This is a genomic window from Mycobacterium neumannii, from assembly GCF_048452905.1.
Classification (GTDB): Bacteria; Actinomycetota; Actinomycetes; order Mycobacteriales; family Mycobacteriaceae; genus Mycobacterium; species Mycobacterium neumannii_B.
This window is the reverse complement of the sequence record NZ_JBCGVF010000003.1, coordinates 1127343-1184123: the sequence shown is the minus strand read 5'-3', so window position 1 is coordinate 1184123 and position 56781 is coordinate 1127343. Positions and strand designations below refer to the sequence as shown.

56 protein-coding genes and 3 tRNA genes (2 of these 59 running past the window's edge) are annotated in these 56781 nt (G+C 66.8%); 26 read left to right on the top strand and 33 right to left on the bottom strand.

Annotated elements, in window-relative coordinates:
* Positions 1 to 215 carry the final stretch of a fatty acid desaturase family protein gene (locus AAHH99_RS12055; RefSeq protein ID WP_418768817.1) on the top strand. 913 nt of this gene lie to the left of the window's left edge, so only the last 215 of its 1128 coding nucleotides appear in the window; its start codon lies off the left edge, out of view; it ends in the stop codon at positions 213 to 215.
* Between the two features lie 16 nt (positions 216 to 231).
* Here AAHH99_RS12055 and AAHH99_RS12050 read toward each other — a convergent pair whose 3' ends face one another.
* From AAHH99_RS12050 to recC, 9 genes are all read right to left on the bottom strand, one after another.
* On the bottom strand, positions 232 to 1986 hold the full coding sequence (locus AAHH99_RS12050) for a sulfatase-like hydrolase/transferase (protein WP_418768816.1): 1755 nt from the start codon (positions 1984 to 1986) through the stop codon (positions 232 to 234).
* A complete protein-coding gene (locus AAHH99_RS12045) occupies positions 1983 to 2429 on the bottom strand; it encodes an SRPBCC family protein (protein ID WP_418768815.1) in 447 nt (148 codons plus the stop codon). Before AAHH99_RS12045 ends, AAHH99_RS12050 begins: the two co-directional genes overlap by 4 nt.
* 42 nt (positions 2430 to 2471) lie before the next feature.
* The gene (locus AAHH99_RS12040; protein WP_418769605.1) at positions 2472 to 4760 is read right to left on the bottom strand and encodes a hypothetical protein; all 2289 of its coding nucleotides are present in this window, start codon (positions 4758 to 4760) and stop codon (positions 2472 to 2474) included.
* A 9-nt stretch (positions 4761 to 4769) separates the two neighbouring features.
* Positions 4770 to 5093 carry a WXG100 family type VII secretion target gene (locus AAHH99_RS12035; RefSeq protein WP_418768814.1) on the bottom strand — a complete coding sequence of 108 codons (324 nt, stop codon included), beginning with the start codon at positions 5091 to 5093 and terminating at the stop codon, positions 4770 to 4772.
* 144 nt (positions 5094 to 5237) lie between these two features.
* Positions 5238 to 6284: a tartrate dehydrogenase gene (locus AAHH99_RS12030; protein ID WP_418768813.1), complete on the bottom strand. Its 1047-nt coding sequence runs from the start codon at positions 6282 to 6284 to the stop codon at positions 5238 to 5240.
* Complete coding sequence (locus tag AAHH99_RS12025) at positions 6281 to 7885, bottom strand: SLC13 family permease (protein ID WP_418768812.1); 1605 nt, start codon at positions 7883 to 7885, stop codon at positions 6281 to 6283. The genes AAHH99_RS12030 and AAHH99_RS12025 overlap by 4 nt, the downstream gene beginning before the upstream one ends.
* 224 nt (positions 7886 to 8109) lie before the next feature.
* Positions 8110 to 9789 carry an exodeoxyribonuclease V subunit alpha gene (gene recD / locus AAHH99_RS12020; protein WP_418769604.1) on the bottom strand — a complete coding sequence of 560 codons (1680 nt, stop codon included), beginning with the start codon at positions 9787 to 9789 and terminating at the stop codon, positions 8110 to 8112.
* Positions 9790 to 9794: 5 nt separating this feature from the next.
* Entirely contained in the window at positions 9795 to 13082 is a 3288-nt protein-coding gene (gene recB / locus AAHH99_RS12015; protein ID WP_418768811.1) for an exodeoxyribonuclease V subunit beta, read from the bottom strand.
* Entirely contained in the window at positions 13082 to 16351 is a 3270-nt protein-coding gene (recC, locus tag AAHH99_RS12010) for an exodeoxyribonuclease V subunit gamma (protein WP_418768810.1), read from the bottom strand. The genes recB and recC overlap by 1 nt, the downstream gene beginning before the upstream one ends.
* A 93-nt stretch (positions 16352 to 16444) precedes the next feature.
* Here recC and AAHH99_RS12005 point away from each other — a divergent pair, with 93 nt between their 5' ends.
* Genes AAHH99_RS12005 through AAHH99_RS11995 form a run of 3 tightly spaced genes read left to right on the top strand, consistent with a single transcriptional unit; the run spans position 16445 to position 18411 of the window.
* Entirely contained in the window at positions 16445 to 16936 is a 492-nt protein-coding gene (locus AAHH99_RS12005; protein ID WP_418768809.1) for an LppP/LprE family lipoprotein, read from the top strand.
* A gap of 14 nt (positions 16937 to 16950) precedes the next feature.
* A complete protein-coding gene (locus AAHH99_RS12000; RefSeq protein ID WP_418768808.1) occupies positions 16951 to 17559 on the top strand; it encodes an HD domain-containing protein in 609 nt (202 codons plus the stop codon).
* Between the two features lie 3 nt (positions 17560 to 17562).
* Positions 17563 to 18411: a sulfurtransferase gene (locus AAHH99_RS11995; RefSeq protein ID WP_418768807.1), complete on the top strand. Its 849-nt coding sequence runs from the start codon at positions 17563 to 17565 to the stop codon at positions 18409 to 18411.
* Positions 18412 to 18459: 48 nt separating this feature from the next.
* Here AAHH99_RS11995 and AAHH99_RS11990 read toward each other — a convergent pair whose 3' ends face one another.
* Positions 18460 to 18705: a hypothetical protein gene (locus AAHH99_RS11990; protein ID WP_418768806.1), complete on the bottom strand. Its 246-nt coding sequence runs from the start codon at positions 18703 to 18705 to the stop codon at positions 18460 to 18462.
* A 172-nt stretch (positions 18706 to 18877) separates the two neighbouring features.
* Here AAHH99_RS11990 and AAHH99_RS11985 point away from each other — a divergent pair, with 172 nt between their 5' ends.
* A complete protein-coding gene (locus tag AAHH99_RS11985; RefSeq protein WP_418768805.1) occupies positions 18878 to 19774 on the top strand; it encodes a haloalkane dehalogenase in 897 nt (298 codons plus the stop codon).
* Here the strand turns inward: AAHH99_RS11985 and AAHH99_RS11980 are convergent.
* Positions 19771 to 20499 (bottom strand): DUF3060 domain-containing protein, encoded by a 729-nt coding sequence (locus AAHH99_RS11980; protein WP_418768804.1) that lies wholly within the window; start codon positions 20497 to 20499, stop codon positions 19771 to 19773. The genes AAHH99_RS11985 and AAHH99_RS11980 overlap by 4 nt on opposite strands.
* 57 nt (positions 20500 to 20556) lie before the next feature.
* Between AAHH99_RS11980 and AAHH99_RS11975 the strand changes: the two genes are divergently transcribed.
* Entirely contained in the window at positions 20557 to 20925 is a 369-nt protein-coding gene (locus AAHH99_RS11975; RefSeq protein WP_418769603.1) for a VOC family protein, read from the top strand.
* 60 nt (positions 20926 to 20985) lie between these two features.
* Positions 20986 to 22131, top strand: coding sequence for an NAD(P)/FAD-dependent oxidoreductase (locus AAHH99_RS11970; RefSeq protein WP_418768803.1), 1146 nt, complete (start codon positions 20986 to 20988; stop codon positions 22129 to 22131).
* Between the two features lie 9 nt (positions 22132 to 22140).
* Here the strand turns inward: AAHH99_RS11970 and AAHH99_RS11965 are convergent, their stop codons facing one another.
* The 11 genes from AAHH99_RS11965 to AAHH99_RS11915 all read right to left on the bottom strand — a co-directional run bounded on the left by AAHH99_RS11965 (position 22141) and on the right by AAHH99_RS11915 (position 32229).
* Complete coding sequence (locus tag AAHH99_RS11965; RefSeq protein ID WP_418768802.1) at positions 22141 to 23724, bottom strand: HD domain-containing phosphohydrolase; 1584 nt, start codon at positions 23722 to 23724, stop codon at positions 22141 to 22143.
* A gap of 7 nt (positions 23725 to 23731) precedes the next feature.
* On the bottom strand, positions 23732 to 24469 hold the full coding sequence (locus tag AAHH99_RS11960) for a hypothetical protein (protein ID WP_418768801.1): 738 nt from the start codon (positions 24467 to 24469) through the stop codon (positions 23732 to 23734).
* A gap of 102 nt (positions 24470 to 24571) precedes the next feature.
* Complete coding sequence (locus AAHH99_RS11955; RefSeq protein WP_418768800.1) at positions 24572 to 25177, bottom strand: TetR/AcrR family transcriptional regulator; 606 nt, start codon at positions 25175 to 25177, stop codon at positions 24572 to 24574.
* A gap of 9 nt (positions 25178 to 25186) precedes the next feature.
* Positions 25187 to 25888 (bottom strand): crotonase/enoyl-CoA hydratase family protein, encoded by a 702-nt coding sequence (locus AAHH99_RS11950; protein ID WP_418768799.1) that lies wholly within the window; start codon positions 25886 to 25888, stop codon positions 25187 to 25189.
* An 86-nt stretch (positions 25889 to 25974) separates the two neighbouring features.
* The gene (locus tag AAHH99_RS11945) at positions 25975 to 26793 is read right to left on the bottom strand and encodes a hypothetical protein (RefSeq protein ID WP_418769602.1); all 819 of its coding nucleotides are present in this window, start codon (positions 26791 to 26793) and stop codon (positions 25975 to 25977) included.
* 140 nt (positions 26794 to 26933) lie between these two features.
* Entirely contained in the window at positions 26934 to 27989 is a 1056-nt protein-coding gene (locus AAHH99_RS11940; protein ID WP_418768798.1) for a phospholipase effector Tle1 domain-containing protein, read from the bottom strand.
* A 146-nt stretch (positions 27990 to 28135) separates the two neighbouring features.
* Complete coding sequence (locus tag AAHH99_RS11935; protein WP_418768797.1) at positions 28136 to 28378, bottom strand: hypothetical protein; 243 nt, start codon at positions 28376 to 28378, stop codon at positions 28136 to 28138.
* Between the two features lie 50 nt (positions 28379 to 28428).
* Positions 28429 to 29163: a DUF2510 domain-containing protein gene (locus AAHH99_RS11930; RefSeq protein WP_418768796.1), complete on the bottom strand. Its 735-nt coding sequence runs from the start codon at positions 29161 to 29163 to the stop codon at positions 28429 to 28431.
* Positions 29164 to 29263: 100 nt separating this feature from the next.
* Positions 29264 to 29977 (bottom strand): MBL fold metallo-hydrolase, encoded by a 714-nt coding sequence (locus tag AAHH99_RS11925; protein ID WP_418768795.1) that lies wholly within the window; start codon positions 29975 to 29977, stop codon positions 29264 to 29266.
* 33 nt (positions 29978 to 30010) lie between these two features.
* Positions 30011 to 30871 carry an NYN domain-containing protein gene (locus tag AAHH99_RS11920; RefSeq protein WP_418768794.1) on the bottom strand — a complete coding sequence of 287 codons (861 nt, stop codon included), beginning with the start codon at positions 30869 to 30871 and terminating at the stop codon, positions 30011 to 30013.
* Positions 30868 to 32229 (bottom strand): DUF2254 domain-containing protein, encoded by a 1362-nt coding sequence (locus AAHH99_RS11915; RefSeq protein ID WP_418768793.1) that lies wholly within the window; start codon positions 32227 to 32229, stop codon positions 30868 to 30870. The genes AAHH99_RS11920 and AAHH99_RS11915 overlap by 4 nt, the downstream gene beginning before the upstream one ends.
* A 147-nt stretch (positions 32230 to 32376) precedes the next feature.
* On the opposite strand from AAHH99_RS11915, the gene AAHH99_RS11910 reads away from it, so the two are divergent.
* The 15 genes from AAHH99_RS11910 to AAHH99_RS11840 all read left to right on the top strand — a co-directional run bounded on the left by AAHH99_RS11910 (position 32377) and on the right by AAHH99_RS11840 (position 42633).
* Positions 32377 to 32449, top strand: a tRNA-Thr gene (locus AAHH99_RS11910).
* A 33-nt stretch (positions 32450 to 32482) separates the two neighbouring features.
* Positions 32483 to 32556, top strand: a tRNA-Met gene (locus AAHH99_RS11905).
* A 38-nt stretch (positions 32557 to 32594) separates the two neighbouring features.
* Positions 32595 to 32762: a 50S ribosomal protein L33 gene (gene rpmG / locus AAHH99_RS11900; protein ID WP_059101288.1), complete on the top strand. Its 168-nt coding sequence runs from the start codon at positions 32595 to 32597 to the stop codon at positions 32760 to 32762.
* Positions 32763 to 32812: 50 nt separating this feature from the next.
* On the top strand, positions 32813 to 33289 hold the full coding sequence (gene hadA / locus AAHH99_RS11895; protein WP_418768792.1) for a (3R)-hydroxyacyl-ACP dehydratase subunit HadA: 477 nt from the start codon (positions 32813 to 32815) through the stop codon (positions 33287 to 33289).
* On the top strand, positions 33276 to 33704 hold the full coding sequence (hadB, locus tag AAHH99_RS11890; protein ID WP_068201336.1) for a (3R)-hydroxyacyl-ACP dehydratase subunit HadB: 429 nt from the start codon (positions 33276 to 33278) through the stop codon (positions 33702 to 33704). The genes hadA and hadB overlap by 14 nt, the downstream gene beginning before the upstream one ends.
* 2 nt (positions 33705 to 33706) lie before the next feature.
* Complete coding sequence (hadC, locus tag AAHH99_RS11885; protein ID WP_418768791.1) at positions 33707 to 34273, top strand: (3R)-hydroxyacyl-ACP dehydratase subunit HadC; 567 nt, start codon at positions 33707 to 33709, stop codon at positions 34271 to 34273.
* Positions 34274 to 34463: 190 nt separating this feature from the next.
* A tRNA-Trp gene (locus AAHH99_RS11880) sits at positions 34464 to 34536 on the top strand.
* A 75-nt stretch (positions 34537 to 34611) separates the two neighbouring features.
* Positions 34612 to 35025, top strand: coding sequence for a preprotein translocase subunit SecE (secE, locus tag AAHH99_RS11875; RefSeq protein ID WP_418768790.1), 414 nt, complete (start codon positions 34612 to 34614; stop codon positions 35023 to 35025).
* A gap of 41 nt (positions 35026 to 35066) precedes the next feature.
* A complete protein-coding gene (gene nusG, locus AAHH99_RS11870; protein ID WP_418768789.1) occupies positions 35067 to 35891 on the top strand; it encodes a transcription termination/antitermination protein NusG in 825 nt (274 codons plus the stop codon).
* An 86-nt stretch (positions 35892 to 35977) separates the two neighbouring features.
* The gene (gene rplK / locus AAHH99_RS11865) at positions 35978 to 36406 is read left to right on the top strand and encodes a 50S ribosomal protein L11 (protein ID WP_059101294.1); all 429 of its coding nucleotides are present in this window, start codon (positions 35978 to 35980) and stop codon (positions 36404 to 36406) included.
* 69 nt (positions 36407 to 36475) lie between these two features.
* On the top strand, positions 36476 to 37189 hold the full coding sequence (rplA, locus tag AAHH99_RS11860; RefSeq protein ID WP_418768788.1) for a 50S ribosomal protein L1: 714 nt from the start codon (positions 36476 to 36478) through the stop codon (positions 37187 to 37189).
* Positions 37190 to 37415: 226 nt separating this feature from the next.
* A complete protein-coding gene (locus tag AAHH99_RS11855; RefSeq protein WP_418768787.1) occupies positions 37416 to 39251 on the top strand; it encodes a PE-PPE domain-containing protein in 1836 nt (611 codons plus the stop codon).
* A 73-nt stretch (positions 39252 to 39324) separates the two neighbouring features.
* The gene (gene rfbA / locus AAHH99_RS11850) at positions 39325 to 40194 is read left to right on the top strand and encodes a glucose-1-phosphate thymidylyltransferase RfbA (protein ID WP_418768786.1); all 870 of its coding nucleotides are present in this window, start codon (positions 39325 to 39327) and stop codon (positions 40192 to 40194) included.
* On the top strand, positions 40194 to 41192 hold the full coding sequence (gene rfbB / locus AAHH99_RS11845) for a dTDP-glucose 4,6-dehydratase (protein WP_418768785.1): 999 nt from the start codon (positions 40194 to 40196) through the stop codon (positions 41190 to 41192). The genes rfbA and rfbB overlap by 1 nt, the downstream gene beginning before the upstream one ends.
* A gap of 13 nt (positions 41193 to 41205) precedes the next feature.
* Entirely contained in the window at positions 41206 to 42633 is a 1428-nt protein-coding gene (locus AAHH99_RS11840; RefSeq protein ID WP_418768784.1) for a sugar nucleotide-binding protein, read from the top strand.
* A 3-nt stretch (positions 42634 to 42636) separates the two neighbouring features.
* On the opposite strand, the gene AAHH99_RS11835 is transcribed toward AAHH99_RS11840, so the two are convergent.
* From AAHH99_RS11835 to AAHH99_RS11805, 7 genes are all read right to left on the bottom strand, one after another.
* On the bottom strand, positions 42637 to 45384 hold the full coding sequence (locus tag AAHH99_RS11835) for a LuxR C-terminal-related transcriptional regulator (RefSeq protein ID WP_418768783.1): 2748 nt from the start codon (positions 45382 to 45384) through the stop codon (positions 42637 to 42639).
* Between the two features lie 139 nt (positions 45385 to 45523).
* Entirely contained in the window at positions 45524 to 45823 is a 300-nt protein-coding gene (locus AAHH99_RS11830; protein WP_418768782.1) for a hypothetical protein, read from the bottom strand.
* 61 nt (positions 45824 to 45884) lie between these two features.
* The gene (locus AAHH99_RS11825) at positions 45885 to 46781 is read right to left on the bottom strand and encodes a cyclopropane mycolic acid synthase family methyltransferase (RefSeq protein ID WP_064427277.1); all 897 of its coding nucleotides are present in this window, start codon (positions 46779 to 46781) and stop codon (positions 45885 to 45887) included.
* A 145-nt stretch (positions 46782 to 46926) separates the two neighbouring features.
* Complete coding sequence (locus tag AAHH99_RS11820; protein WP_418768781.1) at positions 46927 to 47796, bottom strand: cyclopropane mycolic acid synthase family methyltransferase; 870 nt, start codon at positions 47794 to 47796, stop codon at positions 46927 to 46929.
* Between the two features lie 125 nt (positions 47797 to 47921).
* On the bottom strand, positions 47922 to 48824 hold the full coding sequence (locus AAHH99_RS11815; protein ID WP_418768780.1) for an alpha/beta fold hydrolase: 903 nt from the start codon (positions 48822 to 48824) through the stop codon (positions 47922 to 47924).
* Complete coding sequence (locus tag AAHH99_RS11810; protein WP_418768779.1) at positions 48825 to 50192, bottom strand: ABC1 kinase family protein; 1368 nt, start codon at positions 50190 to 50192, stop codon at positions 48825 to 48827.
* 148 nt (positions 50193 to 50340) lie between these two features.
* Entirely contained in the window at positions 50341 to 51339 is a 999-nt protein-coding gene (locus tag AAHH99_RS11805) for an oxygenase MpaB family protein (protein ID WP_418769601.1), read from the bottom strand.
* A gap of 103 nt (positions 51340 to 51442) precedes the next feature.
* Here AAHH99_RS11805 and AAHH99_RS11800 point away from each other — a divergent pair, with 103 nt between their 5' ends.
* The gene (locus AAHH99_RS11800) at positions 51443 to 52039 is read left to right on the top strand and encodes a TetR/AcrR family transcriptional regulator (RefSeq protein ID WP_418768778.1); all 597 of its coding nucleotides are present in this window, start codon (positions 51443 to 51445) and stop codon (positions 52037 to 52039) included.
* On the opposite strand, the gene AAHH99_RS11795 is transcribed toward AAHH99_RS11800, so the two are convergent.
* Genes AAHH99_RS11795 through AAHH99_RS11785 form a run of 3 tightly spaced genes read right to left on the bottom strand, consistent with a single transcriptional unit; the run spans position 52020 to position 54098 of the window.
* On the bottom strand, positions 52020 to 52937 hold the full coding sequence (locus AAHH99_RS11795; RefSeq protein WP_418768777.1) for an alpha/beta fold hydrolase: 918 nt from the start codon (positions 52935 to 52937) through the stop codon (positions 52020 to 52022). The two genes, AAHH99_RS11800 and AAHH99_RS11795, sit on opposite strands and share 20 nt — an antisense overlap.
* A gap of 10 nt (positions 52938 to 52947) precedes the next feature.
* Positions 52948 to 53559 carry a DinB family protein gene (locus AAHH99_RS11790; protein WP_418768776.1) on the bottom strand — a complete coding sequence of 204 codons (612 nt, stop codon included), beginning with the start codon at positions 53557 to 53559 and terminating at the stop codon, positions 52948 to 52950.
* 2 nt (positions 53560 to 53561) lie between these two features.
* Positions 53562 to 54098, bottom strand: coding sequence for a DinB family protein (locus tag AAHH99_RS11785; protein ID WP_418768775.1), 537 nt, complete (start codon positions 54096 to 54098; stop codon positions 53562 to 53564).
* A gap of 139 nt (positions 54099 to 54237) precedes the next feature.
* Here AAHH99_RS11785 and AAHH99_RS11780 point away from each other — a divergent pair, with 139 nt between their 5' ends.
* Complete coding sequence (locus tag AAHH99_RS11780; RefSeq protein WP_418768774.1) at positions 54238 to 55194, top strand: helix-turn-helix transcriptional regulator; 957 nt, start codon at positions 54238 to 54240, stop codon at positions 55192 to 55194.
* Here the strand turns inward: AAHH99_RS11780 and AAHH99_RS11775 are convergent.
* A complete protein-coding gene (locus AAHH99_RS11775) occupies positions 55184 to 55735 on the bottom strand; it encodes a hypothetical protein (protein WP_418768773.1) in 552 nt (183 codons plus the stop codon). The two genes, AAHH99_RS11780 and AAHH99_RS11775, sit on opposite strands and share 11 nt — an antisense overlap.
* Before the next feature lie 60 nt (positions 55736 to 55795).
* Between AAHH99_RS11775 and AAHH99_RS11770 the strand changes: the two genes are divergently transcribed.
* Together AAHH99_RS11770 and AAHH99_RS11765 are read left to right on the top strand one after the other, a co-directional pair.
* Entirely contained in the window at positions 55796 to 56563 is a 768-nt protein-coding gene (locus AAHH99_RS11770) for an endonuclease/exonuclease/phosphatase family protein (protein WP_418769600.1), read from the top strand.
* Positions 56564 to 56611: 48 nt separating this feature from the next.
* Positions 56612 to 56781 carry the beginning of an NEW3 domain-containing protein gene (locus AAHH99_RS11765; RefSeq protein ID WP_418768772.1) on the top strand. The gene runs 4006 nt beyond the window's last position, so the window shows 170 of its 4176 coding nt (coding positions 1-170); it begins with the start codon at positions 56612 to 56614; its stop codon lies beyond the right edge, outside the window.

Sequence of the window (56781 nt, the reverse complement as noted above, 5' to 3'; positions counted from 1 at the left end):
TGTTCCCCGACCTTCCGAGCAACCGCCTGGCAGAGGTCGCCGTGCGGGTGCGTGCCATCTGCGACAAATACGACCTGCCCTACACCAGCGGCTCGCTCGTGCGCCAATACCTTCTGACGCTTCGGACGATCCACAAACTGGCCCTGCCGGACCGCTTTCTCACGGCGACGAGCCACGATGCCCCCGAAACCGCTTCGGAGCTGAAGTTCGCCTGACGGCCGAAACCGGGATTTACATTCGAGAGCGGCGTGACGTGTACGGCCAGGGACTGTTGCGCTCCGGGACGGATTCCGCGCGGGCCTGCTTGAGTTGCATGCGCAGGTGCTGACGCAGGTCGTGCAGGTCCGGATCCGTCCACCGGTTGCGGGCCTCGCACGGGTCGTCGGTCAGGTCGTACAGCTCCCACTGGTCGTCGAGCGGCGACGTCCGATAGGCCTCACCGCCGATGCCGTTGGCCGCGAGATGACGCACCCCCGGCTCCGTCCACGTCGACGGATCGTCGAACGTCCGCACCAGCTTCCACAGATGCCCATGGCCGCCGGCCTCGTCGACGCGCACCACCAGTCCCTCGAAGTTCGACGCAACGTGCGCTGGCACTCGGATCCGCAGAGGCGCAGGGGGTTTCGTCGACATCTTCAGCTTGCGGGCCATCCCGGATGCGCCGGTGTCACCTTCGAGCACGTTGTCGCGCGTCATCAGGTACACCGCTCGCGATTCGTCCACCGCTGCGCCGTCGACCACCGGCATCAGATTGCGCCCGGGCAGGTCGTGCACCTCGGAGAAGGTTTCGGCCAGCTTCGCCGCAGCGGCCTCGACGTCGACTCCGGCGGCGCCCAACAACGTCGGGACGATGTCCACATGCGACGTCGGCGCCGTCACCGTCCGCGGCTGCGTGGCCTGCTCACCGATCCGTGCCACCACGAACGGCACCCGCGTCGCCTCGTCGTACAGGTTGAACCACTTCTGGTGCAGTCCGCCGTGCGCGCCGAGCAGGTCGCCGTGATCCGACGTGCGGACCAGCACCGCGTTCTGCGAGCCGCCCTCGGTGACTGCGCGTCGCACGCGGTCGATCGGGGCGTCGACCTCGGCGTGCAGGCGGTAGTACAGGTTGCGGTAACGCTGGGCCTGGCGCGTGTAGGTGCGGTCGATGGCCGGCGCAGGTCCGTAGCCCGAGTAGTAGGCCTCCCGGTAGGCGATCTGCGCGGCGGGTTTGGTCGACAGGTCCTCGTCGGCGGTCGGCGCCGGCGGGATCGGCGGCGGGTCGAGCGGCGACGGACGCACCGGACTGCGCCGCTGCCACGCCGGGAACAGCACGATGTCGTGCGGGTTGACGAAGCTGGCCACCAGCAGGAACGGCCGCATGGCGTCGACGTCTCCCGCACGGCGGCGGTCGTAGCGGTCCCTGAGCCACGCCACCACGCGGTCGGCGATCAACGGATCGCGCCGGAGTCCCGCGTTGGCCAGCGGGGCGCCATGAGGTTCCGGGCCGACCCAACCCGAAAAGCCATACGGTGCAAGGGGATCAGCGTCGAGATAGCGCTGCACCGCCTTCGGGTCGACGACGCCGTCGGCGTCGTTGGTGGCCAGCGGCTCACCGGTGGACGGGTCGGTCAGGTCGGCGTGCGAGATATGCCACTTGCCGTCGTAATGCGTGTCGTAGCCAGCTGCGCGGAACCAGTTGCCGAGCGTGGGCACCTCGTTCGGGCGCAGCCACCGCATGCGGGAGTCGTCATAGACCTTGCCGATGCCGTCAGTCTGGGTGACGCCGTGCAGGTCGGGGTACTGGCCGGTGAAGATCGTCGGGCGGCTGGGCACGCAGGCAAGCGACCCCGTGTAGTGCCGTTGAAAGCTCACGCCGTGCTCGTCGAACCACTTGCGACCGGTGAGCGTCTCTCGACGCCAGGCTAGGATCTCGGGTGCCTCGTAAGGCGGAACCCCGCGCTCCTCGTCGGTCATCACGATGATGATGTCGGGCCGATCTGTCATGTGGTGTTCTCCAATCGCTTCGCCAGCGCGGCGAGCATGGTGTCGGATCCGCGGGCCAACGCCCGGCTGGCTAACCGTTCGACGAGTTGCTGCGTTCTGCCGCGCCCCTTCCGCACGGTGCTGGTGATCGTCACGACCGTCTCGCCACCGCTGGTCGGTTCGAGTTTCCAGCGGTTGCTGACCGTGCCCAAGAACTTGGGCAGGCCCTCGATCTCATAGGCGAGGACATACTGCGGATCGCATTCCGTGACGGTTTCGACCAGCGTGTTGCGGCCGATCTGCACGCGCCGCGCCGTTCCGACCAGCCCGCCGTCCGGCCCCCGCGTCAGGATGCAGGAGTGGTCGACGTCGAGCCACGACGCGATGGCGCCGAAATCGGCTAGTACATCCCAGATCTGCGTCGGGGTCGCGGCAATGACGCGGTTGCGGTCGGCTTCGGCCACGGCCCCACCGTACGTGAAACTTACGACGCCGTCAGGCGAACGTCATCCCGTGTGAGCGGGCGGCCGGGGCAGGGCGTCCCGGTAGGCGTCCTCGTAGTCCTCGATGCCGATCTTCACCGTCGGATCGATTGCGTTGAAGTAGTTGGTCAGCGCGGTCCGGAAGTCGGCGAAGCCGTTCTCGAGCGGCTTGAGCTGGCCGGTGGCCGGATCGATCAACCCGATCTCGGCGAAGAACCGCGGATCGCCGATGTTGTTGTCGAGCAACCGCTGGGCGACCGCGTACTGCAGCGCTTCGGAACTCTCCTGGACGATATAGGTCGGGTCGTTCGGCACCGGCGCATTCCCGACGAAGATATCGTGCATAATGTCGCCTCCGATCTTGTCGTGCCACTCGAGAAATGTCTTGACACCGGGGATTTCACCACCGACAGTCTTGGCGAACTCGAACCACTCTTGGCGGCTCTCATACGCGCGGACTTCTTGCAGATTGCCGTATTTGATCGCGTCGTTGTCGGCGATGTTGGCGCCGGAGTCGATGATGCCGCGCAGCGTGCCCGCCGACTGCAGATCCGCGGTCTCGACGGTGCCTCCGTCGATGATGGACTGCTCGAAGTTCGCCTGGTACTGCATCCCGTTGACGTAGGCCTGGCTGTTCAGCGTGGCGGCGGCCTGGGGATCGGTGTCGATCACCGCGAAAAGGTCTCGGGTGACCGGCATCTCGGGATTCTTCAGATCGTCGAGCGGCGCGAAACCGCGGGTGTTGTCGAGCGGATTACCCAGTATGTCGTCGATGTAGGGCTTGTTGGCGTCGGCGAGCGCCCGCGCGAGGTCGGGATTGACCTGTCCGAGCGACTGTCCGTCGGTCCCCGGGATATCGAGCAATCGGGCGGAGTTCTCCCCGGCCCAACTGTCGACCGCGTGCATGGTCTGTCCCGCCCGCTCGGCCTGGAAGACCTGGGTGGGATCGGTCAGATCCGTCGGGACGGCGCCGGTGCCGGTGCCGTTGAGCAGATTGCCTGCCGCCGCACCGTTGTCGGCCCACTGATGCGTGAACAGGTCCTCGATGAAGCCGCCGTTGGGGGTATTGCCGTCCGCTCCGGCCAGCGCGCCGTGGACGGCCATCGGGTCGCGTCCGGCCGCGTTGAGCATGTCCTGCACGGCCGGGTCCACGAGACGCTGGCCCAGCCCGATGTTCTCTTTCCAGGCGATATCGGGCGCTTCATGCATGTTCTGCAGGATCTGCTCCGACTTGTCCAGCAGCGCGGCGTCCAATGCGGTGCCCTGCTGCAGCTTGGCGTCACCCGCGGACACGATCGCAGCGACATCGCGGTACTCGTCGAGGCGCGGGAACGGCTTGTACGGGTCGGGCCACTCGAGGGTGGGGTTGCCCTTATCGTTCGTTCCGGCGGTGGGGGCGGTGGGCCCGCGCAGCGGCGCCTCGAACGTTTCGCGAATGCCCGACGGCAGGTTCTGCATACCACCGCGGGCGGGCACGTATCCGGCGTCGCCGGGTTTGGCGTCGGGATTGACTCCGGCGACCGTGATGTTCTCGTTGAAGACCAGCTGCAGGGCGTCGGCGACGCGACCTCCGTTGGGGCCGAGTTGGTCCACCATCGCGCGAATCTCGGCCGGGCTCTTGCCATCCAGCGACCGCGACAGCTGGTTCAGGTAGTCCATCTGGCTGGCCGACAGCACCAGCTCACCGCGCGCCAACGCGTCCTGCTCCTGCGGAGTCAGCGTGGTGTTCTCCTCGAGCCGGGCGAGCTCTTCGGGGGTGAGCTCCCCGTCCTGCAGCGATTCGCCGTCGGCGCTGCCCTGCTCGGCGGGCGTGTCCGGATCGCCGCCGGTGGCCGCGGACAGCACCCGGGCCAGGTCGCCGTCGACCTCCTCTGCGGCGGCCAGCACCGCGACCGCGCGGTTCTCCACCTCGGCCATCTTCTTCTCGAGCTGCGCGATCTCCTCATCGGTCCACCCGGTCGTGTCGGGAGGAGTGACCGTGCCGGTGTTCAGGTCGAGCTGCACCGCCGGGGCTGCGGCCGCGTACTCGGTGAGGCTGTTGAGGTCGTTCTTGACCGAGCGGGCATCGGCCGCGGCTTTCTGAGCGCCCAGCGACACCAGAATCGCTTCTTTCTGCGTGGTGTCGAGCTTGGTGGCCGACTGCTCGATGGCCTGCTGCGCGGCCTCGCCGGACCGGCCTTTCCACGTCCCGAACACCGAAAGGTTGCGCAGTGCCTCGGCCGTCTCACCGCTGGTGCGGGCCCGGTGCGCCGCCGCCTTGGACACCTCGTCGATCTGCTCGGGTTGCCAACGCGCCACGTCGGCCAACGTCATCCCCACGGGTCAGAGCCCCATGGTGCCCAAATTCGCTCCCGCAGAGTCGATTTCGGTAGCAGCGTTGTCGTCCGTGCGGACATACTTCGCCGCTGCCGAGCGCAGATCCTCGGCGTGTTTGAGGAGGTCGGTGTAATGTGCGGCGGACTCCTCTTCCCACTTCGTGGTGGTTGCTGAGAGCCCCGAGGCGCTCGATCCGATCCAGCCGGGCGCGGCGGCGCCCATTCGCTCGTGCGCGGTGCCGTGGGCAGACCTCAGGCTGTCGGCGGCCGCGTTGACGTGGTCTGCGGCCATCCGGACCTCCAACGGGTCTACCCGCAGATTGTCGCTCATTCGCTTTCCCATCGCTCGCCGACGGTCCAGGGGACACACATGTTTGCCGACCAACATTACCATCGCCGAGATACCCCTAGATGCACGAATTTTGGGAGCGTCCCTGCGGGGTGCCGGTGGAGCGCGGGAGTTTGCTGAGGTCGGTTACCCCAACCGCGCGACGAGTGCGTCGGTCACTTCGGCGGTCGACGCCCGGCCGCCGAGGTCTCCGGTGCGGGTCTCCGATGCGGCCAGTGTCGACTCGATGGCGCCCATCACCTCACCGGCGGCGTCCGCGTGCCCGAGATGTTCGAGCATCAGCGCCGCCGACCACACCGCGCCGATCGGGTTGGCGATGCCCTGCCCGGCGATATCGGGGGCCGACCCGTGCACGGGCTCGAACATCGACGGGTACTGCTTGGTGGGGTCGAGATTGGCCGACGGAGCTATCCCGATCGAACCCGCCACCGCGGCGGCGAGGTCACTGAGGATGTCGCCGAACAGGTTCGAGCCGACGACGACGTCGAATCGCTGTGGCTGCAGCACGAACTTGGCGGCCAGCGCGTCGATGTGCTCGCTGTCGAGCCGCACGTCGGGGTAGTGCGACGCCCGCTCGGCGACCACCTCGTCCCAGAACGGCAGCGTGTGCACGATGCCGTTGGACTTGGTCGCCGACGTCACGTACCCGCGGCGGGTGCGAGCGAGCTCGAACGCGAAGTCCGCAATGCGGCCGACCCCGTTGCGCGTGAAAACCGACTCCTGGACCGCCATTTCGTCGGGAAAGCCGCGGTTGAGCCGTCCGCCGATCTCGCTGTACTCACCTTCGACGTTCTCGCGGACCACGACGAAGTCGACATTCTGCGCCGTGCGCAGCGGGCTTTCGACGCCGTCGAACACCCGGATCGGCCGCATGTTCACATACTGGCGGAACGCGCGGCGGATCGGGATGAGCAGACCCCACAGCGACACGTGGTCGGGCACACCCGGCCACCCGACCGCGCCCAGGAAGATGGCGTCGAACCCGCGCAGCGCCTCGATTCCGTCGTCGGGCATCATCGCGCCCTCGTCCGCGTATCGCTGGCATGACCAGTCGAACTCGGTGTACGACAACGCGATTCCATGCTTCTTCGCGACCGCGTCGAGTACGGCGCGCGCCGAAGCGATCACCTCGGTACCGATCCCGTCGCCGGGAATGACGGCGATATCGGTCATGTACCCAATCCCAAGAGGCTGATCATCAGCGGCAGCAAGATGATGATCAGGATAGCGCCCGCGATGTCGAATGCGACGCCGGAGCGGATCATCTTCGTGATCGGGACGACGCCCGAGCCGTAGACGATCGCATTCTGCGGGGTGGACACCGGCAGCATGAAGCCGAACGACGCCGCGAAAGTCGCCGCCAGCGCAGGCACGAACGGGTTGACCCCCGCGGCCACCGCCACCGGTATCACGATCGGCACCACCACCGCGGCCGACGCGGTGTTGCTTGTGGTTTCGGAGACGATGATCGCCAGGATCACCGCGAAGATGGTGATCGCGATGCTGCTCGTCAGACCCAGCGCGTCGTTGACGGAGGTGCCGATGGTCTCGGCCAGACCGGTCGAGGAGATCAGCGAGCCGAAGATGATGCCGGTGCCGAACAAGATGATTGTGCCCCAGTCGATTTCGGCAGCATCCTTCCAGCGCAGAGTGAATTCCCTGCTCTGCCAATCGGTCGGCAGCAGAAACAGCAGCGACGCGCCGAACACCGCGACCACGCCCTCGTCGAGCCGGTCGCTGACGAGCTCGTACCCGCTGGACTCGGTGCCGGTGATCAACGCGAACACACCCGGCAGGATCCACAGCGTCACGGTGACGCCGAACGCAATCAGCGTGTTCTTCTCCGCCCGCGACAGCTTGCCCAGCTTCTCGCGCTCGCTGGCCACGTACTCGGCGACGCCGTCAATGCGTTTGATCTCTGGTCTGTTGAGCCGCAGCAGGATCAGCGTCAACAGCAGGAACATCACGAAGCAGATGGGAATCGCCATCACCATCCACTGTCCGAAACTGATCCGCTCGCCAGTAGCCTCTTCGATCAGCCCGCGCCCGATCAGGTTCGGCGGGCTACCGACCGGAGTGAGCAGACCACCCACGCTGGCGCCGTAGGCGAGCATGAGCATGAGGGCCGCGCCCACCCGCAGCCGTTGCGGATCGAAGTCGGGTTCGACGTCGCCGCGCTGCTGGAGCAGTTTGGCGATCACGGACAGGATGCCGATCGCCGTCGGCAACAGCATCGCCACCGTCGCGGTGTTGGAGACGAACGCCGACAGTAGGGCCGTGATCGCGCCGAACGCGATGATGACGCCGGTGGTCGAGCGGCCGGCCCGCGGCAGGGCCAGGATGCGGAACGCGAAGCGCCGCGCCACACCGTGTTTGAGCATCGCCTGGGCGAGGATGAACGCCCCGATGAACGTGAAGATGGTCGAGGATCCGAACGGGCCGAGCACGTCGTCGACGGGTGCGACCCCGAGGAACACCGCGACCGCCACGCCGAGTAGACCGCCGATCGGAATCGGCACCGCCTCGGTGATCCACAGCGCGATCACGCCGAGTAGGACCGCGCCGAGCACCTGTTGCTCGCGGGGGATGTCCATCGGCAGGACGAGGAAGACGGCGGTCAGCAGCGGAGCGAGGAACAGGCCGAGCGTGCGGCGGCCCTTCTCGAACCGTTCCTCTCGCGGTGAGAGTTTCTGTTCACCCAGGCTTCGGTAGGTCGCGCTGCCGAGCAGTGCCTTGTCGACATCGGTCGGTGTGACCTGGTTTTCCGTGCTCATTGGCCGGCTCCGTCCACCCCTCGGTGTGTGCAACGCCACAATCGCCGGGAAGGAGTGCCCGGTCAGCGGGCGGGGCTAAACATCGCGAGCGCGTCTGGCTGGTCGCCGAACGTGGGTTACCCACACGCATCCGGCGCGATAAGTGTGCGGGTAACCCACGTTCGCGCCGGATGTCAGGGGCGCAGGCGGCACGCGAGAAGTCGGGTGCGCAGGTCGGCCGGATGTCAGGGGCGCAGGCGGCCGGCGAGACCCGATGCGCGCACGGCCCGGCGTTGCACGGCCGCCCGCACCGAGGCCTCCGGGCCGACGACCCGGATCTTCTTCTTCGCCCTGGTCACCGCGGTGTAAAACAACTCGCGGCTGAGCAGCCGCGAATCCTCGGGCGGCAGCAGCACCGTGACCTCGTCGGCCTGGCTGCCCTGCGACTTGTGAATCGTCATCGCATGCATCGTGTCGACCTCGGCGAGCCGGCTGGTCGCCAACTCCAACCGTTCCGTGCCGGCGATGACCGCGCGCAGCACCCCGTCGTGCAGCACCGTCACACCCGTGTCGCCGTTGTAGAGGTTGAGCCCGTAATCGTTCGCGGTCACCAACACCGGCCGGCCGGCGTACCACGTCGACCAGATCGGCTCGCCGGTCAACTCCGACAGCCACCTCTCGACCTGGTGGTTCCAGTACCGCACCCCGAAAGGGCCGCGGCGATGCGCGCAGAGCAACCGGTGTTCGGCCAAGATGCCCAACGCCGCATCGCCGTCACCGAGAACCGCTGCCGTTCGCAGCGCAATCGCGTTCGTTACCAACACCTTGCGGAGCTGCTCGGACGGTTCCTCGGTGTCAACCCATTCGATGTGGTCTCCGCCCGAGCGCAACACGTCGATGACCGTGTCCTCGTCGCCGGTGCGGATCGCCGTGGCCAGCCGCCCGATCGACTCGCCGAATCGGTGCGACGTCTTCAACTCCGCGATCCGGTCCTCGCCGAGACCGTCGACCAGGTCAGCGAGGACCGCACCCGCCTCTACCGACGCCAACTGGTCCGGGTCGCCGACCAGGATGAGGCGGGCCTCCGGCCGCACCGCTTCCATCAGTCGGGCCATCATCGTCAGCGACACCATCGACGTCTCGTCGACGACGATCACGTCGTGCGGCAGCTTGTTGTGGCGGTCGTGCCGGAACCGCGCCGACGTGTCCGGGCGGCTCCCGAGCAGGCGGTGCAACGTCGTCGCGTGCAGTCCGGACAACGCTTGGCGGTCGGCGGAGTCGAGATTGTCAACCTCCAGTTGCACGGCCTCCTGCAGACGCGCCGCCGCCTTTCCAGTCGGCGCCGCCAACGCGATCCGCAGCCGTGTCCCGCTAGTGAGGAGGGCGAGCAGGCGCGCGACCGTCGTGGTTTTCCCCGTGCCCGGCCCACCGGTGAGCACCGTCAGGCCCTGCGACAGCGCCAGTTCCGCGGCGGCGCGTTGCTCCTCGAAGCCCGACGGGAACAGCCTGCCCAGATCTGGCGACGACTGGGTCGGTCTGGCGGTGGTCATCGACAGAATGTCGCCGCACACCTGCTGCTCTTCGAGCCAGTACCGGTCGAGGTACAGCAGGTCTCCGTCGATGTGCAGCGCCGGTGGGTGGCCGGTCAGCGGGTGCGCGGCGATGGCGCCGAACCAATCGTCGACGGCCGGCCAGGGCAGCCCGTCGATACCGACCTGCTGCTCGACGGTCCGCAGGTTCAGGCATACCGACCCGTTGCGCAGTGCGCGCACCACGAACGCGATCGCAAGCGACACCCGTTCGTCGGGCGCCTTGACCAAATCGCAGAGCCGTTGTGCCACATGTACATCCGACGCATCGAAAACCTCGGCGTCGCTGAAGGTGCGCAGCAGCCCGGTGGCGCTGATCGCCCGCCGCCATTCCACGCCGGTCACGCCGCGGCCCTGCCCGCGTCGAGCAGATCCGACAGCGCGGTGATCAACGCCGCGGGCGGTTGCCAGCTGAACACACCGGCGGGATGACCGTCCTCGGCCGGGGTGTCCGGCCCGCACATCCCGCGCAGGAACAGATACAGCACGCCGCCCAGATGCTGCTCGGGCGTGTACCCGGCCAGTCGCCACCGCAGAAAGCGGTGCAGCACAACGCTGTACAGCAGAGCCTGCAGCGGATAGTCGGAGTGCAGCATGGCCTCGGCGAGTCGCGGGCGGGAATAGTCCGCCGCGGTGAGGGGTCGGTTGGGGTCGCCGAGCCAGTTCGTCTTGTAGTCGACGACGAGGTAGCGGCCGCCGATCCGCAGCACCGCGTCGACCGAGCCCGACAGGTATCCCTTCAGCGGCTGCGGCCCGAGGCCCGCTCCCGTGAGCCGGTCCGCGTACGACGCCAGCGAATCGTCCGCGGGCAGGTGCGCGCGCAGCAACTCACCGACATGGGACAGCCGGATGTCGGGCGCCGACGAGCGTAGATCGCCTCCCGCCAAGGGAAATTCGAAGTCCATCTCACGCATCCGATCGGCCAGCCCGATCTGCCGCAGCGTTGCGTCGCCGGCGAGTGGCCCGAGCGGAGTGTCGTGCATTGGGATCATCGCCACCGCCAGTTCGGTGGCCTCGACGTCGACCGGCCACCACACCGAATGCTCACAGATGCGTGCTTCCAACTCCGCGCGAAGGTCGGCGGCGAACGGATCGGTCGTCTCGAGCACGGCGTGCACCAGCGAGCCGAACTTCGCGCCGGTGGGCAGCTCGGCCATCGGCGAGGGCACGTCGGCGCCGACCGTCTCGGTCGTCAACGGGATTTCGGCGACCTCGTCATCGAGCTCGACCACTTCGGGCTCGCTGCTGACCGGTGTCGCCTCGACCGCGCGGATCAACCCGCTGTAGGAGGTTCGGCGCCACGCCGTGTCGATGAGACGGTGGAAGTGGCGGGCCCGGACTTCTTCGGGGCCGGGCGGCCCCGGGCGCACGGCCCTCGGGCGGGGCACCGACTCCTCAATCACGGGGCCGCCGACGGCGTCCCACTCCTTGAAGCGGGCCATCGCGTCGTCATCGGAAACCTTGCCGGGGACAACGATATCCGGCACCACGGGCTCGCCGGGCCGCCGGCCGCGCAGCAGCCGCGACAGCCCGCCGTTCGGTTCGTCGCGGGAGGGCGCCCACCAGGCGACCAGTTGCGACTGGGCCCGCGTCATCGCGACATACATCAGGCGACTGTCGTCGCTGGCGTCCTCCTCGCGGCCCACCTTGGACACCGCGTGGAAGTCGGGGCTGTCGTTGCCGCCGATGTGCAGGCACCGCGTTTCGCCTTCGTGGTAGAGCACCAGCTCAGGTTCGAACACGTGACGGTTGAACGCGAACGGCAGGTAGACGACAGGGAATTGCAGGCCCTTGGCGACGAACACCGTCATCACCTGAACAGCCGCAGCGTCGTTGTCGAGGCGGCGGAATCGCTCAGCGGCGCCGCCGCGTTCCTCGCGCTGGGCCCGCAGCCAGTCCCGCAGCGCGGGCAGCGTGAAGTGTTCGCGGTGGGCGGCCTTTTGCAACAGCTGGGTCATGTGGGCCAGGTCGGTCATCTGGCGCTCACCGTCGCGCCACGACAACACCCGGTCGCCCATGCCGGCCAGTTGCGCGGCCTCGAAGATCGCCGCCACCCCCCGCTCCCGGGCGTGACCCGCCCACTCCCGCAGCGTCTCTGCGATGCGATCGGTGAGCCGGTCGCCGCCCGCGACGAGTGACTCGGCGGTCTCGCCGAAGAACATGGTCGCGGCAGCCGCACGCACGACGCCGGGCCGGTGCGGTTGGTCGAACGCCTCAAGCAGTGCCAACCAGTCTTCGGCGGCGTCGGAGCTGAAGATGTCGGAGTCGCCGGTGTACACCGCGGGAATGCCCGCGTCGCACAGCGCCCGGTAGCAGACCCGCGCATCGCGGTGGTTCTCGACGATGACCGCGATGTCACCCGCCCCGAGGGGACGACCGTCGAACGTCGCGCCGGCGTCGATCAGCGCACCGATGTCGCCCGCCAGATCCTTGGGGATGTGGGCGCGCAGCTGATCGATCGGCAAGACACTGGTACCGCTGCGGCCGAACGTGTTTCGGCGCACAACCCGCAGTCGGAACGGATCGTCGCACGGAGCGCCGACCAGTCGCGAACCTTCGTGCTTGGCGGCGACGTCGTGCACGATGATTTTCTCGTGGCCCAGTTGCGCGCCGCGCAGCACCGCCTGCAGCCGGTTCACCAACGCCTCGTCGCTGCGCCAATTGGTGGCCAACGTCTTCTGCACGTCGGCCTTGGAGGCGGCGCTCAGGTAGGTGACGATATCGCCGCCGCGGAACGCGTAGATCGCCTGCTTGGGGTCGCCGATCAGGATGAGCGTCGAACGTCCGGTGAACGCGCGGTCGATCACCCGCCACTGCACCGGATCGGTGTCCTGGAACTCGTCGACCATCACGATCGGCCAGCGCTGGTGCATGCGCAGCTGCGCGGGGGAGTCGTCGGCCTCCAGCGCATCGGCCAACCGGCTCAGCAGATCGTCGTAACCGAGAATCCCCTTGCGCCGCTTACGGACCTCCAGCTCGTCGAGAACGTCTTTCGCGAACCGGACGCAGATCGCGGCGCGTGAATCCGGTGCGGGTTCCTTCGGCCGCAGCTGGGTCGCCGGGTGCTCGACGACCTGTTTGGCCAACCGCAGCGCATCGGGATAGGTCAGCAGCGGGTTGTCGCGTTCGCGGCCGAAGTGGTGCAGGTAGAGGTCGTCGACGATCTCGGTGACGAGCTCCTCGAGGCTCTCGACCAGGGTGACTCGGGAGTCGCTGTCGCCGGCGACGCCCAGCGATTTGAGCACCAGTTGGCAGAACTGGTGTGTGGTGGCGATCGTCGCGGCGTCGAACGCGGCCAGCGCATCACGCAGATTGCTTTCGCGGACGGCGCGTTGATCGGGGGTGCCTTGGAGCAGGTTGTCGATGATCTCGTTGGTGTCGACGCTCGACGGGTCTACGAAAGCCTGTACGGCATCGACGATGTGACGCCTGACCCGGTCTCGCAGTTCCTGGCTGGCCGCGCGGCTGAACGTGATCAGCAGCATCTGGTCGAGCGTCGCGACACCCTCGGCGAGGTAGCGCGTGACCAGCCCGGCCAACGCGAATGTCTTACCGGTGCCTGCGCTGGCTTCCAGCACAACGGTGGAGCCGTCGGCGGGTAGATCACCCAGAAGATCAAAGGGTTTCATCAGGTCTCCAGCGCTCGCAGCATCGGCAGCCACAGCCGACCGGCGTATGTGTCGAGGCCGCGTTCGACGAGGTGCTGCAACCATGTGTTCTTGCCGAACGCCAGTTGGTAGGCGGGTTCGGCCTCCTCGCCGGGATACATGCCGGACCGCCACTTGTAGCCGGCCCGCTGCTCAGGATCGCCGTGGCCGTGCACGGCTTCTGCCCACGCGTAGGACGTCTTCACCGGCAGCGGCAGCGGTTCGCGGCGGCCCTGGTCGTACATCGCGACCAGGTCGGCGAGCAACTCGCGCGCATGCTCGGTCGGCCTGCCCATCGACTCGATGCGCGGCGTCGTGCCGCGGCGGGCACGGCCGATGCTGATCGCCTTCCACTCGCGGGCCGGTTCGTGAGCGAGCAACGCCAGCAACGGAATCCACGGCTGTAGCAGGTGCCGGCCGTCGAGCTTGGAATAGGTGACCGAGACCAGCCGCTCACCGTAGACCGGCGTGATGGTTCCGGTGACCCGGCGGCCGCCGCCGATCTCGACGTCGATGTCGATGGCCGTCGGGTCGGCGCCGCGGTACGGCCGTGCGGCGTCGGCGATGAGCGAGGACTGGTCGCAGATCTCGTTGGCGCGGCGCCAGCCGAGATGGCCGGGCGGCAGCGTGCCGCGGCGCCACTCGGCCTGGCGTGCCTGATCGGGATTCATGCCGCTCAACATGTCTCGCAGCATGCGATCGCCGACCGTCCACTCCTCGAGGGCGTCGATGTCGACGGGCATCGCGTCCTCAACCCCGTCGACCTCCCACGGCAACGTGTAGTCCATGGCGCGGAAGAACCCCTTGACGGGATCGCGGAAGAACCCGGCGAGATCTGCGAGCACGACGTCGTCGGGCGGGGCCGGGGGTAGCGGTCCTGAGACGAATGCCGGCCGTTCCGCGCGTTCGGCCGCGCGGGTGAGCGCCGCGCGTTGCACCGTGGAGTCGAACGTGAACGGCTCTTTCGGGATCAGCGCGCCGGGGATGACGTTGCGGGTGTCGAACGGCTGCAGTGGATGACTCACCAGGATCGTGTCGCGGACCGGGTGCTCGGTGGTGCGGTCGAGGGTGTCGAGCAGTTCGGCGAGCGGAACGGCGGGCGGTCGGTCCTGACCGGAGTACTCGTTGGCGCCGGTGTAGGTGATCACCAGCGTCTCGGTGGCCGCGCCGATGGCGTCGAGCAGTAATTGCCTGTCCTCGGAACGGATGTCGCGCTCTCCGGTCATCGGCTCGCGGGCGAGCGCGTCGTCGCCGTCGACCACTCCCAGCCGGGGGAACACCCCGTCGTCGAGACCGACGAGGCACACGACCCGGTGGGGCACCGACCGCATCGGCACCATCGTGCACACCGTCAGCGTGCCGGTGCGGAAGTTGGCCCGGGTCGGCCGCCCGGCGAGGTGTCGGTCGAGCAGCGCGCGGACGTCGGACAACCGCATCAGCGTGTCGGCGCGGGCGCCCGCGGTGGCCCGCACATCGGCGAACTCGCGTTCGAGTTGGGCCGTCTGCCAGACATCGTCGTCGCCCACGCGGGTCAACAGGCCGATGTGGTCGGTCAGCGCCTGCAGCCAGTCCGCGAGCGGTCGGGTCCCGGTGAGGGATTGCACGGCATGTCGCAGGCGGTCGATGTACTCGGCGAGCTGGCCGGCCAGGTCGACCCGATTGCTGCTCACGTCGTCGAGGGGCAGTGTGGTGTCGAGCCAGGCTTGGGAGTCGTCGGACATGGCCACCCCCGCGAGCACCCGGTCGATGCCGAAACGCCATGTGTTCTGGACGAAGTCGACGCCGTACGGTTTGCGGTGCTCGGTGTCGAAGCCCCAGCGGATGTTGGCCTGGCGCACCCAGCGGGTGATGTCTTCGAGGTTGTCGTCGCTGAAGCCGAAGCGGGCCCGCACCGGCGCGGCCTGCGCGAGGTTGAGCACCTCGCTCGATGTGGCCCGCCCACCGGCCAACGCCAGCAGCTGGGACGCGACCCCGAGCAGCGGATTGGTCTGGACGAGCGACCGGTCGGCGAGACGCACGCGCAACTGATGCGCGGGGTGCACGCCCTTGATCATGTCCCCCAGCCCGAAACCGGCCACGATCAGCGGCGCGTAGGTCTCGATGTCCGGACACATGACGAGGATGTCGCGAGGCTCGAGCGTCTGGTCGTCGGCGAGCAGTCCGAGCAGGACTTCGCGGAGCACGTCGATTTGGCGAGCCGGCCCGTGGCAGCTGTGCACCTGTACAGAACGGTCGATGGCGGTGTGTCTCCGGCCTTCCCGCCGGATCATGTTGTCGCCGATGTCGGATTGCAGCCACCCCAGGAGCGTGTTCGGGTGGGGACGGCCACCGAGATATTCGTCGGTGCCAGCATCGTCGGGCAGCGCCCGCTGCAGTTCGCGAAGGTCGCGGCCGAGTGTGGCGAGCAGAGGGTGGCCGACACGGCGATGGCTGGTGTCCTCGCGACGAGGGATCTGGCCGTGTGTTCCCTTGAGTTGCTGCCAAAGGTCGTCGCTGGGATGCGGCAGCCACAGGTGCAGGTCGTGGTGGGTGGAAAGCGCGTCGAGCAGTTCGATCTCAGTGCTGGGCAGCCGGGTGTGCCCGAAAAGCGACAGCCGCTCGGGCAGATCGGTCGGCGATTCGGTAAGCCGCACAACCGTTTTGGCGTGCCGGATGTGCGGTGTGTCGGCGTCGATGTGATCGATGAGCGCGCGCCACAGCGGCGGCTGCCAGGCGAGGTCGGCCGGGATTTCGCCGTCGGCGCCGTTCTCCCAGTCGACCAGCAGTTGCGGGCGTTGGCGGGCGTAGGAGGCGAACAGCCCGGCCAGCCTGCGAGCAACGGCGTAACGGCGGCCCTGCCGCAGCTCCCTCTCCTCGCCGGTTTCGAAGTGGCCGAGGTGGGTGGCCAACGTTGTGCACCAGTCCTCGGCGCAGGTGGCGTCGATGACCTCCATCAGCGGCCACACCATAGCGTCGGGCGACCACGGATCGTCGTCGGCGGTGCCGACAATCTGGCCTGAGCGCTCTGTTCCCGTCAACTCAGCGATCAGCGAGCGCGGATTGCGAAAGGCGATACCGGCACAGACGCCGTCGGCGCCCGCGCCACGCCCGAGCGCGTGGCTCAGCCGCTGGCTCAGCCAGCGCTCCACACCCTTGGCCGGAACGATGACCAGTTCCTCGGCGAACGGGTCAGGTAGGGGATGGGAAAGCAGCGCGCCGAGCCCGTCGGCGAGAAGATCGGTGCGTTCTGCCCGATGGATGTGAAGCGCCATCGCAGCCCACGATAGGAGGTCGGTACGACGCGGCGCGGGGTTTACGGTGGCGGTGGACGTTTGCCAGCGAGGAAGCCAGGGAAGCCACATTCGATGTTTCGTTCGATGGCCGCGATGATGACCATGGCCGCCAGTGCAGCCGCCTGCATTCCTCTGATCGCGATGCCGGTGGCGAATGCGCAGCCATCCTGCGGTCCCGACCAGCCCGACGCCCTGCGCCTCGCGTTCGCGCAGCTGCCGTTCGAGCCGCTCACCGGCGCCAAGTGGGACAGCACGCCCGTCGACAGCAACTACGACCCGTGCGCGGAACTGTCGACGATCCTGGTGACCACCGAAGGCGGCACCGGAAGCTCACCCGTGCAGGCGCTGCTGTTCCATCGCGGCGAGTATCTGGGCACCGGCACCTCCAAGGCGTACGGCTTCACCTCGTTGGACACCGCGGCCAGCAGCGATGACATGGTCGTGCTCACCTACAAGGTGCCGGCTCAGTGCACTGCCTGCGAGCCCGCGGCCATCCACAGCGCGCGGTACCGCTGGAACGGCGACCGCGCCGTGATGCTCGATCCGCCGCCACCGACGGCCTGAGGAAGGAGCACCAAGTGAGCGAAACGACGTCACCGCGCCTTGGGCCGAAATTCCAAGACGCGCTGGGGTTCGCCGCCGAACTGCACCGAACCCAGACCCGCAAGGCCAGCCAGGTGCCCTACGTCGGTCATCTGCTGTCGGTCGCGGGCCTGGTGATCGAAGCCGACGGCACCGAGACCGAGGCCATCGCCGCGCTGCTGCACGACGCCGCTGAAGATCAGGGCGGAGACGTCGCGCTCACGGAGATCGAGGAGCGCTTCGGACCCGACGTCGCCGCCATCGTCGAGGAGTGCAGCGACACAATCGTCACGCCCAAACCGCCGTGGCGTGAACGCAAGCAGGCTTACATCGAACACCTGAATACGGCCTCCGACAGCACGATTCGCGTGTCGATGGCCGACAAGCTCGACAACGCCAGGGCGATCCTGCGCGACCTGCGCCGCTTCGGACCGAAGGTGTGGCAGCGCTTCAACACCGACGACCCGCACGAGCATCTGTGGTACTACCGCTCGCTGCTCGAGGTGTACCGGCGCCGCAGCGACAGCTGGCTGGTCGACGAACTGTCCCGCGTCGTCGAGACGTTGGCCGAGGAGATCGGCCCACCCGTCGCCGCTACCGTCTGACGTATGAGCGCACGCGACACGGTGTGGATCTCGGCCGCGGAGGTGGCGCGGCGCCTGGACACGGGCGAACCCCTGACGCTGCTGGATGTGCGGTGGCAATTCACCGAGCCCGACGGCCGCGCCGCATACGAACGGGGACACCTGCCCGGTGCGGTGTACGTGTCGCTCGAGGACGAGCTGAGCGATCACACCGTCGAGGGCCGGGGTCGGCACCCGTTGCCGTCCGGGTCCGCGCTCGAAGCCGCCGCGCGCCGGTGGGGCGTGCGGGCCGGGGTGCCGGTCGTGGTCTACGACGACTGGAACCGCGCCGGGTCGTCGCGGGCCTGGTGGGTGCTGACTGCGGCAGGCATCGACGACGTCCGCATCCTCGACGGCGGCCTCGCGGGGTGGACTGCGGCGGGCGGCCGACTGGAATCCGGCGTCGTCGAACCCGCGCCCGGGGACGTGACCGTCGCCCACGACGACCTGTACGCCGGGGCTCGCCGGACAGTCACCGCCGACGCGCTGCTCGAGCCGGGCCGGTTGGTCCTTGACGCGCGGGCCCCCGAACGGTTCCGCGGCGACGTGGAATCGGTCGATCCGGTCGCCGGTCACATCCCCGGTGCGGTCAACGTGCCGAGCACCAGCCTGCTGAGCGAGGACGGGGCCCTGCTGGACGACGAGGAGCTGGCCCGGGCGATCGGCGATATGGGCGACGGCGAGGTGACGGTCTACTGCGGGTCGGGCGTCACTGCGGCGGTGACGATCGCGGGCCTCGCCGCGGTGGGAGTGGACGCCGCGTTGTTTCCCGGCTCATGGTCGCAATGGAGTTCGGACCCGTCGCGTCCTGTGGCGGGCGGCTCGCGACCATGACGGAGGCCCTCCAGAGATAGAGCGACCTGGGGGCCTCTGGCTGTGGGGTCAGCGATGGTAGCCAGGCTGAACCTGCTGCAGATGAGGGATGCCGTGAGTGTGGGGGGCGCCGGGGGCCGGGTGCGCGGTGACAGTCGGCGTTGCGACGATGCTGGGCGGCCGCGGCGCGGGGGTCGGGGAGTTGGTCTCGGCGTTGGCGGCTCCGGCGAAGGCGAGGGCCCCGGCCAGGATTCCGGCTGCCACGATCGGCAGGGCGAAGAACTGGGCGGTGCGGCGGGTGTTGTTGGCGTTCATGTCGGGATCTCCTCGTCGAGTCCGGTTGTGCGCCGGTGTTCCGGCGATGACTCAACAGTGGTGTACCGCGGCGCCGATGTCTGTCGACCGACCGGCGGGTGAACCGGACGAATCCCGTGTCCACCGATCGGGGGACAGGTCCTAAGCTGCAGGAGGCGGATAGGAGCACCCCATGGACGTTCTGCGCACGCCCGACGACCGCTTCACCAACCTCGCGGGCTATGCCTTCGCGCCGCACTACGTCGACGTCACCGCGTCCGACACCGAGGCGCTACGCATGCACTACGTCGACGAAGGCCCACGCGACGGCCCGGTCGTCGTCCTGTTGCACGGCGAACCGACGTGGAGTTACCTGTACCGCACGATGATTCCGCCGCTGGCCGTCGGCGGCTATCGTGTACTGGCACCCGACCTGATCGGGTTCGGGCGCTCCGACAAGCCCAGTCGCATCGAGGATTACACGTATCTGCGTCACGTCGAATGGGTGACGTCGTGGTTCTCGGCGCTCGACCTGCGCGACACGACGATCTTCGTGCAGGACTGGGGTTCGTTGATAGGGTTGCGCATCGCTGCCGAACAAAACGACCGCGTCGCGCGCATCGTCGTCGCCAACGGCTTTCTGCCTGCCGGTCAGACCCCGGCCAATCTACCGTTTCGGGTCTGGCGGGCGTTCGCGCGCCACTCACCAATACTGCCTGCCGGACGCATCGTCGCTTTCGGCACGGTCACCGACGTGCCCGCGCGCATCCGAGCCGGATACGATGCGCCGTTTCCCGCCAAGCGATTTCAGGCCGGGGCGCGCGCGTTCCCGGCGCTGGTACCGACCGAGCCGGGCGATCCGGCATTACCGGCCAACCGCGCGGCGTGGGAAGCGTTGGGGCGCTGGGAGAAACCGTTTCTGTGCGTGTTCGGCGCCAAGGATCCCATCCTCGGCCGTGCCGATCGCCCGTTGATCGATCACGTTCCCGGCGCGGCCGGTCAGCCCCATGCCCGCGTCCACGGAAGCCATTTCGTGCAGGAGGACTGCGGGCCCGAGTTGGCCGAACGAATCCTGGACTGGCGCACCTAACCCCGGGTGACGATGTTCCTCGACGACACGTTCACCTCGGGATCGCCGGAGTGGTAGATCACCTGGTTGTCGAAGCCCGACGCGCCGATCCTGTCGACGCTGTCGATGGTGACCTGATTCTCGACACCCGACACCGTCACGCTCAGGCAGTGACCGAGCAGGGTCACCGTGTTGTTGACGCCGCTGATGGTGATGTTGCTGCCGTTGCATTCGATCGTCTCGTTCTCGTCGACCCCTGACACGCTGTACTGCCCGCCCGCCGGTGCCACGGCGACCTTGGGTTCGCTCGGTAGCTGCGTGGGCAGTGCGGTGGGCGCCTCGCGCGACGGCCCGATCGTCACGTTGCCGCCGCGGGGGTCGTCCCCGGTCGCGATGGAAATGCCGGGGCGGCCCGCGATCTCCTCCGTCGCCGACGACAGCGTCCACACGAGCACGCCGATGCCTGCGACGACGACCACCACGACGACCCCGACCAATCCGAGGATCAACCCGAACGGCGCGCCGCTCTTCGTCGGCCCCGGGGGAAACGAGACTCCGAACGGGGGTGCGCTGTAGGGCGACTGCGCGGGATGCTGGTGCGGCGGACCGTAGACCGGCGGGGGCAGGGCCGACGTCTGGTAGTCGGTGCCGGGCGGCTGTGAGGTGCCCAATTCGACGGCCCCGTAGTCGGCCAGCGGTTGCTCCAGCTGCCGGATACGCGCTTCCGGGTCGTCCTCGGGTTTCATGCGCAGATGGTGCCACACCGTCGTTTGCGCCGCCTGGATACCGGCAACCCGACGATCATGATTGGGAAGCTGCGATCCACCGTCGTCGACTGCCGGGACCCGATGCGGCTCGCCACCTTCTACGCGGAGGTCCTAGGCGGACAGATCGAGAAGGAGGACGACACCTGGGTGGTGCTCACCGATCCGCAGGGCCGACGGCTGGCGTTCCAGCTCTCGCCGGAGCACGAGCCTCCGCGCTTCCCGGATCCCTGCGGTTCGCAACAGTTCCACCTTGACATCGCGGTGGACGACCCCGACGCCGCCGAACACCAGGTGCTCGATCTGGGCGCCACCCGGGTGTCCGACGCCGAGGAGGACGCGAAGTTTCGGGTGTTCCGCGACCCCGCCGGACACCCGTTCTGTCTGGTCTGGGGCATCGCCGACTAGCCACGAAGCCGATTTGCTGACACACGGTTATCGCGGCGCCGAAGTTGGTACTCACAACCCGTGGTGGCTCCAGGGTTCGTTGCCGTGGGCAGCGGTGCTGCCGGGGTGAGCGCCGCGGAGACGTTCCGCAGCAAGCACCCCGACATCCCCGTGCGCATCCTGACCACCGACCCGGCGCTGCCGTACGCGAAGCCGCCGCTGAGCAAGGGTTTCCTGTGCGGCCGCGACACGAAGCTCGCCCTGCACAGCGAGCGCTGGTTCGAACGCAACGCCGTCGACCTCGTCCGCGGCATCACCGTCGAGCGCGTCGACGTGGACCGCCAGGAGGTCGTGACGGCGGGTGGTCAGCGCTATCCCTACTGGCATCTCGTGGTCGCCTCCGGGTCCATCCCCGTGCGACCGCCCATCCCGGGTATCGAGTCGGCGTTGACGCTGCGGTCGTTCGCCGACGCGGTCGCGCTCAAGATGGCCGCCCGCTACTCCGACTGCGCCGTGGTCATCGGCAGCGGCCTGATCGGCTGCGAGGCCGCATCCTGTCTCGCCGAACGTGGGGTCGCGACCATGGTCGTGGCCGCCGAACACGTCCCGCTGCAGCGTAGATTCGGGGTCGAGGCCGGTGAACGCGTCGCGAAACTGCTGTCGGACAACGGAGTCCGGTTCGCCGGTGAGACGACCGTCGCCGCGATCGAGGACACCCGCGTGGTGCTGGACAGCGGCGAGGCCGTCGACGCCGACCTCGTCGTGTGCGCGACGGGCGTGCGTCCCGACATCCGCCTCGCCGAAGCCGCCGGATTGCAGACCCGCGACGGGCGCATCGTCGTCGACGCGCACATGCACACCTCCGCGCGCAACGTGTACGCCGCGGGCGATGTGGCGCTTGCGCACAACGTCACCGCCGGCAGGCCCATCGCCGCCGAACACTGGCGCGACGCCGCGCATCAAGGCCATGTCGCCGGCCTGACCGCCGCCGGCTACCGTGCAGTTTGGGACACCGTGCCCGGGTTCTCCTGCACGATCGGCACTTCCGTGCTCAAGTACCGCGGCTGGGGTGTCGACTTCGACGGGGAGCCGGTCGAGGCCCGGTTCGTCGACCACCACACCGGGTTCACGGTCTGGTACGAGGCATGTGGCGACATAGTCGGTGTGCTGACCCTCAACGCCGATGACGACCACCACCGCGCCGGCGAGCTGCTCGGCGCGCGTTGACGGACGTCTTCAGCCCGACACGAGCCCGTGCTCGAGCGCGTACATGCTGGCCCCGATCCGGTTCGAGACGCCGATCTTGGCGTACACATGCTCGACGTGATTGCGCACCGTCTTCTCGCTGAGCACCAGCGTGGCGGCGATGGCCTTGTTGCTCGCGCCCTGTGCGACCAGTCGCAGCACCTCGACCTCACGGCTCGTGAGACCGTCCGGGCGGAGCTTGCGCCTGCCCGACGCGTGCCCGGACGCCTGCAGCACCGCATCGGCGGCCGCGGAGTCAAGTTGCCCCTTCGCCACCCGTTCGCGCAGTCGCCTCGCCGCGCCCGCGGGGCCGAGCGCCTCCCGGTACGGCCGCGGTTCGAGCGCGCTCTGGTAGCTGACCGCGCACGCCAGCAGTCGATCGGGCATCGTCAACTGTCGCGCGGCCAGACCCCGCGGATACCCGGAACCGTCGAGACATTCATGGTGGTTGGCCGCCACCGACGCGATGTCCTTGAGGGCCGGTACCTGCGAGAGGATCCGCTCGGTCAGGTACGGGTGCAGCCGCATGCGCTCGAACTCCGCCATGGTCAGCGCGGTGGGTTTCGACCAGACCTGGTTCGACACCCCGATGCGACCGAGATCGTGCACATACCCGGCGCGTCGTGTCGTCGCGACGGCCTTCTCGTCCAGCCCGAGCGCGTTCGCGGCGGATGCGCCGAGATCGGCCACCGCGCGTGAATGTCCCAGTGTAAACGGGCATTTGAGGTCGACAAACTCACCGAGAGCCATCAGCAGCGTGTCGAGCGACCCGGAGTCCAGGCACGTTGCGCGATCAGGTGCGTACTGCAGGGCCGTCGCCCACACGTCTCCGGTCGACGGAACCGCGAGCGCGTCGGCCGGATCGGCGACGAACGCGTCGACGACCGCCGGGTCGAACTGACCGCCGCGCCTGCTGCGGGTCATCGCGACCGCGCCGTCGATGCCGTACTCGCGCTGGTGCACCTCGACCATGTCGGCGACCTGGGCGACCCGCATCTCCATTGGTATTCCTTCGCCGGAGGCGCCGGTCGGCAGCCCGCCGCCGTCGTAGCGTTCGAAGGTGTACCGCAGTGCGTGCTGTACGTCGGCGTCCAGGCCGATGCGCTCGGCGAGCAGACCGGCCGACGTGCAGTGTGAATGGATCAGTTGCGAGATGTGCCCGCGCGCATTGGCATACAGCGTCGCCGCCGTCCGCAGCCGGGTCAGCAGTGACTCCCCGCGGCCGACGTTGGTCAGCAGGAAGCGTTGATACGGCAGGCCTGACCAGTTGACGAGGTAGGAGCTTCGCCGCACCGCGATGTCGTCGCCGAACCACCGGGCGTATTCGTGCGAGTCGGCGTGACAGCCGATCCACATGATCAGCGTCGCGTAGTACACGCAATCGCGCTGCCGCGCAGTCAGGTTCAGCCGATCGGCCAGACGGATCGCGATGAGCGCGGACCGCAGCATGTGCTCAGCGGGCTGACCCAACCCGAGGTCGACCGCGACCGAGAGCGCCGCGAGCACTTCCGCCCGGGTCGGAAGCTGCTGCGGGGTGCGAGCGCCGGTCACAGCCCGATTCTGCACCGTTTGCATCGCCGGATCAGTGCGATAAGTCAAGACGGACCGCATCGCGGTGACGAGTGACGTCGAACGCTTCGAACCGGCCCTGGGCGATGACGCAGATGCCGCGCTGCGGCAGCTGGAAGTCGGCCAGATTGCCTTGCACTGGATGCGGCCCGAGGGGGCCGAGATCGACGCCCTGCACGACGGCCGACGAGTCGGCGACCGCCCACACCCGCCGGGGTGCGATGCGGAACTCCTGACCGTTGGGCAGATTGCCGGTCAGCCGAACCTTGCCGACGCCCAGCGCCGGGCCGACGATGCGGCTCATCGCCATCAGCGTTCGGCGGTTGCGTGCCGCGGCGGAGGGAATTCGTGAACCGACGGCGCTCATCAGACGGGTGGCCACGGTGGTGGTGATGTCGACACGCCAATCCAGCACGCTGGCAACGGAAATCGACAACGACCAGGGCGTGAGCCACTGGGTGTCGATGGCGCAGACAACGGGGTCGACCGGTGTCGCCGAGCTGAAGTACCGCGAACAGCTCTGCGGGCCGGGTGTGGTGGCGTAGAACGTCCACACCCCGTCGGGCGTGCGATGCCACACCGACTTGTAGGCGGGGGAGAACGACGTCTCGGGGAAATCCCGGTAGGCGAGGTAGTGGCCGTTGGCGAACGGCAGGCCCATGACGCCGAAGCCGACGACACGCTCCTCGTCTCCATCGGGTAGCGGCATGGTCTTGGTGGCGGCGGCGAAGGCCTGAGGTGTTGTGGTCATGCCGTGATCGTGCGCCGCCGGCCAGCCCGCTGACATGGGGCGAACGCCCCAAAATTCGTGCGACTTGCGAGTGAAAACGATCGCTTCAGCGGATGGAAACACTCACGAATCGCTAGGTGGCGGGCGCAATCCCGCCAGCAGCGAGCGCACGCCGAGTCGCCACCGTTGCTCGATCGACGGTGCCGACGACCCGAGCCACCGCCCGAGTTCCTGGACCGCCAGCCCCTGCGCGAGCGCCAGCAGCACGTGAGCGATGTCGGCGACGTCGCCTGCCAGCAGCCCCGCGTCGACGCAGCGCTGGATCCGGCCGGTGAATGCCGCGCGCACCGAGGCGCCGGCGGCCGCTTCGTCGGGCCCGGGCTCCAATTCGGCGAACGGCCGCGCGAACATCAGCTGGGCGAGGCGGGGGTGCGACCGGCAAAACGAGCGGAAGGCCGGCACCAGCCGTTCGAGTTCGGCGAGTGGATCGTCGGTCAGCGGAACCGTCTCCAATTCGGCGCCCAGCCGCCGGAATCCCTCGAAGACCATCGCTCGCAGCAGTCCCGCTTTGTCGGAGAACAGCTCGTAGACCGCGGGCACCGACGTGCTCGCCCGCTCGGCGACCCGGCGCGTGGTGAACCCCGAGATCCCTTCCTCGGACAGCGTCGCGATCGCCACCTCGAGCAGGTGGTCCTTGAGCTCGGGCGTGCGCTGCTTCGCCCTTGGCATCGGCCTGGCCTAGCTGAGGCTGAATTCGGTTGCCAGCCCGTCGATTCCGGCCCGAATGGCTTCAAGCGCGGACTCGCGGGCCTTCAGCTTGGTAGCGACGTGCGCGCCGGTGTGCACGGTGTTCACCAGTTCCGTTGCCACCTCCTGCGCCCGCGCCAGCACGCGATCGGCATCGACGATTTCGTCGAGCCACCCGCCGTAGACGGCTTCGTCGCCGGTGAACGTCGACGCCAGTGCCGCGCCTCGCTGGTACACCGCAGGGGTCAGTCGAAACCGCATGATCTCCAGTGCGGCGAGCGGAATCGTCATGCCGATCGCCACCTCGATCGCCTGGCAGCGGGTCTTCGGCTGACCGATCCGGTGGTCTCCGGACAGCAGCAGGAACGACCCCATCGCGATGGCCGGACCCGTCGCGGCCATGACCACCGGCACCGGGAAGGTCAGGCACCGCACCGCGAGTTCGAATCCGCCGGCGAGCATCCCAAGCGCGGCCTGCGCATCACCGGACTGAAATACGCTCAGGTCGAACCCACCGCTGAACACGCGCCCGTTGCCCGCCAGCACGACCGTCTTGGCGGCGTCCTTCTCCGCGCCGTCGAGGGCCTCGTTGATCGCGGCCTGCATGGCCGGGCCGAGGACATTGACCTTGCCGTCGTCCAGCGTGATCGTCGCGACCGACTCGTTCAGTTCATAGCCAACGAGGCTGCTCATCGCTTCTCCTTATGAATGCGGACGACTAATCGTATCGATGTTACGAAACGTCGATACGATTGCCAAGAGCTATCACCCTGGTGCCGTCACGCGATACGGTGCCGCGCCGTATTGGTCTTGAGGATCTGGGTGTGCGCTTCCTCGAATTCGGCGTCGATGTCGACCGGCCGACCGGGGACCGCCCCGTTGCGTGGTTTGCGCTGCGACCCTTCGGTTTCCGTGCGGTACCGATCGCGGAGTTCGTCTACCGAGGACCGCACGCGGTTGATCTCCTGACGCAGGACGTCTTCGCGGCTCTCGTTGGCTGCGTAGTGGTAGTAGGTCAGCAGATGACGCAGCAGCTCGAGCTTCTGCTTCTCCTGGCGGGCCAGGTCGTGCGTGGTCAACAGCTCGAGCCGTTCGACCGGATGCAGCGTCGACCAGTCCAGCACCGCCGTGGACCGGTACCGGTGGCGCGAGCCTTTCTTCTTGGTGTGCCCCTGCTGGTCGTAGTAGGTGACCGCGCCGTCGAACCGGGATGCGATGGCCTCGCCGAGTTCGCGACGGTCCAGTGCCGAATCCCAGACGATGCGCCACTCCTGTCCGGGCGCCAGATACGGGATCTCGGCGGGCAGGTTCAGCGGCGCGATGTCGACATAGCGGTCGTCGTAGACGTTCTCGTACTTGGCCACCGTCGGCGGATGCGCGAAGTCGAATCGGATGTTGTAGGCCGGTGTTCGGCCGAAGTTCTTGACCACGAGTTCGATGAGATGCCAGTCGTTGGCCGCCGGCTCCATGAACATCGCCACGTTGGGCGCCATGAGCTCTTCGCTCTGCCGCCGTCCCCGCTGATACTGCCGCCAGGCGTAAACCAGGGCGGCGATTCCCACCACGACGGCGAGCCAGGCGGCCAGCGCCGTCCACATGCCGGCCGAGAGGCCGAGAACCCCATCCGCATCCACGCACCGCTGTATATCACGCAGCCGCGGATCACACACCCTTTGCTAATTTGGCGTGGGCGTCGATTACACGGCCCGCTTCCGACGATCTTGACCGGCGTAATTCGTCAGAACCGGCTCGCCGGGCTCAACTCCGCGGTATTGCTGACCAGCTCGTCGAACGACGCTGCGAACCCGATGTCGGCGTTCGCTCGATCGGCCGTCGCGACCCTCGGACGGACCAGTCGCTCGCCGCGTGCCGCCCAATCTCGGTCCGACCACGTCACGCGGGCCGGCAAGCGCTTCCAATACTGGGGATGCTCGCGCAGGTACAACTCGACGCTGGAGTGCACGGCCGCATCCTCGGGGAGCTTGCGGAGCGAGATCGTGTGGGCGGTTTCGGCGAGCGCGTCGTACTGACCGGGTGCGGGCAGCGTTTCCATCCGCTCCCCAGCAATCACCAGCCCAGCGCGCAGCGCGCCGTCGAGCATCCAGTCGAAGCTGATGTCGGCCAGCGATCTGCACGCCCCCGGCCCTCCGGCGACGTCGCAATGGGCGCCGCGGAACCAGACCTCCTCGATGCGCTCCGACGCGGAGGTCGTCAACCGTTCGCCGGGGCGCCCGTCGATCGCGGCCGCGTGCCTGCCGGATTCGGCGTTGGGCATCAGGGCCGGCATCGACCGGCGCGTCAAGCCCGGGATGCTCACCGCGTCCCAGATGCCCAGGAACCGGACGGCGACGGGGATTTCGCGCTGCTGCTCCAACTGGGAGGCGATCTGGGTGACGCGCGTCCAGTCCTGATGGTCGCGGCCGGTCCGGGGTAGGGCATACGCGCCGAGCACGAAATCCGTCAGCTCCGGAAGCACCCCGACGGTGGCCAGTAAGCGGGTCAGGCTCTGGGCGCAGTAACCGCCGCGACCGACGCCGAACAGATAGATCCGGTCGCCGGGTTCCCAGCTGTCGACCAGGAATCGATAAGCCTCGGCGATGGCATCGCGAGCGTCGTCGGCCGCGGCTCTGAACGGCCGCAGCGTCATCCCGGAGTTCGCCCTGACTCCGGGGTGGTACCAGGTGAGCTGATCGGGGACGTCGTCGAGCAGACGAATGAGTCGATGCGCGTTCGTCGCGGTTTCAGGGTCGGGATAGCCTCGACTGCGGTCGAAGCACAGCACTAGCTTCTTCATCTTGGCCCCCGGCCCGAATAATTGACGCTAGGGTCTACAAGTTTGCCCCCGTGCGGCCATCTTGTCCAGAAAGTTGTGCTTCTCGACCCGATATGCCGCAGACACCTGCGAAAACCTCAGACGCCAGACCGTCGGCGGAGTTCATGTCACAGTTGCCAAACCGTGGCGCGCCCTGCGGTCTTGCGCCAGTTCGGCCGCCACACGAAGTACACGAGGAAAAATGTCAGACGCCCGTCGTCGGCACTGCGGCGGCACCAATCATAGTTGTTGGGCCACCGACGATCTCGATACGTCCCATCGTTGGAGCGGATGCACAACACCGGGTACGGATAGTTGTCGTCGACTCCGACCTGCCATTCCGAGACGTCGGCATAGGTCGTGTCCGCCATGCCCGCCAGTCTCTCGGAACGCTACGTCAACGGGATCCGCACACCCGGGCTCAACGGATCGGTATGCACCTCGATGAAGCCCGGCACCGTTCCCGTCGGCACGTCGTAGGCGAGTCCGACCAGCGCCTCCGCGCCGGGTTCGATCTCGACGAATCCGCCGCCACGTAGAACGTCGCCTCATCGTCGATGGAGTAGACGGTGTTTCCGGCGTGCAACTTCTGCAGGGTGCCGAGGAACTGCACGGTGGCATCGCCGTCGTTGACCACCGACAGGCGTACGACGACGTATTCACCGGTCGCGGTCTTCTCCACCGGAGCCTCGGTCGACGAAACCGTCGAACCAGTCTCGACGTCGACCACCGTGAACGACAGCGGCCCGTCGACGGTCGCTCCGACGAGCGGCGGCAGCGCATCTGGCGTGCGAGTACCGGCCTGTTCCTCGGCCGTCGTGGTCGGCTGGTCGGCAGTCTCAGGCGGCGACGTCCTGGTGCCAGATGACCTGAGGCCGTCGTCGTTGTCATCTCGAACCAACCCATAGGCGAGGGCGAGGATCAGGACGAGCAGCAGGGCACCGCACACGGCGAGGTAGCGGGTGAGCAGAGTGCGATTGTCGTTGGAGCGCGGTTCGGCGTGCATCGGTGGCTCGATGGCCGACGGCGGCTCTGCGGGCTGCGACGTCGGGCCCGCCGAACGGTGCTCGGTCCACGTCGAACCGTCCCAATACCGTTGGCCGATAGTGCCGTCGGGGTCGGGATACCAGCCTGCGGGCGAGGGTGGTGTCGTCATCGCAAGCGGTCCTCCCGATAGGCGCCGAGCAAACGGAGATTAGCGCAGCAGCACTCAGACCGACGCTTTTTCGCCCGCCGCACCACGTATGGGCGAAAGGTCAGCCGCCCATCAGCATGCGCCACTGGTCGAGGTTGCTCGCCCGGTAGACGTAGTTGGTCTGGCGCACCTCCGACAGAGAGGCGCTGGGCTCGGCGGAGTACCAGTGGCCGGGGAACACCGTCGGGTCGCCGGAGAGTTTCGCCAGCGCCTGCAGGCTGCGGAACATGTCGTCGACATTGCCACCGGGGAAGTCGGTGCGCCCGCACCCCTCCAGGAACAGGGTGTCGCCGGCGACGAGCCGCCCGTCGAGCAGGAAGCACTGGCTGCCGGGGGTGTGGCCGGGCGTGTGCAGCAGCTCGATGTCGATGTCGCCGACCTTGACGAGGTCGCCGTGGTGGTGCACGGTGAGCTCGCTGCGGGCGATGCCGGTGATCTTCGAAACCCAGTCGGCCTCAAGCTGGTTGACATGCACAGCCACGCTCGTGTGCTCCAGCAGTTCGGCGAGCCCCTTGAGTTCGAACCCCATCATCGAGCCGCCGACATGGTCGGGGTGGTGGTGGGTGACCAACACGCCGGACAGCCGCATGCCGTCGGCCTCCAGCGCGTCGACGAGATCGCCTGCGGCGTAGGCGGGGTCGACGATCACCGTGTCGCCGGTCTCGCGGTCACCGATCAGGTAGGCGAAGTTGCGCATCTGCTGGGCGATCATGTCGCCGGCCGCGAAGTCGCGACCGGACAACAACTGACGGAAGTAGAGCCGATCCGAAGCCATGACCGTCAGCGTATCTGCGCTCGGATTTCGGGCTCAGTCCTGGCTGCGCAGCCGCACCATGCGGATGGTGCTGCTCTCGTCGAGTTCGACCAAGTCGGTGTGCGAGCGTAGGAAGTCGCTGAACGACTTGAACCCGAGGGACTTCTCCGAGAACGACGGGTCCATGCGCCTCATCTGAGCCTTGACCGCCGAGTTGTGCAACCAGTCGGAGTCGTCCTTGCCGTGTGCGATGCGCAGCGCCCGCTCGAGCAGCGCGGTCCCCGCGGCCTGCGGATCGGGCTGTTCTGCTTCCTGCTCCGCGTCGGCCTTGGTGCGTCGCCGCTTCGGGGCTTCCGTCTTGACCGCCGGAACGCCGGGCAGCGCGTCGTAGGAGACGTACTCGTCGCAGGCCGCGGTCAGCGACCGGCTGATCGAGCCGGTGATGCCGATGCCGACGACGTAGCGCCCGAGGCGTTTGCACCGCTGCGCGAGCGGAATGTAGTCGGAGTCGCCGGCGACGATGACGACGTGGGTCAGGTCGGGCAACCGGAACATGTCCTCGACGGTGTCGACCGCGAGCCGGATGTCGGCCCCGTTCTTGCTGTAGGCGGCCGCTGGGAACAGCTGCACCAGGTCGACCGCGCGCCCGACGAGCTGGTCGCGGTAGTCGGCGTTGACGTCGGTCGACCAGTCGGCGTAGGCCTTGGTCAGCACCAGCGTCCCGAACGACGACGCGTAGTCGATGATTGCGCCGACGTCCACGGTCGCTTGCGTCAGCCGACCCGGATTCTTGTGAAAACCTGCAGCCTTGTCGCGCTGAAACGAGTTACGCCCGTGGATCTGGTCATACCGCGAGATCACGATGTTGTCGAAGTCGAGGTAGACCGCCACACGGGTCGCGCCGGGTTCGGTCATGAGGCCCTCCGTCCATCCAGCGCCGACTCGACAGAGCGACACGCCCGCAACAGTGTGTGGCGGCGCTCCGGATCAAAATCCTGCTGGGCCACATCGCGTTTCGCGAGCGCCAGTTGCCGGGCGACCGCGGCCCGCTGGTCTGAGTCGACAGCGCACCACGCTACCTCGCCGAGCAGGTCCACGATCCGCTGCAGGACGGCCGCGTCGGCGGCTCCGTAGTACCGGGGTTGTGCCAGCGCCTCGTCGAGGAGCTCGGCGTATTCCGGGCCCGCCAGCACCACTCGCGGTGTGCCGTTCTCGTCGGAGAGGATCACCGGGCCCAGCCGCCGTTTGGCCAACGCACACAGCAGCGCCGAGCTGTGTCCCAGCGCGTGTACCGCGGTGGTGGGGTCGTTGATGCCCGGTGACAGCGCCTTGACCGCGACATCGGTGAGCTGCCGGATCGCGAAGGCGGCGTCTTGCACGCTGGTGCGCTCGTTACCGGTGTTGATGGCGCCGCTCACCCGGTCGCACAGCGTCGCCAGTTGGTCGGCGTCGAAGTCGGCGCCGTCGCGGTCGGGCCACACTCTGCCCACGGGGGTTCCGGCGACCAGCCAGGCGCCGGGCTTGCGCGTCACGGCGATGACCGCGTCGTGGTCCACGGCCGCGGCGAGCAGCGCGCCCCCGTCGGCATGCACCAGGAATCCCGACGCCGGGGCCGGCACCACCGGCGCGCTGCGCGGGATGCCGGTGAACCGGACGCCAGGGGGCGCGTCGGCGTCCTCGGCGTCTTCGAGAGGCAGCAGTTCACACGCCGTCTCGAGCCCGTCGGCGTACACGTTGCGCAGCATCGTCTCGACCCGGATCTCACGGACCAGGTGTGCGAGGAACAGCACCAGGGCCAGGACGCTGAGCAGCGTCAGCGCGAAGCAGAGCGTCACCGCGATCCTCGGCACGAACTCCTCGTCGTCGCGGACGGTGCGCAAGACGGTCAGCGCGTAGGTGAAGGTGGCCAGAAACAGCGCCAACGTGCGCTGCACGAAGCGGTCGCGGACGAACGTACGCAGCAGCCGCGGCGAGAACTGGCTACTGGCCAACTGCAGGGTGACCAGCGTCAGGGAGAAGGTCAAGGAGGTCACGGTGATCATCGAGGTCGCCACCGCGCCGAGCACCTCGCGAGCCGCGGCCGGGCCGCCGCCGAACAACACATCCGTCACCGTCGCCGGCAGACGATCGTCGAGCGCACGGTCCAGCTCGGTCAGCGCGATCCCGCCGGCGATGGCCAGCAGCACACCCACAGTGGGCACCGGCCAGAGCCTGGTGCGCCAGGCGTCGACCAGCAGCACCCACCGTCGCCCTACGGCAGACCGCACTCCCATGGGACCTCCTCCGTCTGCATGCATAGCGCGACACAGCCCACCAGACACCGCTTTCGAGTGGGATGGGACCGGAATGAGCTGCTGTTTGGCGGCGCTGCAGGGCAGGCTGTACCCTCTTTAAGGCCCGCGGCATGACCGCCGGGTCAGGCCCCCTTAGCTCAGTCGGCAGAGCGTTTCCATGGTAAGGAAAAGGTCAACGGTTCGATTCCGTTAGGGGGCTCGGTGAGCGGGCGGACATCCGCCCGGATCCCGGGGCGGTGTAGCTCAGCTGGTTAGAGCGCACGACTCATAATCGTGAGGTCGGGGGATCGAGCCCCCCCACCGCTACAGGCAGCATCGAACGCGTAAACGAAGGACTAAGAACCGTGGCCTCCAGTACCGACGTACGGCCGAAGATCACTTTGGCGTGCGAGGTGTGCAAGCACCGCAACTACATCACCAAGAAGAACCGGCGTAACGACCCGGACCGGCTCGAGATCAAGAAGTTCTGCCCGAACTGCGGCAAGCACCAGCCGCATAAGGAATCGCGCTAAGACGAGTCAGCCCGCAGGCGTCGCCCGGGTGGTAGGTAGGTTCACTAACTGTGTCGTTGTCCGAGCGGATCGTCGGGATGCAATACCGCTACCCCGACTACTACGTCGTCGGTCGCGAGAAGATTCGCGAGTACGCGGTTGCGGTGAAAAACGACGACCGCGCGTTCTTCGACGAGGACGCCGCAGCCGAACTCGGCCACAAGTCGTTGCCCGCACCGCTGACATTCATGAGCGTCCTCGGTTACATGGCGCAGATATCGTTTTTCGAGCACGCCAACGTGGGGATCAAGGACGCCAAGATCGTGCACGTCGACCAGGTGGTCAAGTTCACCAAGCCGATCTTCGCGGGTGACAAGCTCTACTGCGAGGTGCAGGTGGACTCCGTGCGCCAGGCCCACGGCACCGACATCGTCGTATTGAAGAACATCGTCACCAACGAAGCCGGTGACGTCGTGCAGGAGACGTTCACGACCCTGGCGGGTCGGACGGGTGACGGAGAAGAGGGTTTTTCAGATGCCACTGCGTGAGTTCGCCTCGGTGAAGAAGGGCGACGAACTTCCCGAGAAGGTGATTCCGCTGACGCGGCAGGACCTCGTCAACTACGCGGGGGTGTCGGGTGACCTCAACCCGATCCACTGGGACGACGACATCGCCAAGCAGGTCGGACTGGACACCGCGATCGCGCACGGCATGCTGACCATGGGCCTGGGCGGCGGATACGTCACCGAGTGGGTCGGCGATCCGGCGGCGGTCACCGAGTACAACGTGCGGTTCACAGCTGTCGTGCCGGTGCCCAACGACGGCATCGGGGCGGAGATCGTCTTCAGCGGACGGGTGAAATCCGTTGAGCCCGAAACGAAGTCGGTGACCATCGCGCTCTCGGCAACCACCGGGGGCAAGAAAATCTTCGGTCGCGCGGTGGCCGTTGCGAAGTTGGCGTAGCCGTGGCCCTCAAGATCGATATCAAGGGCATGGTCTGGAAGTATCCGGAGCCCTACGTCGTGGGACATGAGCAGATCCGCCAGTACGCCAACGCCGTCAAGGCGCATGATCCGCAGAGCCATAGTCTCGAGGCAGCCCGGGCCTCGGGCCACGACGCCCTGATCGCGCCGCCGACGTTCATGTCGATCTTCGCGGTGATGATCCAGCGGCATTTCTTCCAGCACAACGACGTGGGCTTCGAGACCATGCAGATCGTGCAGGTCGACCAGAAGTTCAAGTTCCATCGACCGATCAAGGTCGGTGACGAACTGACCGGCACGATGGAAATCCTGACCGTCGACGAACGGTTCGGCGCCGACATCGTCACCACCCGCAACAAGCTGGTGGACCAACGCGGCGAGCTCGTGATGGAATCGTTCACCACGCTGATGGGCCACGAGGGCGACAATTCGATCTCGGCCGGCTGGGACCCGGAGACGGGACAGGTCGTGCGCAAGCCCGTCGTCCATGATCCCGCCGAGGATCCCGATGGCGGCGATAGCGTGAACGGCGAGGCGTCTGCACGATGACCGGCGCGCCGGTCGAAGCCTGATGACCGGCCCGCCGGTGGATTAGTAACTCGCATGGGTGGCGCGCTACACTCGGTCCTCGGGGTTTTCCCAGTCCAGCGCGCTGTCCGTCGGTTTTAAGATCGGCCGATCGGGGAGCGCGCGAATTGTGTGAGCCCCGAACGGGTGGCCTGTCGCAGTGCCACTCTGAAGGGGCGTAGCTCAATTGGCAGAGCAGCGGTCTCCAAAACCGCAGGTTGCAGGTTCAAGTCCTGTCGCCCCTGCTCAACTGAATACTCGACAAGTGTGGACACTGGAAGGTGACCCACAAACCAGATGACCAGACAAGGGAGCATGCGGTGAGCGACGAGCACGACGATGCCGGCTCCGACACCGAGAACGGCCGCGGCGCCGTCGTGACCCGACCGACCCGCCCGTCGGGCAAGCGGACCCGTCGGACAGCCGCCGGTGAAGACGCCAGCGAAGCGGTCGACTTGTCCACCGGCACCGCGGCGTCACCCACGAAGAACGGGTCGGGCACCGCGAAGAAGGCCGCCAAGAAGCGTGCCGACGGGCCGTCGCGGAATCCTTTTCTGTTCGTCTGGAACTACCTGAAGCAGGTCGTCGCCGAGCTGCGCAAGGTGATCTGGCCGAACCGCAAGCAGATGGCCACCTACACCGGCGTGGTGCTGCTGTTCCTGGCCTTCATGTTGGCGATGATCGGCGGCGTCGACTTCGGCCTTGCCAAGCTGGTCTCGCTGGTGTTCGGCTGACGAGTACGCGCGACGGATGAGAATTTCGAGAGGACTGACAAGTGACTAGCTTCGAGGGCGATACGCCTTCGGCCGAGAGCGTTGACCTGATCGACGAAACGACTGGGGCGACGACCGACGCGACCATCGACCCGGCGACCGAGGACGCCGACGTCGCCGGTGACGCCGTGAGCGACGAGGCGGCCACCACGGACGACGCGGCCGGTGAAGCGGCCCCCGCTGAAGCCGAGCCCGAGGAAGAGGATCCGGCGGTCGCGCTGAAGAAGGAGCTGCGGACCAAGCCGGGCGACTGGTACGTCATCCACTCCTACGCCGGTTACGAGAACAAGGTGAAGGCCAACCTCGAGACCCGCGTGCAGAACCTGGACGTCGGCGACTACATCTTCCAGGTCGAGGTGCCGACCGAAGAGGTCACCGAGATCAAGAACGGTCAGCGCAAGCAGGTCAACCGCAAGGTGCTGCCCGGCTACATCCTGGTGCGCATGGAACTCAACGACGAGTCGTGGGGCGCGGTGCGCAACACACCGGGTGTGACGGGCTTCGTCGGTGCCACGTCGCGGCCGTCGCCGCTGTCGCTCGACGATGTGGTGAAGTTCCTGCTCCCGCCCGCCGCGGCGAAGAAGCCGGGCAAGGCCGCCGCTGCGGCCGGTGCAGCCGCCGCCGAGGCCGGGGGCATCGAGCGCGCACCCATCGAGGTGGACTTCGAGGTCGGCGAGTCGGTCACCGTCATGGACGGCCCGTTCGCGACGCTGCCCGCCTCGATCAGCGAGGTCAACGCCGAGCAGCAGAAACTCAAGGTGCTGGTGTCCATCTTCGGCCGCGAAACACCTGTCGAACTGACCTTCAACCAGGTCGCCAAGATCTAAGCCAGCGATCTGAGCACGCCTAGGAGCGCTCGGCGCAACAACGTGTGCACAAGTCGCAGAGAACCGAGAGAGGAACAACCAACACCATGGCCCCGAAGAAGAAAGTCGTCGGGCTGATCAAGCTGCAGATCCAGGCCGGGCAGGCCAACCCCGCCCCGCCGGTGGGTCCGGCGCTCGGCCAGCACGGCGTCAACATCATGGAGTTCTGCAAGGCGTACAACGCCGCGACGGAGAACCAGCGCGGCAACGTCATCCCTGTCGAGATCACCGTCTACGAGGACCGCAGCTTCACCTTCAACCTCAAGACGCCGCCCGCGGCCAAGCTGCTGCTCAAGGCCGCTGGTGTGCAGAAGGGCTCGGGCGAGCCGCACAAGACCAAGGTCGCGAAGGTGTCCTGGGATCAGGTGCGCGAGATCGCCGAGACCAAGAAGGAAGACCTGAACGCCAACGACATCGATCAGGCCGCCAAGATCATCGCCGGCACCGCCCGGTCGATGGGCATCACGGTCGAGTAGTTCGACCGGATTTTCGTGGGAGGGCCAGCTTCGGCCCGCCAACCACAACTCAGCAACTAGGAGAAACAGATGAGCAAGACGAGCAAGGCATACCGCGAAGCCGCCGAGAAGGTGAACCGCAGCCGGCTGTACACGCCGCTGGAGGCGGCGAAGCTGGCCAAGGAGACGGGATCGAAGAAGCAGGACGCGACGGTCGAGGTGGCGATCCGGCTGGGTGTCGACCCGCGTAAGGCCGATCAGATGGTGCGAGGAACCGTCAACCTACCGAACGGCACCGGCAAGACCGCCCGCGTTGTGGTGTTCGCGGTCGGGGACAAGGCCGAGGCCGCCGAGGCCGCGGGTGCCGACGCCGTCGGCAGCGACGACCTGATCGAGCGGATCCAGGGCGGCTGGCTGGACTTCGACGCGGCGATCGCGACGCCCGACCAGATGGCCAAGGTCGGCCGCATCGCGCGCATCCTCGGTCCGCGTGGCCTGATGCCGAACCCGAAGACCGGCACCGTGACGCCCGACGTCGCCAAGGCCGTGTCCGACATCAAGGGCGGCAAGATCAACTTCCGCGTCGACAAGCAGGCCAACCTGCACTTCGTGATCGGCAAGGCGTCGTTCGACGAGAAGGCGCTTGCGGAGAACTACGGCGCCGCGATCGACGAGATCCTGCGGGCCAAGCCGTCGTCGTCGAAGGGCCGCTACCTCAAGAAGGTCGTCATCTCGACCACGACCGGCCCGGGCATTCCGGTCGATCCGTCGGTGACGCGCAACTTCACCGAAGCCGGGGCGTAGAGACCGCCCGTCGCGGGGTTTGCACACGGAATCCGGCGACTGAGCACAGAACGTCCGAGCGCGTTCTCTGCTCGACAACCCGGAAGCGGTGGCTGGGCATTGCTCTCAGCGACCTCGGGGATGCAACGGCTGCATTGGGCCGGTAGATATCTGGCCGACAGAAATTACCCCGGGAACTTCGCGGGTTTTGTCGTCGCTGCCGCCGCGCCTATGTGAAAGTTGACCCATGCGTAAGTGCATCCGGGTCGTCTTTCTCTCTTTGCTGGGCCTGCTGAGCGCTGCCGTCCTCAGCGCCGCGACCGCATTGATGGCGGCGGTCAGTCTGGCCGCCACGACCGCGCTGATTGTGCCGGGTACCGGGACGCCGGACGCGAACGAGGTCGAGTTCTACATGCCGAACTACCGTGACTACTACATGAAGCGCACGGATTGCACGGTCGCCAACAGTTGCCAGCTGGACGGGATCGACTACTTCGCATCGTTCTGGCCGATTCCATTGCCGGGCTGGTGCGATCCTGGTCGGTGCGAAAAGTTTGACGTGTCCGTGGCCGATGGCGTGGAGAACCTGAATGAAGTGCTGACGACGATGCAGAGCCTCGGTTACGACGGCGACATCGTGATAGCCGGCTATTCCCAGGGGTCCCGCGTGGTCACCATCTCGAAGATGCAGTTCGCCAGCGGCCAGTGGAAAGATCTGGTCGATAGCGCGGACTCCATAGAGTTCGTCTATATCGGCAATCCGAATCGCCCGAACGGCGGAATCCTCTCGCGGTTCGGAATCCTCGGCCATATCCCAATCCTCGATGTGACGACCGGCCAGCCCACGCCGACCAACACGCCGTTCAAGACAAAGGACTGGGCTATCCGGTGGGAAGGCATCGCGGACTTCCCGCAGTACTTGCTCAATCCGCTGGCCATCATCAACTCGGTCCTGGGCTTCTACTACGACCACGGCACCTACCTCGCGATCAACGAGGACAGCGATCCGGGTGAAACTCCCGCCGGATACACCGTCGCCGAGTGGAAAGAGCTCACCACGTATCCCGAAAAGCACCCGGATCTCGTCCAGATTCAGCAGTACGGGGACACGACGTACTACACCGTCCGGCCGAAGGTGCTACCGATAGTGCGCCCGCTGCACTCGATCCCATTGATCGGCAAGCCGATCGCAGATTTCTGGGAACCGATACTCGAGGTGCTCATCGAAGAGACGGGATACAACCGCAACGTCCCGTTCGGGCAGTACTCCCCAATCGGACTGATCCCGTTTTTCAACCCAATCACGCTGGTGCTCAGGATGATTCCGGCTGTCTTCCAAGGTGTGGTCAATTTCCTCGGGAACTTCATCCCTGAGCTGGCCCCGAAGCCGATAACGATCACCCCCGATCCGGCGCCGGCACCGGTCGCTACTCCCGGTGCGGCGGATGAGCAGGGCGATCCGCCGGGAGCCGAGATTCTGGCGGATACCGACGAAAACCAGGGTGACGATTCGCGGCTGCTGGCCGCGCGTGACGACGCCGACGAGATGGTGCTCACCGTCAACAGCGAGGGGGATCTCACGCTGACTGAAGGTGCTGGGGCGCCGGTCGTCGAGGGAGCGATCGAGGGCGAGGTCATCACTGTCCCGGACGAGGGCGAGGTCATCACGGAGCCTGCCGAAGGAGAGATCCTCGAGGGCGAGGAGCCGCAGGTGCCCGTACTCGAAACCACTCCAATCGTCGCCGAACAAGTCGTGGACGAGAAGACGACGGACCCCGCCGACGGCAACGTCGTCGTTGCCGCGACGGACCCCGACGTCAAGAAGGATTCCGAGGTCAATACAAATCCGGCACAGAACCGGATCGATGCCAACGGTCGCAGCGTGTCGATGCACGCCTCGCCGAACAAGCCGGCCGCAGGGCCTGCGGACGGCGATAACGGGACCGTGCAACGGATCGCCCCGGCGAGCCCGGAACCCTCTGAAGGCCTCACGACGAAGCCCGACCCGAGCGGGACCATGAAAGACCCCCAGGGCGCCGACAATAACGACGACTCGCAGGATTCCGAACGGGCCGCAGCCTAATCGCGCCCAGTTCAGCCGTCCGGACCAGCGTCTCTCTGCGAGCGCGACTTCGCTGTGTGTCACGATTGGGCGCGTGAGGGGCATTATCTTGGCGGGCGGGAGCGGCACGCGTCTGCACCCGATAACCCTGGGTGTGTCGAAGCAACTGGTGCCCGTCTACGACAAGCCGATGGTGTACTACCCGCTCTCGACGCTGATGTTGGCGGGCATACGCGACATCCTGGTGATCACGACGCCCCACGAGGGGGACGGTTTCGAACGTCTGCTCGGCGACGGGTCGCGCTTCGGAGTCTCGATCACATACGCCAAGCAGCCGTCTCCGGACGGCCTTGCACAGGCATTCACGATCGGTGAGACGTTCATCGGCACCGACAACGTGTCCCTCGTGCTCGGCGACAACCTGTTGTACGGCCCCGGGCTGGGCGGCCAGCTCAAACGCTTCACCACGATCGACGGCGGCGCCATCTTCGCCTATTGGGTGGCGGAGCCGTCCGCATACGGCGTGATCGAGTTCGACGACAGCGGCTTGGCCATCTCCTTGGAGGAGAAACCCGAGCGGCCCAAGAGCAACTACGTCGTACCGGGTCTGTACTTCTACGACAACGACGTGGTCGAGATCTCCAAGGGCCTGAAGCCGAGTGCCCGTGGCGAGTACGAGATCACCGATGTCAACCGCTGCTATCTCGAGCAGGAGCGGCTGCAGGTGCACGTGCTGCCCCGCGGAACCGCCTGGCTGGACACCGGTACCTTCGACCAGATGACCGACGCCGCCGAGTACGTGCGCACCATGGAACGGCGCACCGGGCTGAAGATCGGCGCTCCCGAGGAGATCGCCTGGTATCAAGGCTGGATCAACGACGACGGATTGCGGGAACGTGCTGAGCCGTTGGTGAAGTCGGGCTACGGCAAGTATCTGTTGGATCTCCTGCAGAGAGGGCGCTGATGGCGCGACTCCTCGTCACCGGAGGGGCCGGCTTCATCGGCTCGAACTTCGTGCGGTACGTCATCGACCACACCGATCATCACGTCACCGTGCTCGACAAACTGACCTACGCGGGCAACCGCGCATCGCTCGCGGGACTGCCTGACGACCGAATGACGTTCGTGCACGGCGACATCGCGGACGCCCCGTTGGTCGACGAGCTGGTCGTGTCGGTCGACGCGGTCGTGCACTACGCCGCCGAATCGCACAACGACAATTCGCTGGACAACCCCGAGCCGTTCCTGCACACCAACCTCGCGGGCACCTTCACGTTGCTCGAGGCCGCGCGCAGGCACGGCACGCGCTTCCATCACATCTCGACCGACGAGGTGTACGGGGACCTCGAACTCGACGACCCGCGCCGGTTCACCGAGCAGACACCGTACAACCCGTCGTCTCCGTACTCGTCGACCAAGGCCGGCAGCGATCTGCTGGTACGGGCCTGGGTTCGATCGTTCGGTGTGGCCGCGACGATCTCGAACTGCTCCAACAACTATGGGCCTTATCAGCACGTCGAGAAGTTCATCCCGCGACAGATCACAAATGTCCTGCGAGGAATCCGCCCGAAGCTCTACGGCGAGGGCCGCAACGTGCGGGACTGGATCCACGCCGACGACCACTCCTCGGCAGTGCTGACCGTTCTGGAGAAGGGCCGGCTCGGCGAGACCTACCTCATCGGCGCGGACGGTGAGAGGGACAACAAGACGGTCATCGAGATGATCCTGACTCTCATGGGCCAGCCGGCCGACGCCTACGACCATGTCACCGATCGAGCGGGCCACGACTTGCGGTACGCCATCGACTCGACCAAGCTGCGCGAGGAACTCGGCTGGCAACCGCGATATCAAGAGTTCGAAAAAGGTCTTACCGCAACGATCCAGTGGTACCGCGACCACGAAGACTGGTGGGCTCCGGCCAAAGACGCCACCGAGAGCTTTTATGCCCGGATTGGCCAGTGAAAAAGGCTTACTTGTGACTGAGTTCGGTAAACCCCTGCGCGCCATCACTACTCCCATACCTGGGTTGGTCGTGTGGGAGCTGTCGGTGCACGGAGACAACCGAGGGTGGTTCAAGGAGAACTGGCAGCGTGAGAAGATGGTCACGCTCGGCTTACCCGACTTCAAGCCCGTGCAGAACAACGTATCCTTCAACGAAGCCGTCGGCACTACGCGCGGGGTACACGCCGAACCCTGGGACAAGTTCAGTTCCGTCGCGACCGGTCGGGTATTCGGAGCGTGGGTGGACCTCCGCGAGGGACCCACATTCGGCACCACCTACACCACCGAGATCGATCCTTCCAGAGCGGTATTCGTTCCTCGGGGCGTTGGGAATGCATTCCAGACCTTGGAGCCGAACAGCGTCTATACCTACCTGGTGAACGATCACTACTCGCCCGATGGGGAGTACACGTCACTCAATCTCGCCGACGAGACCATCGCCATCTGCTGGCCGATCCCGTTAGAGCGGGCGGTGCTGTCGGAGAAGGATCGCGGGCATCCTCGACTGGAGGGAGTCAGCCCGGTCCCGGCGCGCAAAACCCTGGTGCTCGGTGCTGGTGGACAACTGGGCCGGGCACTGCGCGAGCTGTATGCCGGCACTCCGCAAGTCGAGTTCGTGGATGTTGACGAAATCGACCTCAGCGATCGCGATATCATCGCGGCGCGTCGCTGGCATGACTACGAAACGATTATAAATGCTGCGGCGTATACGGCAGTGGACACGGCAGAGACTCCGGAAGGCCGTGCGGTGGCGTGGGCCGTTAATGTCGCCGGTGTCACCTCCTTGGCGCGTATCGCCGCTGAGCACAACATCACCCTCGTGCACATCTCGAGCGAGTATGTTTTCGACGGTTGCGCGTCTACGCCCTACCTCGAGGATGACCCGGTGTCGCCTCTCAGTGTGTACGGGCAAACCAAGGCAGCCGGTGACCTCATCGTGGCAACGGTGGACCGGCACTACATCATTCGGACCTCATGGGTGATCGGGGATGGCCGCAACTTCGTGCGCACGATGCTGTCGCTGGCCGAGCGCGGGGTGAACCCGTCTGTCGTCAACGACCAACAGGGCAGACTCACCTTCACATCCGAACTCGCCAGGGCAATTCGCCGCCTGGTGGACAGCCGGGCGCCGTATGGCACCTACAACGTCACCGGTTCGGGGACGGTGACCACGTGGGCCGACATCGCGCGGCGGACGTTCGAACTCGCCGGTCACGACCCGGGCCGGATCACCGATGTCACGACCGAGCAGTACTTCGCCGACGCAACGAAACGCGTTGCGCCTCGACCGGCAAACAGCGTCCTCGATCTCACCAAGATCCAGTCGGTCGGTTTCGAGCCCGCCGACGCGGCCGCGTCTCTGGTGAATTACGTTCGACGAGAGTCGGCTGGGAAGGCTTGAGGCTCAACGGTTCTCGCCGAAGACGCGCCCGAGTTCGGCCCTTGATCTGATTCCGAGTTTTCGGTAGATGCGAGAGAGGTTGGTCTCGACCGTCTTGGGGCTGATGAACAGCGCGGTGGCCACGTCCTTGGTCGTCATCCCCGACGCGGCGAGTTCGGCGACACGGTGCTCTGACGGCGTCAAACCCAGATGTCCGTTAGTCGACGCGCCGGCCCGCGCGAGCTCGGCGCGCGCCCGCTGCGCCCACAGCGGAGTGCCCAGACCCTCGAACAGGTGCAGGGCCTCGGTCATTGTCGTGCGCGACGCGTCCTTCTGCCGCTGACGTCGCTGTAACTGGCCCAACAGCAACAGGGTTCGAGCACGCTCGAAGGGCATCGGCAGCGTCTCATGGTGGGCCAGCGCCCGTCTCGCCATGTCGGCCGCCTCGTCGACATCACCTCGCGCGGCCAGCCAGAGGCTGCGGCACCGTGCGGCGGTGGCCAGCATCCACGATCTGTTCAACAGTCGCCCATTGGCCTCCAGCGCCTCGATCATCGGCTCGGTTTCGGCTGCGCGGCCGAGCGCGACCATGGCTTCGACTGCGTCGGGGACGAATCCCGCGGTGATGATCTCCGTACCTGGCAGGAACGGGAACCGGTCGACCAGCGGCTGCAAGATCTGCAGCGCCTGTTCGTAATTGCTCAACGACACCTCGAGGAAGGCCAGGTTGACCGAGGCCCAGTCGGCCAGCCGGGGGGAACCGCAACGCTCGGCGAGGTCGATCGCCTTCCGGGCGACAGCGCGGGTCTCGCCCTGCCTGCCAGCGTACGCAGCGACCGCGGACTGGATGGTCTTGGCGACCACTCGCATGTGCTCGCCGCCGAGTTGTTGTGCCCGCTCCACGGTCTCCTCGGCGATACGGGTCGCGTCGTCGTAGCGTCCCCGCCAGATCTCGATCAACGCGCTGAACACAGCGACGAAGATCAGATCGGTTTCGGCCCCTCGCTCGAGGCAACGTTGACGCACGAAGGCCATCTGGTCCATCGCCTCGTCCAAGCGCCCCACGAACGCCAGCAGCAAGGCGTGGTTGGCTCTGGCGAGGAATGCGATCGGCGCCTCGCTGCTCAGATCCTGCAGCGTCAACGCCCGGTCGATGCCCGCCCAGTCGACGCCGCGACCACACATGCAGGCGATGTTGGTGCGCACCGCGAGAACCTGACTCGTGAGGTCGGCGATGCCGACGTCTTCGGCGTAAGCGGCCGCCCGTTCCGCGCTCTGTAGCGCTGCCCCGAACTCACCGGCGTTGAGGCGCGCATACGCCAGCAGCAGCAAGGTACGGACCCGGACCTCGCGGTCACCCTCATCATGGTCGAGCGCCTGTTCCAAGAGGACAACGGCGTCGGTGAAGCTGTTGTGTTGAATCCGCATGCTGGCCAACAAGTTCAACGCCATCGCCCGGTGCGCGCCACGCGGGATACGCTCGGTCACTCCGTCGAGCAGCTTACGGGTGCGCTCCAGATCGCCGGCGTGCAGGTAGTGGTCGGCCGCGCGAATCCGCCGCGTCGGTGTATCACCGCCGAGACCGATTGCCAACTCGAGTAATTCGCCGGCCGCGGCGGGCGCACCGCGTGCAACCGCCGTATCGGCGGCGATGTCAAGGGCCTCCAAGGTGGCCGGGTCGGCGCTGGCGGCGGCCAGTGCCATATGCCTGGCTCTGGATTCGTCGAGTACCACCGCCTCGGCCAGCGACCGGTGCATGGCGCGTCGCGCACTCGGTTTGGCATCGGTATAGACACTGCGCGCCAGCAGCGGATGCGAGAACGCCACCGCGTCACCGCTGATGGTCAGGATGCCCTTGTCTCTGGCTTCGGCCAGCAGTTCGGCGGTGCGATCGCCCGTGCTGTGCGTGACACGAGCCAACAGGTCGACGGTGGGAGCGGCCTCACATGCGGCGGCCAGCAGCAGGACCTGCGTCTCGGGTTCCAGCCGACCGATGCGCCTGCGCATCAACTCCGCGAGCGTCGCGGGCAACACCGACTGGGAATCGCCTGCGTCGATCGCCCGCGCCAACTCGAGGGCGTAGAACGGGTTGCCGCCGGAGATCTCGGCGATCCGGACCATCGTCGGGCGAGGAAAGGACCGGCCGAGCCGCGCCGAGATCAGGGCGTGCAGTCCGCCGAGACTCAAGGGACCCACGTGCACCCGGCGGACGGCGGACGGGTCGCCCACCTGCAGCCAACTCGCCGCGCCGACGCCCTCGTGTTCGGTGCGTTCGGTGACCAGCGCGCCCACGCAACCGCTGAACCGCCTAGCGGCGAAGGCCACCACGGCTTGACTGGACGGATCGAGCCACTGCACGTCGTCGATGGCAATGAGCACCGGCCCGTCGCCGCAGAGGTGCTCGACGGCACCGGCGAAGGCCGCCGCCACCGCGCCCTGATCTGTCGGCGGGCCGTCGCCGTCGGCGCGCAGCAGCACGCGATCCACAGCCAGGCGCTGCACGTCCGGCAGGCCGGCGAAGACCTCAGAGGGGATGTCGCCGAAGAGGTCGGCGACGGCCGCATACGCGAGAGTCGTCTCGGCCTGGCCGGCGCGCGCCGTCAGCACCCGGAAGCCGCGTTGACGGGCCGCAGAGATACCCGTCAGCCACAGGGTGGTCTTGCCGGCTCCGGCCTCTCCCTCGATGACAAGTGCACATGGCCAGCTGTCGGCGGATTCCAGGAAATCGCCGACCGCCCGAAATTCGGCCGGGCGCTCGATTACGCCGGACACCAGAACCACACCCCTCGTCGACAGCAAATCGAGGATATCCCGCTGACGTATGAGGGCGCAGTAGTCGTGGGCCGGGGATATGCAGCTGCGAGGTGCGCTTAATAGGCGAAGCCAAAGACTGTGCAGGCGTCCGGCAACGTCATGCGCGGTTGTGGCGCCGGATCCGGGTGCCCACGGGAGCGGACAGCCGCTGATGTGGTGCACCCGCCGCGAGGCAGGTCCGGGAGACGATCTCGGGGGAGCCGGCGCCGAAGACGCCGTAAAGCACCTCGTCGTCGGGGACAGCCAGCGTGATCAGCAACTCGACGGGGGTGCCCTCGCCAGTGGCGGCGGCCGCAGCCGCGTCAAGGCGTGCGACGAGGTCCTCGACCGATTGCTCAGTGACCTCGGGCAGGTACCACTCCGCCAGGTAGCACGCGGATTCCCCACTCCCGCTCATCTGTCGAACGGTAGCGATTGCTCACCCCGGGCGAATCAGGTATTTCCCTACGTTTCGTCCCTTACGCGGCTGCGCCGGGCTTCAGGTACGTGACCAGGCTGACGTCGATGCCCTCGTCAATGAAGTACCACTGGCAGCCCTTGAGATAGCGCATGTACCGGTCGTAGTTCTCCTCGCCGGCGGCCGCGATCGCGGTGTCCTTGTTGCGCTCGAGGCGATCGGCCCAGATGCCCAGCGTCTTGATGTAGTGGTTGCGCAACGACAAGGGCTCAGGCACCTGGAAACCCGCCTTTTCCCCGTGCTCGACCATCATCTGCGTCGTCGGCAGGCGGCCGCCGGGAAAGATCTCGGTGATCATGAACTTGATGAAGCGGGCCATCTCGAAGGTCAGCTTCTTACCGCGTGCAGCCAGGTCGTACGGGTGATAGCCGACGCTGCTCTGGATGGTCATCCGACCGTCGTCGGGCAGGATGTCGAAACACGTCTTGAAGAAGTCGTCGTAACGCTCGAATCCGAAGTGCTCGAACGCCTCGATGGAGACGATGCGGTCGACGGGGGAGTGGAACTGCTCCCAGCCCTCCAGCCGGACGTCGTACGTGCGCTCGGTATCCAGCTTGCTCAACAGCTGGTTGCAGTAGGCCTGCTGGTTCTTGGACAGGGTCAGCCCGATCACGTTGACGTCGTACTTCTCCATCGCACGCTGCAACGTCAGGCCCCACCCGCAGCCCACCTCCAGCAGGGTCATACCGGGCTTGAGGTCGAGCTTGTCGAGGTGCTGGTCGACGTTGGCGACCTGCGCCTCTGACAGCGTGACGTTCGGGCCGGTGAAGTACGCGCAGCTGTACTTGCGCGTCGGATCCTGGAACACGCCGAAGAAGTCGTCCGACAGGTCGTAATGCGCCTGGATATCCTCGAAATGAGGCCGCATATCCTTCGTGCCGGTTGAGTTGTCAGACATATTTCCCCTGCTTGGCCTTTCCCAAAGACGTGACGCGGGCCTGCACGTCGTCACGTGATGATCTGGTCGACACCCTATCGTCGGCCGTTGCCAGACCCTAATTCGACGTGCCGCCACTCCGGCGGCAATTTGTGGCAAGCCGGGGTTACTTCTGGAGCGTGAACTGGTTGACGTCGATGTATCCGACGCGGAAGCCGTGTGCACAGCCGGTCAGGTAGTGCATGTAGCGGTCGTAGACCTCTTGGGACTGGATGGCGATCGCCTCGTCCTTGTGGGTCTCTAGCGCCGCTGACCAGCAGTCGAGCGTGCGCGCGTAGTGCGGCTGCAGGCTCTGTCGCCGGGTCAACTCGAAGCCCGCCTTCTCGGCGTGCTCGGCGACCAGCTCGATCGTCGGCAGGTATCCGCCCGGGAAGATCTCGGTGAGGATGAACTTCACGAACCGTGCCACAGAGAACGTCAGCGGCATACCCTGCTCGGCCATCTGCGGAAGCGTGAGCGCGGTGATGGTGTGCAGCAGCATCGCCCCGTCGTCGGGCAGCACGCGGTGGGCCATGGTGAAGAAGTCGTCCCAGCGGTCCCTGCCGAAGTGCTCGAACGCGCCGATCGACACGATTCGGTCCACGGGCTCGTCGAACTGTTCCCAGCCCTGGAGCAACACCCGCTTGGACCTCGGACTGTCGGATGCGGCGAAGACCTTCTCGACGTGGGCGTGCTGGTTCTCACTCAAGGTGAGGCCGATGACGTTGACGTCGTACTTCTCGACGGCCCTCATCATCGTCGAACCCCAGCCGCAGCCGACGTCGAGCAGCGTCATCCCCGGTTCGAGGCTCAATTTGCCCAACGCGAGATCGACCTTGGCGCGCTGAGCCTCCTCCAGCGTCATGTCGTCGCGCTCGAAGTAGGCGCAGCTGTAGGTCTGGGACGGATCCAGCCAGAGCCGGAAGAACTCGTCGGAGAGGTCGTAGTGTGCCTGCACGTCGGCGAAGTGCGGCGTCAAGTTGCGTGTTGCAGCCACTGTTTGTGCCTTTCTGGGCGAAATCAGAGCTCGCGTCGCCTGTGACAGTTCAAGCCCGGAAGCACTCGGGACGAATGTACGCGCAGCCGTGCCTGCTGGCCACCCGAGGGACGCTTGCGCTGACGTCAAATATTCGGGGCGAAAACGGTTTTGAGCTCGCCGATGATGTCGTCCCACAGCGGCTCGGGCAGTTCGTGACCCATACCGTCGAACAGCACCAGTCGGGCGCTCTCGATGGCCTTGGCGATCGCGCGTCCTCCTGGCGGGCGCATCAGCTTGTCGGCCTTGCCGTGCAGCACCACCGTGGGAACCGTGATCTCGCGGTCGTAGTGCAACAGGCTGCCGCTGCCCAGGATCGCCGAGAATTGCCTGCCGATCCCGGCGGGGTAGTAGGAGCGGTCGTAGTCGGCGATCGCGTCGGCGCGCAACCGCTCCTCGGACGCGGGGAAGCCCGGGCTGCCGATGATCTTGGTGACCCTGATGGCGTTCTCGATGATCGCCTCGCGGGTGTTGCCCCTTGGCCGCTGCAAGATCGCGACCAGCTGTCGCGGACCCGGTGGCGGCAGCAGCGTTTGGTTGTTGCTAGAGAAGATGATCGCCAACGACTGGATGCGCGGTTTGTGCCGGGCGGCGAACACCTGCGCGATCATCCCGCCCATCGACGCGCCGACGACGTGGGCGTGCTCGATCTCGAGATGGTCCAGCAGGGCGGCCGCATCATCGGCCATGTCTTCGAGTGTGTAAGCGGCCGGGCTTTTCATCCCGAACAGCGAGCGCAGCATCCGCGGTACCAGCGGGGCGTCGGTGCGCAGTCCGTGAAGTTTCGTAGAGAGGCCGACATCGCGATTGTCGAACCGGATGACCCGCAGGCCCTGGTTGATGAGCCGCTCACAGAAATCCTTGCGCCACATCAGAAGCTGCGCGCCGAGTCCCATGATGAGCAGGACGGCCGGGTCGTTCTGGTCGCCCATGTCCTCGTAGTAGATGTCGAGATCGCCGGACTTGGCGAATCCGGTTCGGACCTGCATTCAGCCGCGGACCTCGCTGTCGAGTTCTGTGTCGTGTTCCCTGCTGACCTCGACCATGAAGTTGGCGAAGTAGCCGGTCAGCTGGGGATCCGACATCATCTGCCACTTCGGTGCGAGCAATTTCATGTAGCGCTCGACGTAGAGGAACTGCTTGCCGATCAGCACCAGTTCGCGCGGCAGCTTGACGTCATATGCCTCGGCGAGCGTCGACAGTTGCTTGCCGATCTCGGCGTAGCTCATGTCGCCCAGCGTCGACATGGTCAACGGGGTCGCGAACTTCTCCAGGTCCTTGGCCGCCTCCGCCTCCGGCTTCATGGTGCCGACCGCGCCCATCAGCACGACGATCTTGCCCGCTGCGGCGTGGTCCTTCTTCACCAGCAGCGCGTACACGAGTTCGCGCAGCAGCCAGCGGGTGCGCGGGTCGACCCGGCCCATGATCCCGAAGTCGAAGAACACGATCTTGCCGTCGTCGTCGACGTAGAGGTTGCCCGCATGCAGGTCGCCGTGGAACAGTCCGTGTCGCAGGCCGCCTTCGAAGACGCTGAACAGCAGGGCCTTGACCAGTTCGGTGCCGTCGAAGCCCTTCTGCCGGATGGTCTTCACATCGTCGATACGGGTGCCCTGGATGCGCTCCATCGTCAGCACGCGCTCACTGGTGAGGTCCCAATAGACCTGTGGCACACGGATGTTCTTGCCCAGCGGGGAGGCGTGCATGTGCGCGACCCACGCGTCCATCGACTGCGCCTCGAGCCGAAAGTCGAGTTCCTCGGCCAGGTTGTCGGCGAAGTCGGCGACGACGTCTTGAGCGCTCAGGCGCTGACCCAGCTTGGCGAACTCGACCAGCCGCGCGCCGCGCTTGAGAATCTGCAGATCCGCGGCCACCCGCCTGCGGATGCCGGGGCGCTGGATCTTGACGACGACCTCTTCACCGCTGTGCAGCGTCGCGTAGTGCACCTGGGCGATCGACGCGGACGCGAACGGCTTCTCATCGAAGCTCTTGAACAGGTTCGCGGGTTCGTCGCCGAGGTCCTCGACGAACAGTTTGTGCACCTCTTCGGGGTCCGCGGGCGGAACCCGGTCGAGCAGGCTGCGGAACTCCTTGGACAGTGGCTCGCCGAACGCGCCGGGACTAGACGCGATGATCTGGCCGAACTTGACGTAGGTGGGCCCCAGGTCGGCGAACGCCTGCGGAACCTGCTTGATGATCTTCTGCTGCAGCGAACCGCGGCCGGCGATCTTCGAAACGACCCGCGCGCCGGTACGGGTGATCTGCCAACCCGTGGCACCGACGCGGGCCGCCTCGATCGGCAGGGGGACCCTGTCGAGCTTGGCTACGTCGCGGTGCTGCGTCTTTCGCGTGGCACTCATAGGGGCCAGTGTCTCAAAATCAGTGGTGGCGCGTAAAAACCTGTGCACCGGCTCACAGTTGCCTTCTACGGGGCCTGTTTCGCCGAAATTGCATTCCAGCAGGCCGCTACTCGTACTTTTCCTGCTGGAATGCCATCTCGCGGCTGATTCATGCCTCGGCGAAACTGCGCTCGACCTCGTCGCGTGTGCGGATTTCGTCGTCGCCCAGCCGGTATGTCGGCAGCGTAGGCGGCACGTCGGTACCCGGCGCCACCCTGGCCTGCGCCTGGCGGAACTCCGGTATCGGTCCCTGCGCGATATGCAAGCCGTTGATCACCGACCAGACCGTCGCGCGGCGCGCGGTGCGCTCGAGGATGTTCGGGTCCTTGTGCTGGATCAACTGCTTGGCCCAGCGCGGCATCGTGTCGCGGATCGCCCAGTTGATCGCGCTCTGCGCCAGCGGCAGGCCCGGCCCCGTGGCAAGCGCCGTGCCGTGCGTGACGGCCAATCGCGGCAGGTACGACTCGAGGCAGTCGGCGACCTCGGCCTTCGTCTCGGGCAGGTCGGTGCCGCCCAACGCATGGCCGACCCGCGCGAACTCTCGGTAATAACGGTCGATCTTCTTGCCGTGCAACGGGTTCGGATGGTAAAGCTCGTGCGCGGTCGCCAGGCCCCACACCACGGTGGCGTAGTTCCATCGCAACCAGTCCGGGTCGTCGGCGTCGTAGCGGGCGCCGTCGGGGCGGGTGCCCTTGATGGTGTGGTGCATCGAGCGGACGGCCTTCGCCAGGCGCTCGGCAGTCTCGGTCGAGCCGTAGGCGGTGCCGATGAAGAACGCGATCGAGTGGCCGAGACGCACCACCGCGCCCTTGGGGTCGATCTCGGGAACGGCGACCCCGGTTTCCGGGTCGCGCTTGACCAACCGTGAGTGGTGCATGCCCATCCAGTAGATCGACGGATCGAGCCGCTCCATGAACGCCGCGCACTGCAGGCCGAAGATCAGCGCCTGCATGTGCGAGTGCACGTGCCAGACCGCGCTGCCGGGGCCGAACCAGCCCGGATCGCCCACCGGCGCAGCGAATTCCATACCGCGGAAGTAGTTGCGCCGGATGTCCTTGTCGAAGCGCTGGTTGAGCGCCTCTCCGATGAACTGGTGCGGCAGCAGAATCACGTCGGCTCCTTGGTTGCAAACTCTGGTCACGGCTGTAGCCAGAATACATTTTGGTCACGTGTGTGACCAGAGTCGACGTGATGCCGCCTAGGCTGGGGTCGTGTCCAGTCCGACCCGATGGGCGGGCGTGCCGCTGACGGACCGCCGCGCCGAGCGTCGAGCCCAGCTGATCGACGCCGCCTTCCGGCTGTTCGGCGATGGCGGCGAGGCTGCCGTGTCGGTGCGGTCGGTGTGCCGCGAATGCGGGCTGAACACGAGGTATTTCTACGAGAGCTTCGCCGACACCGACGACCTGCTCGGGGCGGTCTACGACCAGGTGAGCGCCCAACTGGCCGAAGCGATCGAAGGGGCCATGTCGGAGGCAGGCGAATCGCTGCGAGTCAGGACCCGGGCCGGGATCGCCGCGGTACTCGGGTTCAGCTCCGAGGATCCGCGCCGCGGCCGGGTGCTGTTCACCGATGCGCGGTCCAATCCGGTGCTGGCGGCCCGGCGTGCGGCGACACAGGACTTGTTGCGCGAAGGCGTGCTCACCGAGGGCTGGCGGTTACAGCCGGACACCGACTCGGTCGCCGCCCAGGTCGGCGCGGCGATGTACACCGGTGCGATGGCCGAGCTGGCGCAACAGTGGCTGGCGGGCAGGCTGGGGACCGATCTGGACGCGGTCGTCGAGCACGCCGTCAGTCAGGTGCTGCGGTAGGGCCGACGAAGTTCTCCGTCAGCGCCCCGACGACCGGACCCCACACCGGTTCGGGTAGGTCGTGTCCCATTCCGTCGACGACGACGTAGCGCGCGCCGTCGACGGCCCGTGCGACGGTGCGGCCGTTGCGCGGTCGCACCAGCGGGTCCTTCGTGCCGTGGATGACGACGGTCGGTGCGGTGATGCGACGGGTGTAGCGCAGCAGGCTGCCGGTGCCGAGGATCGCGTCGAACTGACGCAGCATGCCCTGCGGGTAGTCGCTGCGCTCGCGCAGCTCCCGCACCCGGCGGTGTAGCTGCTCGGCGGGCGGTAAGAAGTTGGGCCCGTTGATGATTGCGACGTTGCGTACCTCGTGGGCCAGTCGCTGCTCGAGTGGCGCGTCCCGGGCGGGCGCGCCGAATGCCAGCCGGATCACCCGCAGCGCAGGCAGTGACGAGAACGGCGTCCCCGCACTCGTCATCACCAGTCCCAAAGAAGCCACCCGCTCCGGATGGCGGCCCGCAAGAACCTGGGCGATCATCCCGCCCATGGACGCGCCGACGATGTGCGCGCGGTCGAGGCCGAGATGGTCGAGCAACCCGCGCGCGTCGTCGGCCAGGTCGACCAGCGTGTACGGCACCGGACTGGCGCGGCCAAGCAGATACCGCAGCACCCGCGGATACACCGACCCGTCCGCGCGTTGTCCGTCCAGCTTCGTCGACAACCCGGTGTCGCGGTGGTCGAAGCGAATCACCCGGTAGCCCTCGTCGATCAACCGCGCGCAGAACCCGTCCGGCCACATCGGCAACTGCGCCCCGACACCCATGATGAGCAGCACCGGCGGATCCGCGGGGTCGCCGAGATCCTCGTAGAAGATGCCGACGTCCCCGCAGACCGCGGTGCCGCTGCGAACCTGCATGCTCAGCTTTTTACACCGAGCCGGCGACCGGTTCCTTGCCCCACGGCGTCAACCACGGCGTCGCTTCCCAGTCTTCGAGGCCGGCGAGCAGCTCGTAAAGCGTTGCACCGTCGATGCTTTCGCGGACAATGTCGGCCTGTCCGGCGTGCCGGGCCAGCTCCTCGATCATGTGCAAGATCACCCAGCGCACCGACCATGCCGACACGTCCTTGGGGAACCAGGGCACATGCGGCGGGATCGGCACCGCCGCGTTCAGATCGGCGGTCTCGATCAACCCGAGCGTCTCGGCATTCTGCTCGTCGAACCTGGCGAGGATGTCGGCGAGGGTTTCGTCTTCGCCCATGATGAACTCGCTCTGGTAGTCGGCCTGCTGGTCTTCCATCGGCCGTCGGTCGCTGTCGGTCAGCTCGGGTGCGGCCGCGACCCGCTGCATCCAGCCGCGTTGGCAATTGGTGACGTGTTTGATCAGGCCACCGATCGACAGCGCGCTTACCGACGGTGTCGACCGCGCTTGTTCGTCGGTCAAGCCGAACGCCACGGCGTGGAAGGCGTACTGCTGGGCGGCCACGTACTCGCGCAGACCCTGACGCTCGTCGGCAACGGGTGGGGGCATAGCGGGCATGTTCAGTTTCCTCTCGGGTCGGTGTGGGCGTACAGGTCTCGGATGCAAGCGATTTCGGCGCAGTGGTGGATGAACTCGCGGTTGATGTGCAGGACGAGCGCGATAAGCGGGTGGTCGGCGTACGGGCCTTCTGCGGACCCGCACGGCCGGTTCAGGTCCTCTTCGGACAACCCGCGCACCCCGCCGATCCAGGATTGATACTGCTCGTCGAGTTGTCGCAGCGCCGTCGCGGCGTCGGTGGCGTACTGCCAGGACTGGTAGTCGGCGTAGGGGGCGCCGAAGTGACTGTGGTTGCGCATCGCGAACACGCCGACGATGACGTGCGCGAGGCGCCAGGCGATCGTCGTGAACGGTGCCGGGATCGGTTCGGGATAGTCGAAGTCGATCGACCCGTCTGCGTGGACGGTCCAGCAGTCGGGAACCGGTTGCCAGAAGTACTCGTCGTCGGTGAGCCCCTGGAATCTGGGGCGCAGGAAGTTGGTCCAGTGGAAGTCGGTCTGCTCGGCCAACTCGTCGGTGATCCTCGCTGTCGTGCTCATGTCGATAGCGTGGCAGAACTATAGGACAGTTTCGGTCCTAAATCTCCAGATCCGTGCTCCACCGGCGTGGGGCGCCGAATTTGGAAGCCGTTGCGATCAGAGGACAGAAATAGTCCTGAATGTGTGACACTCTTCGGCTGTGTCGGAGACGACGAGCCGGGTACTGCAGCTGCTGGGCCTGCTGCAGTCGCGGCGGGTGTGGACAGGTGAGGGCCTCGCTGAGCGGTTGGGGGTCACCACTCGCAGCGTGCGTCGCGACATCGAACGGCTACGCGACCTCGGGTACCCCGTCCACGCCAGCAAGGGCCACGGCGGCGGTTATCAACTCGGCGCCGGTGCGGCGTTGCCGCCGTTGCTGCTCGACCCCGACGAGGCCGTCGCGATGGCCGTATGCCTTCGTCTGGCCGCGGGCGGAACAGTGGCGGGCGTCGGCGAATCGGCGCTGCGGGCACTGAGCAAGCTCGATCAGGTGATGCCGTCCAAGCTGCGGTCGCAGGTGGCCGCGGTGCACGAATCGACCGTCACGCTGATGGCCCCGAGCTCGGATACACCGGTCGAACCCGACGTTCTGATGACCCTCGCTCGGGCGTGCCGCGACCATGAGCACGTGGCCGCCGGCTACGTCGACATCCGCGGCAACGCGACCCGGCGCCGGCTCGAGCCCTATCAGCTGGTCACCACCGGCCGGCGCTGGTACCTGCTGGCCTTCGACCGCGACAAGCAGGACTGGCGCAGCTTGCGACTGGACCGGATGAACGACGTGCGCGCCCAAGGCAGCACCTTCATGCCCCGCGAGGCGCCCGACGCGGCGGCGTACGTGCGGCGGTCGATCAGCAGCTCACCGTACCGCTATGTCGCGCGCGTCCATTTCAATGCTCCGGAAGATGTTGTTGCCCAGCATTTCTCACCGTCATCGGCGACGATCGAACCCGACGGTCCGGACGCATGCGTCGTCACGACCGGTGCCGACGACCCCGAACGCATGGTGCTCTACTTCGCGACGGTCGGATGTGATTTCCGCGTGCTCTCGCCCCCGGAGGTGATACAGGCCGTGGAGGCGGTCTCGAAGCGGCTGCGACGAAGCGTCAGCCGGTGAGCTCCAGGCGGTCGGCCAGCATCAGGAATGCTGACGCGAACGGGTTGTCGGCGGTCTCGGCGCGAAGTTGCTCCCAGTCCAGTTGTTCGCGGACCGCACGCACCGCGGGAAGCAGTGCGGCGAAGTCGCAATGGTGTTCGTTGAGGGAGTTCAGCTTCTCGCGCATGACCTCGGTCGGCGCCAGCACGCGCATCCGGATCGCGAGCACGTCGTACTCCTCGGCCTCCAGGATGGTTCCCTTGTCCACCGGAACGCCGTTGAGCCGGTGCAGGACGTCGATGACGAAGTCGTCCTCGACGCACGCCTTGAACAACCAGTCCTCAGGTGTGCGCTCGACCCGGAAACCCGCCTCCTCCAGCGTCGCCGCGGCCTTCTCGGTGTCGGGCTCGGCGACCACGAAATCCACGTCGTGCACCGGTTCTGGACCACCGAACACCCACAGCGCGTAGCTGCCGGCCAGGGCGAAATCGGGGCCCTGGGCGCGCAACGCCGACGCCGCGCGTTTGAGCGCGTCGCGCAGATCATCGTTTCGCTGGGGCACTACCCTCCTGAGGCCGACTGATGGGCTGGTGGCCATTGTGGGTAGCTAGTACCCATGCAGATGCGGATGGCCACCTTCAACATCTTGCACGGGCGCAGCGTGCACGACGGGCTCGTTCACCGAGACCGCCTCGTGGAGGCCGTCCGCGAACTCGACGCCGACATTCTGGCCCTGCAGGAAGTCGACCTCGACCAGCCGCGCTCGGGGATGGCCGACCTGACCGCGGTCGCCGCCGAAGCGATGGGTGCGGTGAGCCACCGGTTCGTGGCGGCGATCTCCGGCACACCCGGCGCCACGTGGATGGCGGCCACCGGCGACGAGCAACCGGGGACCGCCGCCTACGGCATCGCGCTGCTGTCGCGGTTTCCTGCCGAGTCGTGGCAGGTGCTGCGGCTGCCGCGGATTCCGGTGCCGTTTCCGATGTATCTGCCGGGACCGAACCGGGTGAAAGTCGTCAACGAAGAGCCGCGGGCGGCGGTCGTCGGGCAGTTGAACACTCCGCTGGGCCCGCTGACCGTCGCCAACACCCATCTATCGTTCGTGCCGGGGTGGAATCGGATGCAGCTGCGGCGACTGCTTCAGGACATGCGCGGCTTCCCATCGCCGCGAGTGCTGATGGGCGATCTGAACATGGTGCCGCAAACGATTCATCGCTGGACCCGCCTGCGACCGCTCGCATCGGCGGTCACATTCCCGGCCAATGAGCCCGACCGTCAACTCGACCACATCGTCACCGACGACCGCGGCCTTCGGGTGCAGCGGTGCTGCGCGCCTTCGCTTCCGATCTCGGACCACCGCGCACTCGTCGTCGACATCACCCGCGCCTGATTTCTCAGCCGCGCCGACCGTCGACCGAAACCGCCGTAGGGTTTGGTTGTGCGGGTCATTTCGGCGGAGTCGACGGAACTGTTCGTCGGGCCCGCGGACGCGCCGTCGCAGATAGCGCGGGTGAACTACACCGATGGGGCGGGCGAGGTGCGCGTCGACGGCGACGGGCTGGTTGGCCACGCGCGAGCGACGGTCGGCGACGGCACCGTGGAGGTGGC

Coding starts and splice junctions, on each gene's coding strand:
- AAHH99_RS12050 (WP_418768816.1), bottom strand. CDS start 1,986: ATGACAGATCGGCCCGACATCATCATCGTGATGACCGACGAGGAGCGC.
- AAHH99_RS12040 (WP_418769605.1), bottom strand. CDS start 4,760: ATGACGTTGGCCGACGTGGCGCGTTGGCAACCCGAGCAGATCGACGAG.
- AAHH99_RS12035 (WP_418768814.1), bottom strand. CDS start 5,093: ATGAGCGACAATCTGCGGGTAGACCCGTTGGAGGTCCGGATGGCCGCA.
- AAHH99_RS12030 (WP_418768813.1), bottom strand. CDS start 6,284: ATGACCGATATCGCCGTCATTCCCGGCGACGGGATCGGTACCGAGGTG.
- AAHH99_RS12025 (WP_418768812.1), bottom strand. CDS start 7,885: ATGAGCACGGAAAACCAGGTCACACCGACCGATGTCGACAAGGCACTG.
- recB (WP_418768811.1), bottom strand. CDS start 13,082: ATGAAACCCTTTGATCTTCTGGGTGATCTACCCGCCGACGGCTCCACC.
- recC (WP_418768810.1), bottom strand. CDS start 16,351: ATGGCGCTTCACATCCATCGGGCAGAACGCACCGATCTTCTCGCCGAC.
- AAHH99_RS12005 (WP_418768809.1), top strand. CDS start 16,445: ATGTTTCGTTCGATGGCCGCGATGATGACCATGGCCGCCAGTGCAGCC.
- AAHH99_RS11995 (WP_418768807.1), top strand. CDS start 17,563: ATGAGCGCACGCGACACGGTGTGGATCTCGGCCGCGGAGGTGGCGCGG.
- AAHH99_RS11990 (WP_418768806.1), bottom strand. CDS start 18,705: ATGAACGCCAACAACACCCGCCGCACCGCCCAGTTCTTCGCCCTGCCG.
- AAHH99_RS11985 (WP_418768805.1), top strand. CDS start 18,878: ATGGACGTTCTGCGCACGCCCGACGACCGCTTCACCAACCTCGCGGGC.
- AAHH99_RS11980 (WP_418768804.1), bottom strand. CDS start 20,499: ATGAAACCCGAGGACGACCCGGAAGCGCGTATCCGGCAGCTGGAGCAA.
- AAHH99_RS11975 (WP_418769603.1), top strand. CDS start 20,557: ATGATTGGGAAGCTGCGATCCACCGTCGTCGACTGCCGGGACCCGATG.
- AAHH99_RS11965 (WP_418768802.1), bottom strand. CDS start 23,724: ATGCAAACGGTGCAGAATCGGGCTGTGACCGGCGCTCGCACCCCGCAG.
- AAHH99_RS11960 (WP_418768801.1), bottom strand. CDS start 24,469: ATGACCACAACACCTCAGGCCTTCGCCGCCGCCACCAAGACCATGCCG.
- AAHH99_RS11955 (WP_418768800.1), bottom strand. CDS start 25,177: ATGCCAAGGGCGAAGCAGCGCACGCCCGAGCTCAAGGACCACCTGCTC.
- AAHH99_RS11950 (WP_418768799.1), bottom strand. CDS start 25,888: ATGAGCAGCCTCGTTGGCTATGAACTGAACGAGTCGGTCGCGACGATC.
- AAHH99_RS11945 (WP_418769602.1), bottom strand. CDS start 26,793: ATGTGGACGGCGCTGGCCGCCTGGCTCGCCGTCGTGGTGGGAATCGCC.
- AAHH99_RS11940 (WP_418768798.1), bottom strand. CDS start 27,989: ATGAAGAAGCTAGTGCTGTGCTTCGACCGCAGTCGAGGCTATCCCGAC.
- AAHH99_RS11935 (WP_418768797.1), bottom strand. CDS start 28,378: ATGGCGGACACGACCTATGCCGACGTCTCGGAATGGCAGGTCGGAGTC.
- AAHH99_RS11930 (WP_418768796.1), bottom strand. CDS start 29,163: ATGACGACACCACCCTCGCCCGCAGGCTGGTATCCCGACCCCGACGGC.
- AAHH99_RS11925 (WP_418768795.1), bottom strand. CDS start 29,977: ATGGCTTCGGATCGGCTCTACTTCCGTCAGTTGTTGTCCGGTCGCGAC.
- AAHH99_RS11920 (WP_418768794.1), bottom strand. CDS start 30,871: ATGACCGAACCCGGCGCGACCCGTGTGGCGGTCTACCTCGACTTCGAC.
- AAHH99_RS11915 (WP_418768793.1), bottom strand. CDS start 32,229: ATGGGAGTGCGGTCTGCCGTAGGGCGACGGTGGGTGCTGCTGGTCGAC.
- hadB (WP_068201336.1), top strand. CDS start 33,276: ATGCCACTGCGTGAGTTCGCCTCGGTGAAGAAGGGCGACGAACTTCCC.
- rplK (WP_059101294.1), top strand. CDS start 35,978: ATGGCCCCGAAGAAGAAAGTCGTCGGGCTGATCAAGCTGCAGATCCAG.
- rplA (WP_418768788.1), top strand. CDS start 36,476: ATGAGCAAGACGAGCAAGGCATACCGCGAAGCCGCCGAGAAGGTGAAC.
- AAHH99_RS11855 (WP_418768787.1), top strand. CDS start 37,416: ATGCGTAAGTGCATCCGGGTCGTCTTTCTCTCTTTGCTGGGCCTGCTG.
- rfbB (WP_418768785.1), top strand. CDS start 40,194: ATGGCGCGACTCCTCGTCACCGGAGGGGCCGGCTTCATCGGCTCGAAC.
- AAHH99_RS11830 (WP_418768782.1), bottom strand. CDS start 45,823: ATGAGCGGGAGTGGGGAATCCGCGTGCTACCTGGCGGAGTGGTACCTG.
- AAHH99_RS11825 (WP_064427277.1), bottom strand. CDS start 46,781: ATGTCTGACAACTCAACCGGCACGAAGGATATGCGGCCTCATTTCGAG.
- AAHH99_RS11815 (WP_418768780.1), bottom strand. CDS start 48,824: ATGCAGGTCCGAACCGGATTCGCCAAGTCCGGCGATCTCGACATCTAC.
- AAHH99_RS11810 (WP_418768779.1), bottom strand. CDS start 50,192: ATGAGTGCCACGCGAAAGACGCAGCACCGCGACGTAGCCAAGCTCGAC.
- AAHH99_RS11795 (WP_418768777.1), bottom strand. CDS start 52,937: ATGCAGGTTCGCAGCGGCACCGCGGTCTGCGGGGACGTCGGCATCTTC.
- AAHH99_RS11790 (WP_418768776.1), bottom strand. CDS start 53,559: ATGCCCGCTATGCCCCCACCCGTTGCCGACGAGCGTCAGGGTCTGCGC.
- AAHH99_RS11785 (WP_418768775.1), bottom strand. CDS start 54,098: ATGAGCACGACAGCGAGGATCACCGACGAGTTGGCCGAGCAGACCGAC.
- AAHH99_RS11770 (WP_418769600.1), top strand. CDS start 55,796: ATGCGGATGGCCACCTTCAACATCTTGCACGGGCGCAGCGTGCACGAC.